The organism is Pseudomonas sp. 65/3-MNA-CIBAN-0223, from assembly GCF_040310425.1.
In the GTDB taxonomy this organism is placed as follows: domain Bacteria; phylum Pseudomonadota; class Gammaproteobacteria; order Pseudomonadales; family Pseudomonadaceae; genus Aquipseudomonas; species Aquipseudomonas gregormendelii.
This window is the reverse complement of record NZ_JBEOPV010000017.1, coordinates 55,613-111,896: the sequence shown is the minus strand read 5'-3', so window position 1 is coordinate 111,896 and position 56,284 is coordinate 55,613. Positions and strand designations below refer to the sequence as shown.

Annotated in this window: 52 protein-coding genes and 2 pseudogenes (2 of these 54 cut by a window edge); 16 read left to right on the top strand and 38 right to left on the bottom strand. The window is 61.4% G+C overall.

The window, feature by feature from the left end; all coding sequences use genetic code 11:
- Positions 1-1,199 carry the 3' portion of an AsmA family protein gene (locus AAEZ09_RS20480; protein WP_350600577.1) on the top strand. Its footprint begins 871 nt before the window's first position, so only the last 1,199 of its 2,070 coding nucleotides appear in the window; the start codon falls outside the window, past its left edge; it ends in the stop codon at positions 1,197-1,199.
- A 58-nt stretch (positions 1,200-1,257) separates the two neighbouring features.
- On the opposite strand, the gene AAEZ09_RS20475 is transcribed toward AAEZ09_RS20480, so the two are convergent.
- Entirely contained in the window at positions 1,258-1,788 is a 531-nt protein-coding gene (locus tag AAEZ09_RS20475) for a ferritin-like domain-containing protein (protein ID WP_045058952.1), read from the bottom strand.
- A 310-nt stretch (positions 1,789-2,098) separates the two neighbouring features.
- Here AAEZ09_RS20475 and AAEZ09_RS20470 point away from each other — a divergent pair, with 310 nt between their 5' ends.
- A complete protein-coding gene (locus tag AAEZ09_RS20470) occupies positions 2,099-2,989 on the top strand; it encodes a lipase family alpha/beta hydrolase (RefSeq protein WP_350600575.1) in 891 nt (296 codons plus the stop codon).
- 43 nt (positions 2,990-3,032) lie between these two features.
- On the opposite strand, the gene AAEZ09_RS20465 is transcribed toward AAEZ09_RS20470, so the two are convergent.
- Entirely contained in the window at positions 3,033-3,920 is an 888-nt protein-coding gene (locus AAEZ09_RS20465) for a DMT family transporter (protein WP_350600574.1), read from the bottom strand.
- Between the two features lie 180 nt (positions 3,921-4,100).
- On the opposite strand from AAEZ09_RS20465, the gene AAEZ09_RS20460 reads away from it, so the two are divergent.
- Positions 4,101-4,409: a PsiF family protein gene (locus tag AAEZ09_RS20460; RefSeq protein ID WP_045060367.1), complete on the top strand. Its 309-nt coding sequence runs from the start codon at positions 4,101-4,103 to the stop codon at positions 4,407-4,409.
- 241 nt (positions 4,410-4,650) lie between these two features.
- The gene (locus tag AAEZ09_RS20455; RefSeq protein WP_045060366.1) at positions 4,651-5,664 is read left to right on the top strand and encodes an AI-2E family transporter; all 1,014 of its coding nucleotides are present in this window, start codon (positions 4,651-4,653) and stop codon (positions 5,662-5,664) included.
- Positions 5,665-5,788: 124 nt separating this feature from the next.
- On the opposite strand, the gene AAEZ09_RS20450 is transcribed toward AAEZ09_RS20455, so the two are convergent.
- Entirely contained in the window at positions 5,789-7,063 is a 1,275-nt protein-coding gene (locus AAEZ09_RS20450; RefSeq protein WP_045060365.1) for an Hsp70 family protein, read from the bottom strand.
- Positions 7,064-7,257: 194 nt separating this feature from the next.
- On the opposite strand from AAEZ09_RS20450, the gene AAEZ09_RS20445 reads away from it, so the two are divergent.
- Both AAEZ09_RS20445 and AAEZ09_RS20440 read left to right on the top strand, forming a co-directional pair.
- A complete protein-coding gene (locus tag AAEZ09_RS20445; RefSeq protein ID WP_350600572.1) occupies positions 7,258-8,205 on the top strand; it encodes a DnaJ C-terminal domain-containing protein in 948 nt (315 codons plus the stop codon).
- A gap of 23 nt (positions 8,206-8,228) precedes the next feature.
- Complete coding sequence (locus tag AAEZ09_RS20440) at positions 8,229-8,534, top strand: chaperone modulator CbpM (protein ID WP_350600571.1); 306 nt, start codon at positions 8,229-8,231, stop codon at positions 8,532-8,534.
- A gap of 63 nt (positions 8,535-8,597) precedes the next feature.
- Here AAEZ09_RS20440 and AAEZ09_RS20435 read toward each other — a convergent pair whose 3' ends face one another.
- The 21 genes from AAEZ09_RS20435 to cbiE form a co-directional block, all read right to left on the bottom strand.
- Positions 8,598-9,725 (bottom strand): sensor histidine kinase, encoded by a 1,128-nt coding sequence (locus AAEZ09_RS20435; RefSeq protein WP_205891991.1) that lies wholly within the window; start codon positions 9,723-9,725, stop codon positions 8,598-8,600.
- A gap of 210 nt (positions 9,726-9,935) precedes the next feature.
- Positions 9,936-11,636, bottom strand: a complete 1,701-nt coding sequence (gene ureC, locus AAEZ09_RS20430) for an urease subunit alpha (RefSeq protein ID WP_045060368.1) — start codon at positions 11,634-11,636, stop codon at positions 9,936-9,938.
- A gap of 88 nt (positions 11,637-11,724) precedes the next feature.
- Complete coding sequence (locus AAEZ09_RS20425; RefSeq protein WP_045060361.1) at positions 11,725-12,030, bottom strand: urease subunit beta; 306 nt, start codon at positions 12,028-12,030, stop codon at positions 11,725-11,727.
- Positions 12,030-12,563, bottom strand: coding sequence for a GNAT family N-acetyltransferase (locus AAEZ09_RS20420; RefSeq protein ID WP_045060360.1), 534 nt, complete (start codon positions 12,561-12,563; stop codon positions 12,030-12,032). Before AAEZ09_RS20420 ends, AAEZ09_RS20425 begins: the two co-directional genes overlap by 1 nt.
- 7 nt (positions 12,564-12,570) lie before the next feature.
- A complete protein-coding gene (locus AAEZ09_RS20415) occupies positions 12,571-13,104 on the bottom strand; it encodes a GNAT family N-acetyltransferase (protein ID WP_350600569.1) in 534 nt (177 codons plus the stop codon).
- Between the two features lie 9 nt (positions 13,105-13,113).
- On the bottom strand, positions 13,114-13,416 hold the full coding sequence (locus tag AAEZ09_RS20410) for an urease subunit gamma (protein ID WP_045060358.1): 303 nt from the start codon (positions 13,414-13,416) through the stop codon (positions 13,114-13,116).
- Between the two features lie 153 nt (positions 13,417-13,569).
- Complete coding sequence (locus AAEZ09_RS20405) at positions 13,570-14,409, bottom strand: urease accessory protein UreD (protein ID WP_045060357.1); 840 nt, start codon at positions 14,407-14,409, stop codon at positions 13,570-13,572.
- 30 nt (positions 14,410-14,439) lie between these two features.
- Positions 14,440-15,138, bottom strand: a complete 699-nt coding sequence (gene urtE / locus AAEZ09_RS20400) for an urea ABC transporter ATP-binding subunit UrtE (RefSeq protein ID WP_045060356.1) — start codon at positions 15,136-15,138, stop codon at positions 14,440-14,442.
- A gap of 129 nt (positions 15,139-15,267) precedes the next feature.
- A complete protein-coding gene (gene urtD, locus AAEZ09_RS20395; RefSeq protein WP_045060355.1) occupies positions 15,268-16,137 on the bottom strand; it encodes an urea ABC transporter ATP-binding protein UrtD in 870 nt (289 codons plus the stop codon).
- The gene (urtC, locus tag AAEZ09_RS20390; RefSeq protein ID WP_045060354.1) at positions 16,134-17,213 is read right to left on the bottom strand and encodes an urea ABC transporter permease subunit UrtC; all 1,080 of its coding nucleotides are present in this window, start codon (positions 17,211-17,213) and stop codon (positions 16,134-16,136) included. The genes urtD and urtC overlap by 4 nt, the downstream gene beginning before the upstream one ends.
- Positions 17,213-18,712, bottom strand: a complete 1,500-nt coding sequence (gene urtB / locus AAEZ09_RS20385) for an urea ABC transporter permease subunit UrtB (protein ID WP_045060353.1) — start codon at positions 18,710-18,712, stop codon at positions 17,213-17,215. Before urtB ends, urtC begins: the two co-directional genes overlap by 1 nt.
- A gap of 127 nt (positions 18,713-18,839) precedes the next feature.
- Positions 18,840-20,105, bottom strand: a complete 1,266-nt coding sequence (gene urtA, locus AAEZ09_RS20380; protein ID WP_045060352.1) for an urea ABC transporter substrate-binding protein — start codon at positions 20,103-20,105, stop codon at positions 18,840-18,842.
- Positions 20,106-20,428: 323 nt separating this feature from the next.
- The gene (locus tag AAEZ09_RS20375) at positions 20,429-21,805 is read right to left on the bottom strand and encodes a PepSY-associated TM helix domain-containing protein (protein WP_350600567.1); all 1,377 of its coding nucleotides are present in this window, start codon (positions 21,803-21,805) and stop codon (positions 20,429-20,431) included.
- Positions 21,806-21,943: 138 nt separating this feature from the next.
- Positions 21,944-24,061 (bottom strand): TonB-dependent copper receptor, encoded by a 2,118-nt coding sequence (locus AAEZ09_RS20370; protein ID WP_350600565.1) that lies wholly within the window; start codon positions 24,059-24,061, stop codon positions 21,944-21,946.
- A 190-nt stretch (positions 24,062-24,251) separates the two neighbouring features.
- Positions 24,252-24,692 (bottom strand): DUF2946 domain-containing protein, encoded by a 441-nt coding sequence (locus tag AAEZ09_RS20365; RefSeq protein ID WP_350600564.1) that lies wholly within the window; start codon positions 24,690-24,692, stop codon positions 24,252-24,254.
- A 20-nt stretch (positions 24,693-24,712) separates the two neighbouring features.
- Positions 24,713-25,192: a copper chaperone PCu(A)C gene (locus tag AAEZ09_RS20360; protein ID WP_350600562.1), complete on the bottom strand. Its 480-nt coding sequence runs from the start codon at positions 25,190-25,192 to the stop codon at positions 24,713-24,715.
- A gap of 48 nt (positions 25,193-25,240) precedes the next feature.
- Positions 25,241-25,639, bottom strand: coding sequence for a DUF2946 domain-containing protein (locus AAEZ09_RS20355; protein ID WP_350600561.1), 399 nt, complete (start codon positions 25,637-25,639; stop codon positions 25,241-25,243).
- A 94-nt stretch (positions 25,640-25,733) separates the two neighbouring features.
- Positions 25,734-25,886, bottom strand: a complete 153-nt coding sequence (locus AAEZ09_RS20350) for a helix-turn-helix domain-containing protein (RefSeq protein WP_414704638.1) — start codon at positions 25,884-25,886, stop codon at positions 25,734-25,736.
- 32 nt (positions 25,887-25,918) lie between these two features.
- Positions 25,919-26,635 carry a cobalt-precorrin-6A reductase gene (locus tag AAEZ09_RS20345; RefSeq protein WP_205891983.1) on the bottom strand — a complete coding sequence of 239 codons (717 nt, stop codon included), beginning with the start codon at positions 26,633-26,635 and terminating at the stop codon, positions 25,919-25,921.
- Positions 26,632-27,729 (bottom strand): cobalt-precorrin-5B (C(1))-methyltransferase, encoded by a 1,098-nt coding sequence (locus tag AAEZ09_RS20340; RefSeq protein ID WP_350600560.1) that lies wholly within the window; start codon positions 27,727-27,729, stop codon positions 26,632-26,634. The genes AAEZ09_RS20345 and AAEZ09_RS20340 overlap by 4 nt, the downstream gene beginning before the upstream one ends.
- The gene (gene cbiE, locus AAEZ09_RS20335) at positions 27,722-28,933 is read right to left on the bottom strand and encodes a precorrin-6y C5,15-methyltransferase (decarboxylating) subunit CbiE (RefSeq protein ID WP_350600558.1); all 1,212 of its coding nucleotides are present in this window, start codon (positions 28,931-28,933) and stop codon (positions 27,722-27,724) included. Before cbiE ends, AAEZ09_RS20340 begins: the two co-directional genes overlap by 8 nt.
- Positions 28,934-29,191: 258 nt before the next feature.
- On the opposite strand from cbiE, the gene cobG reads away from it, so the two are divergent.
- From cobG to cobJ, 4 genes are read left to right on the top strand one after another with little or no spacing between them, the layout of a single operon-like run.
- Positions 29,192-30,511: a precorrin-3B synthase gene (cobG, locus tag AAEZ09_RS20330; protein WP_350600557.1), complete on the top strand. Its 1,320-nt coding sequence runs from the start codon at positions 29,192-29,194 to the stop codon at positions 30,509-30,511.
- On the top strand, positions 30,504-31,130 hold the full coding sequence (locus tag AAEZ09_RS20325; protein WP_205891979.1) for a precorrin-8X methylmutase: 627 nt from the start codon (positions 30,504-30,506) through the stop codon (positions 31,128-31,130). The genes cobG and AAEZ09_RS20325 overlap by 8 nt, the downstream gene beginning before the upstream one ends.
- A complete protein-coding gene (locus AAEZ09_RS20320) occupies positions 31,130-31,861 on the top strand; it encodes a precorrin-2 C(20)-methyltransferase (RefSeq protein ID WP_350600588.1) in 732 nt (243 codons plus the stop codon). Before AAEZ09_RS20325 ends, AAEZ09_RS20320 begins: the two co-directional genes overlap by 1 nt.
- Positions 31,861-33,567 carry a precorrin-3B C(17)-methyltransferase gene (gene cobJ / locus AAEZ09_RS20315; protein ID WP_350600556.1) on the top strand — a complete coding sequence of 569 codons (1,707 nt, stop codon included), beginning with the start codon at positions 31,861-31,863 and terminating at the stop codon, positions 33,565-33,567. The genes AAEZ09_RS20320 and cobJ overlap by 1 nt, the downstream gene beginning before the upstream one ends.
- A gap of 26 nt (positions 33,568-33,593) precedes the next feature.
- On the opposite strand, the gene tspR is transcribed toward cobJ, so the two are convergent.
- From tspR to AAEZ09_RS20250, 13 genes and pseudogenes are all read right to left on the bottom strand, one after another.
- Complete coding sequence (gene tspR, locus AAEZ09_RS20310; RefSeq protein WP_045060339.1) at positions 33,594-34,190, bottom strand: type III secretion system genes modulator TspR; 597 nt, start codon at positions 34,188-34,190, stop codon at positions 33,594-33,596.
- A 65-nt stretch (positions 34,191-34,255) separates the two neighbouring features.
- Positions 34,256-37,033: a hybrid sensor histidine kinase/response regulator gene (locus AAEZ09_RS20305; RefSeq protein ID WP_350600554.1), complete on the bottom strand. Its 2,778-nt coding sequence runs from the start codon at positions 37,031-37,033 to the stop codon at positions 34,256-34,258.
- 99 nt (positions 37,034-37,132) lie between these two features.
- Positions 37,133-38,428 (bottom strand): phosphoribosylamine--glycine ligase, encoded by a 1,296-nt coding sequence (gene purD, locus AAEZ09_RS20300; protein WP_045060337.1) that lies wholly within the window; start codon positions 38,426-38,428, stop codon positions 37,133-37,135.
- A 189-nt stretch (positions 38,429-38,617) separates the two neighbouring features.
- Positions 38,618-40,225 carry a bifunctional phosphoribosylaminoimidazolecarboxamide formyltransferase/IMP cyclohydrolase gene (purH, locus tag AAEZ09_RS20295; RefSeq protein WP_045060336.1) on the bottom strand — a complete coding sequence of 536 codons (1,608 nt, stop codon included), beginning with the start codon at positions 40,223-40,225 and terminating at the stop codon, positions 38,618-38,620.
- An 81-nt stretch (positions 40,226-40,306) separates the two neighbouring features.
- Positions 40,307-40,627, bottom strand: a complete 321-nt coding sequence (gene fis / locus AAEZ09_RS20290) for a DNA-binding transcriptional regulator Fis (protein WP_007907419.1) — start codon at positions 40,625-40,627, stop codon at positions 40,307-40,309.
- Positions 40,624-41,634, bottom strand: a complete 1,011-nt coding sequence (dusB, locus tag AAEZ09_RS20285) for a tRNA dihydrouridine synthase DusB (RefSeq protein WP_045060335.1) — start codon at positions 41,632-41,634, stop codon at positions 40,624-40,626. The genes fis and dusB overlap by 4 nt, the downstream gene beginning before the upstream one ends.
- Before the next feature lie 185 nt (positions 41,635-41,819).
- A complete protein-coding gene (locus AAEZ09_RS20280; RefSeq protein ID WP_205891976.1) occupies positions 41,820-43,043 on the bottom strand; it encodes a DUF3426 domain-containing protein in 1,224 nt (407 codons plus the stop codon).
- 30 nt (positions 43,044-43,073) lie between these two features.
- Complete coding sequence (gene prmA / locus AAEZ09_RS20275) at positions 43,074-43,952, bottom strand: 50S ribosomal protein L11 methyltransferase (protein WP_122841618.1); 879 nt, start codon at positions 43,950-43,952, stop codon at positions 43,074-43,076.
- A gap of 244 nt (positions 43,953-44,196) precedes the next feature.
- Positions 44,197-45,555 carry an acetyl-CoA carboxylase biotin carboxylase subunit gene (gene accC, locus AAEZ09_RS20270; RefSeq protein WP_045060332.1) on the bottom strand — a complete coding sequence of 453 codons (1,359 nt, stop codon included), beginning with the start codon at positions 45,553-45,555 and terminating at the stop codon, positions 44,197-44,199.
- A gap of 17 nt (positions 45,556-45,572) precedes the next feature.
- The gene (gene accB, locus AAEZ09_RS20265) at positions 45,573-46,031 is read right to left on the bottom strand and encodes an acetyl-CoA carboxylase biotin carboxyl carrier protein (protein WP_045060331.1); all 459 of its coding nucleotides are present in this window, start codon (positions 46,029-46,031) and stop codon (positions 45,573-45,575) included.
- A gap of 48 nt (positions 46,032-46,079) precedes the next feature.
- Positions 46,080-46,532: a type II 3-dehydroquinate dehydratase gene (gene aroQ / locus AAEZ09_RS20260; protein ID WP_045060330.1), complete on the bottom strand. Its 453-nt coding sequence runs from the start codon at positions 46,530-46,532 to the stop codon at positions 46,080-46,082.
- A gap of 269 nt (positions 46,533-46,801) precedes the next feature.
- A pseudogene (locus AAEZ09_RS29540) lies at positions 46,802-47,308 on the bottom strand (methyl-accepting chemotaxis protein); the annotation flags it as partial.
- Positions 47,309-48,800: 1,492 nt separating this feature from the next.
- On the bottom strand, positions 48,801-50,471 hold the full coding sequence (locus AAEZ09_RS20250) for a response regulator (RefSeq protein WP_045060328.1): 1,671 nt from the start codon (positions 50,469-50,471) through the stop codon (positions 48,801-48,803).
- 314 nt (positions 50,472-50,785) lie between these two features.
- On the opposite strand from AAEZ09_RS20250, the gene AAEZ09_RS20245 reads away from it, so the two are divergent.
- The 6 genes and pseudogenes from AAEZ09_RS20245 to AAEZ09_RS20225 all read left to right on the top strand — a co-directional run bounded on the left by AAEZ09_RS20245 (position 50,786) and on the right by AAEZ09_RS20225 (position 56,277).
- Complete coding sequence (locus AAEZ09_RS20245) at positions 50,786-51,853, top strand: DUF2333 family protein (RefSeq protein WP_045060327.1); 1,068 nt, start codon at positions 50,786-50,788, stop codon at positions 51,851-51,853.
- A 3-nt stretch (positions 51,854-51,856) separates the two neighbouring features.
- The gene (locus AAEZ09_RS20240; protein ID WP_350600551.1) at positions 51,857-52,414 is read left to right on the top strand and encodes an NUDIX hydrolase; all 558 of its coding nucleotides are present in this window, start codon (positions 51,857-51,859) and stop codon (positions 52,412-52,414) included.
- Between the two features lie 274 nt (positions 52,415-52,688).
- Positions 52,689-53,060, top strand: a complete 372-nt coding sequence (locus tag AAEZ09_RS20235) for a translation initiation factor Sui1 (RefSeq protein WP_045060325.1) — start codon at positions 52,689-52,691, stop codon at positions 53,058-53,060.
- Positions 53,061-53,274: 214 nt separating this feature from the next.
- A complete protein-coding gene (gene speA, locus AAEZ09_RS20230) occupies positions 53,275-55,188 on the top strand; it encodes an arginine decarboxylase (protein ID WP_045060324.1) in 1,914 nt (637 codons plus the stop codon).
- A gap of 54 nt (positions 55,189-55,242) precedes the next feature.
- Positions 55,243-55,389: pseudogene (locus AAEZ09_RS29535) on the top strand (DUF4123 domain-containing protein); the annotation flags it as partial.
- Between the two features lie 12 nt (positions 55,390-55,401).
- On the top strand, positions 55,402-56,277 hold the full coding sequence (locus AAEZ09_RS20225) for an alpha/beta hydrolase (protein WP_350600548.1): 876 nt from the start codon (positions 55,402-55,404) through the stop codon (positions 56,275-56,277).
- On the opposite strand, the gene AAEZ09_RS20220 is transcribed toward AAEZ09_RS20225, so the two are convergent.
- Positions 56,271-56,284: the 3' end of an MATE family efflux transporter gene (locus AAEZ09_RS20220; RefSeq protein ID WP_350600547.1), read on the bottom strand. 1,336 nt of this gene lie beyond the right edge of the window; only the last 14 of its 1,350 coding nucleotides appear in the window; the start codon falls outside the window, past its right edge; its stop codon occupies positions 56,271-56,273. The genes AAEZ09_RS20225 and AAEZ09_RS20220 overlap by 7 nt on opposite strands.

The window sequence follows — 56,284 nt, the reverse complement described above, 5'->3', positions numbered from 1 at the left end:
ACCTGTATCCACTGACGGGCGTCACACTTCCGGACACCCCGCCTTATGCTACGGACGGCCATTTGATCGCCAAGCTGCATGAGCCTGGCGGTGCGCTGTTCCGCTATGAAGAATTCAACGGCAAGATTGGCGAAAGCGATATTCACGGCAGCCTGGCCTACCTGGCCGGTAAGCCACGACCCAAACTCAGCGGCGCACTGGTTTCCAACCAATTGCTGTTTGCCGACCTCGCGCCGCTGATTGGTGCGGATTCCAACGCCAAACAGAAAGCACGTGGTGGCGAAAGCAAGCAGCCGACCGACAAGGTGCTGCCAGTCGAGGAGTTCAAGACTGAACGCTGGCGCGACATGGACGCGGATGTCGAATTCACCGGCAAGCGCATCGTCCACAGCGAAAAACTGCCCTTTAACGACCTGTACACCCACCTGGTGCTTACCGACGGAGTGCTCAGCCTGGAACCCCTGCGTTTCGGCGTGGCGGGCGGCAAGCTGGATGCGCAGATTCGCCTGAACGGCCGTACCGAGCCCCTGGAGGGCCAGGCAAAGCTGACCGCGCGGGGCTTCAAGCTCAAGGAGCTGTTCCCGACCTTCGAACCGATGAAAACCAGTTTCGGCGAGCTTAATGGCGATGCCGACATCACCGGGCGGGGCAATTCGGTCGCCAAACTCCTCGCGACCTCCAACGGCAATCTGAAGATGCTGATCAACGATGGTGCGATCAGTCGTGAGCTGATGGAACTGGCCGGATTGAATGTGGGTAACTATATAGTCGGCAAGATCTTTGGTGACAAAGAGGTGAAGATCAACTGCGCGGCGGCCGACTTCGATATCAAGACGGGCCTGGCGACGACGCGCCTGTTTGTATTTGATACCGAGAACGCGATCATCTATATCGATGGCACGGCAAACATGGCGACCGAGCAACTGGACCTGGCGATTACCCCGGAATCCAAGGGCTGGCGCTTGATCTCCCTGCGATCTCCCCTGTACGTGCGGGGCAAGTTCATCAAGCCGGATGCGGGTGTGAAGGCGGTACCACTGTTATTGCGTGGTGCCGGCATGGTGGCCCTGGGTGTGATAGCCGCCCCGGCCGCCGGCTTGCTGGCACTGATTGCACCTAGCGGGGGTGAGCCGAATCAGTGCGCGCCACTGCTTGAGCAGATGAAGGCGGGCAAGGCGCCGAAAACTGTAAAGAACTAGGCTGGTGTTGAGGAAGGGCGAGCCTTATCGTCGCTTGGGGGCGATAAGGCTCGTGGGGTTAGAGGTCCTTCAAAATATCGGCCATGTCATCCGCGTGCTCTTCTTCCTGAGCCAGGATGTCTTCGAAAATACGCCGGGTAGTCGGGTCTTTCTCTCCGATGTATTGAATGATTTCCCTGTAGCTATCTATGGCAATTCGCTCGGCCACCAGGTCTTCATAGACCATCTCTTTCAGTGAGTTGCCAGCGACGTATTGCGCATGAGAATTGCGGGACAGCGTGTCAGGGTTGAATTCCGGTTCGCCACCCAGTTGCACAATGCGCTCGGCAAGCCTGTCGGCGTGCTGGCCTTCCTGTTTGGCGTGTTCGAGAAACTCCTCGGCCGCAACGTGGGCTTTCAAGCCGTTGGCCATGAAGTAGTGGCGCTTGTAACGCAACACGCACACCAGTTCAGTGGCCAGCGACTCATTGAGCAGGCGCAGCACTTCGTCGAGGTTGGCGCTGTAGCTTTCGGTCACCGCACCGTTTTCGACGTTCTGCCGGGCGCGGGCGCGGAGGGTGGTTACATCAGACAAATGCATGTCGCTCATCTCGTTCTCCTGGAGGCTAATCCGGTTGGCGTCACGGCTCTGGGGGACGTGATCGCTACTTAAAGTGTGAGTAATGAGTGCGGTGAAAAGTTTTACGGGATTGTCGGCTGTCCGTCCGATGCGCTCTGACGTGGCATCAGGCCCGACAGTCGCACTTCGTCCTGTCGCCACGAAAAGGGCGGTGTGCACCGATGGATGCCGCTTGCTTACTGCCAGGTCTCGGTCGTCGAGTTGTCATCTGTTGCAGTGATGCTTGGCTGAGGTCTTGCATCGCGCTTGCCCTACCTGTCCCTCACAAGGAAGTCCGCCCATGTCGCAAGATTCAGCCCCGCGCTATCCATTGGTGCTGGTCCCGGGAATGCTCGGGTTTGTGCGGTTGCTGCTTTATCCCTACTGGTACGGGATCATCTCGGCGTTGCGCCGCGGTGGTGCAACCGTGTTCGCGGTGCAGGTCTCTCCCCTCAATTCCAGCGAAGTTCGTGGTGAACAGTTGCTGGCGCGGATCGACGAGATTCTGCGGGAAACAGGGGCAGAGAAGGTCAACCTGATCGGCCACAGCCAGGGCTCGCTGACCGCGCGCTATGCCGCTGCCATGCGTCCCGACCGGGTGGCGTCCGTGACATCGGTGGCGGGACCCAATCATGGCTCTGAACTGGCGGACTACCTGGAAAAGCACTATCCGGCGCAGGGCGCCAAGGGGCGAGTGCTCAGCGTGTTGCTGCGGTTGATCGGTGCCTTGATGAGCCTGCTTGAAACGGGCTATCGCGGGCCGAAGTTGCCAGTCGATATCCCGGCTTCCCACCAGTCGCTGACCACGGAGGGGGTGGCGCTGTTCAATCAACGGTATCCCCAGGGCTTGCCGCTGACTTGGGGTGGCCAGGGCCCGGAACTGGTGAATGGGGTGCGGTACTACTCGTGGTCGGGCACTCTGCAACCGGGCAAGACCGATCGTGGGCGCAATCTGATTGACGGGACGAACCGCAGCTGCCGGTTATTCGCCAGGACCTTCGTCCGTGAAGCCGGGCATTGCGACGGCATGGTCGGACGCTACAGCTCGCACCTGGGCACGGTGATTGGCGACAACTATCCGCTGGATCACTTTGACATCGTCAATCAGTCGCTGGGACTGGTGGGCAAGGGCGCCGAACCGATCCGCCTGTTCGTCGAACATGCGGCGCGGCTGAAAGCGGCGGGCTTGTAAGACCAAGATCAAAAGATCGTCCGAAGGCTGCGATCTTTTTCCATCAGGCAACGCTGATTTTTCGCCCCAAAACAGTCGTCCAGCGCTCCGAGAGAATCACCCCACCCAACGTTAAAACCCCACCCACCAAGTGATACAGCGCCAACTGCTCATGCAGCACCACGGCGGCAATCAGCGCGGTAATCAACGGCAGCAAATTGAAAAACAAGGTGGTCCGGCTCGGCCCCAGGCGTACTACGGCCTGCATCCAGGCCAAAGGGGCCAGCATCGAAGCCAGCAGGCAGGCGTACAGCACCAGCGGGATATTCTGCAGCGTCGGGCCGATTTTCGGCGAGGCAATAAACAGCGGCAACAACACGACTATCGCCACCAGCACCTGCAAATACAGCAGCACCAGCGGCGGCAAGCGCAGTTGCCACTTCTTCAGCAGCGTGCTGTAGATCGCGTAAGCCAGGGTGGCCACCAGCATCATTGCATCACCCAGGTTCACTCCGTGCTCCAGCAATACCCCGAGACTGCCGGAGGACACCACGACCAGCACGCCGGCAAACGACAGCACGGCACCGGCCAGCGCCCCCGCAGTCAGGCGCTGGCCCAGGCTGGCGATCGCCATGGCCAGCGACATCAACGGCATCAGCGACAGGATGATCCCCATGTTGGTAGCCGACGTCAGCGTGGCGGCGAAGTACGCCAGGCTCTGATAAACAGCCATGCCCAGCACCCCGAGCACGAAAATTCGCCCCAGGTTCGGACGGATCAGCGGCCAGTGGGCGATGACCGGTTTAAGCATGAATGGAGTGAACAGGACACCGGCCAGCAGCCAGCGGTAGAAACCGATCTCGGCCGGAAATATCGCCCCTACGGCGAGTTTGTTGATGACGGTGTTGCCCGCCCAGATAAAGATCGCGAGCAGGGGGTAAGCGTATTGCATCAGGAACAACCAGAACATTAATGAGGGGGGATTATCCCCGCCTGCGCAGCGCATATCCATGCCGTCGGGCCTGGGGCGCAAAATGTCCGCCACAACGTGAAAGCAGGAAGGTGTAACAGGTGTTGTCTACACTCCAGCACAAGGCCGCGTTCCTCCCTGCGGCGACCAGGAGAAAACTCCATGAAGATGTTGCGTGCCCCCGTATTGATGATCGGCTTGCTGCTCTGCTCTCAGGGTTTCGCGGCCACGGCCCAACAGAACAAAATGACCACTTGCAACGCCGACGCTACGGCCAAGAGCTTGAAGGGGGATGAGCGCAAGGCCTTCATGAGCACCTGCCTGAAGGCGGCGCCGGCGGCCAACGATGACGGCAAGGCGCTGACCCCGCAGCAGGAAAAGATGAAAACCTGCAACGCCACGGCGGCCACCCAGGCGCTCAAAGGCGATGCGCGCAAGGCATTCATGAGCGAGTGCCTGAAGAAAAAATAATGCGCTGTGGGTGATGGCCTCGTCGCGGGCAGGTCTTGTTCCCGCAGGAGCGCTGCGTGTTCGCCGGATTTGCAGACACTGGAGATCGTAGTCGGAGCCGGCGGTGCGACGTTCGACTTGCCCGCGCCGAGGCCCGCAGGCCCCACACAGCCCGACAAAAGTCTCCCCCACATTTCCTAGTGCTGGGTTCGGAACGCTGGCAGACTGCCAATCCTTTTTACGCCGTTCGTTTTGAGGCTGTATGCCAACGTTTTCTCAACGCCAAGTCTTGCTGGTCATCAGTTGGGTCATCATCTTTGGTGGCTTGCTGTTGGTGATTCCCCTGCGCCTGCTGCCAAGCCTGCTGGCCGGGTTACTGGTGTTTGAACTGGTCAACATGCTGACCCCGCAGCTGCAGCGGCTGATCGAAGGTCGACGCGCCCGCTGGTTGGCGGTGGCGTTGCTGGGCACGCTGGTGGTCAGTGTGCTGGCATTGATTTTTGCCGGTGCGATCAGCTTCCTGTTGCACGAGGCGGAGAACCCCGGTGCCTCTCTCGACAAGTTCATGGGCGTGGTCGATCGCGCCCGCGGGCAGTTGCCGCCGTTCATCGATGTCTATTTGCCGGCCAGTGCTGCCGAATTCCGCGTGGCAATCGGCGAGTGGATGAGCAAACACCTGAGCGATTTGCAGCTGGTTGGCAAGGATGCGGCGCACATGTTCGTGACGCTGCTGATCGGTATGGTGCTGGGCGCGATCATCGCCCTGCAGCGGATTCCGGACCTGACCAAACGCAAGCCGCTGGCCGCCGCGCTGTTTGATCGCCTGCACCTGCTGGTGCAGGCATTCCGCAATATCGTCTTCGCGCAGATCAAGATTTCCCTGCTCAACACCTTCTTCACCGGAATCTTCCTGGCGGTGGTGCTGCCGATGTTCGGCATCCAGCTGCCATTGACCAAAACCCTGATCGTCCTGACCTTCCTGCTGGGCTTGTTGCCGGTGATTGGCAACCTGATGTCCAACACCCTGATCACCATCGTCGGCTTGTCACTGTCGATCTGGGTGGCATTGGCGGCGCTGGGTTACCTGATCGTTATCCACAAGCTCGAATACTTCCTCAACGCCCGCATCGTCGGTGGGCAGATCAGCGCCAAGTCGTGGGAGTTGCTCTTGGCGATGCTGGTGTTCGAGGCCGCATTCGGCCTGCCGGGGGTGGTGGCGGGGCCGATTTACTACGCGTATCTGAAGAGTGAGTTGAAGCAGGTGGGGATGGTTTGACCAGGTAGGGATGTGTTGCCTGATCTGACGCCATCGCGCACAAGTCGGCTCCCACAGGTTTCAGGTAAGGCACAAAACCTGTGGGAGGGTGGCTTGCCCGCGATGCAGGCGACTCGTTTTTTGATCAGTCCATGCTGCCGTAACGCTTGCTGGCCTCAATCGCCAACCCGCTACCAATGCTGCCAAAGATATTCCCTTCGACGTGCCGGGCATTGGGCAGCATGTCCGAGACGCTGGTGCGCAACGCCGGGATCCCGCTAGAACCCCCGGTAAAGAACACCGTATCCACTTGATCAACCCGCACGTTGGCGTCGTTGAGCATCTGGGTCACGCTGTTGCGCACGCGCTCCAGCAGCGCTTCGATGGCTGATTCGAACAGCGCCCGGGTCAATTCCACGCTCAAACCCGGCTCAATGCGGTCCAGCGGAACATGACGGTGCTCGGCATGGGTCAGCTGGATCTTGGTTTCTTCCACTTCCATGGCCAGCCAGTGCCCGGCGCGCTGGTCGATCAACTTGAACAGGCGGTCAATGCCGCCGGTGTCCTCGATGTCATAGCGCATGCTGCCCAGGGCCAGGGTGGACTTCTGCGAGTACACCGAGTTGATGGTGTGCCAGGTCGCCAGGTTCATGTGGTGGCTGGTGGGCATGTACGCGCCGCTCTTCATCCGGCTGCCGTAGCCGAACAGCGGCATCAGGCCTTGCAGGCTGAGCTGCTTGTCGAAATCGGTACCGCCGATGTGCACGCCGCCGGTGGCGAGAATGTCATCGTGGCGGTTGTCGTTGTGGCGACGGTCGGGCGACAGGCGCACCAGCGAGAAGTCCGAGGTACCACCGCCGATGTCGACGATCAGCACCAGCTCTTCTTTCTCGATGGTCGACTCATAGTCGAACGCGGCGGCAATCGGCTCGTACTGGAACGACACATCCTTGAAGCCAATGGCCCGGGCCACGTCGACCAGGGTGTTTTCAGCTTCCTGGTCGGCCATTTCATCGTCATCGACGAAGAACACCGGACGGCCCAGCACCACTTCCTCGAACTCCCGGCCTGCGGCGGTTTCGGCACGCTTTTTCAACTGGCCGATAAACAGCCCGAGCAGGTCCTTGAACGGCATCGCGGTGCCGAGGACGCTGGTGTCGTGCTTGATCAGTTTGGAGCCCAGCAGGCTCTTGAGCGAGCGCATCAGCCGGCCTTCGTAGCCTTCCAGGTACTCGTGCAGGGCCAGGCGGCCGTACACCGGGCGGCGTTCTTCCATATTGAAGAAGACCACCGATGGCAGGGTGATCTTGTCGTCCTCCAGCGCGATCAGCGTTTCCATGCCGGGCCGAATCCAGCCGACGGTGGAGTTGGACGTGCCAAAGTCGATACCACAGGCACGAGCTGGAGATGCGTTTTTCATGTCTTTCGAGTTCCGGTTAAAAAACGGCCGCGCAGTGTATGTCACTGCGGCACAGATTCGAAGGCCGACTATCCGCTAAATCGAAGCGAATAGCGTCTTGAAAGACTATCCTTTGCCCCAAACTTGTCTGCATCGAGCCTGCGGCGCATGCTGCGGGTGGCAGAACGAATTTGATAACGGATGGTGATCCTTAGATGGACTTCAAAGACTATTACAAGATTCTCGGTGTGGAGCCGACAGCTGACGATAAGGCCATCAAGGCGGCCTATCGCAAGCTGGCGCGCAAATATCACCCCGATGTCAGTAAGGAAAAGGACGCCGAGGCCAAATTCAAAGACGCCTCGGAGGCCTATGAAGCGCTGAAAAGCGCCGACAAACGCGCCGAATATGATGACTTGCGCAAGTACGGCCAGCATGGCCAGCCATTCCAGGGCCCGCCAGGTTGGCAGGGGCGTGGGGACGGCGGCTTTGGAGGGGGTCAGGACACGGGCGATTTTTCGGACTTCTTCAGTTCGATCTTCGGCAACCGTGGTCCCGGTTTTGGTGGTGCACAGCCGGGCCGCAGTGCCGGGCGTCGAGGGCAAGACGTGGAAATGGAATTACCGGTTTTTCTGGAAGAGACCCTCTCGAACGAATCGAAGAAGGTCAGTTTCCAGGTGCCGCAGTACAACGCTGCCGGCCAGCACGTCAGTAACACCAGCAAGAGCCTGAACGTGAAGATTCCGGCCGGCGTGACCGACGGCGAGCGCATCCGGCTCAAGGGCCAGGGCGCACCGGGTGTGGGTGGCGGCGCCAATGGCGACCTGTACCTGATCATCCGTTTCGCCCCGCACCCCAAGTACGATGTCGAGGGCGAAAACCTGATCATCACGTTGCCCCTGGCCCCGTGGGAGTTGGCGCTGGGCACCGAGGTCGCAGTGCCGACCCTCACCGGCAAGATCAACCTCAAGGTCCCGGCAGGCAGCCAGAACGGCCAGCGCATGCGCGCCAAGGGCCACGGCCTGCTGAACAAGGCCGGCGAACGCGGCTACCTGTTTATCCAGCTCAAGGCCGTGATGCCCAAAGCCGCCAGCGACGAGGTCAAGGCGCTGTGGCAGGAACTGGCAGAGAAAGCTGCGTTCAACCCAAGAGAGAACTTCTGAGTCAACAGACGGAGTAGCCCATCATGAGCAACCCCCTGATCGTTCATCTGGACCTGGCCGAATTCTGCGAAGCGACCGACTTATCGGACGTCTACGTGATCGAAATCGTCGAGCACGGCATCCTCGAACCTCAGGGCTCGGTGCCCAAGGATTGGCGATTCAACGACTACGAACTGGCCCTGGCGAAACGCGCCGCAAAGCTGCGGCGCGATCTGGAGCTGGGATGGGAAGGGGTTGCCCTGGCGCTGGAGTTGCTGGAGGAGGTGCAGCAGCTTCGGGCGGAAAACCGGATGTTGAAGCAGCGGTTGGGGCGGTTGCTGGTTGAGTAGGTAGCCGGCTTGGGCACAGGGACGCTTGAGGGCATCCCGTTCTGGCGTAACGCTGGCAACCCCTCAAATGTTGCGGGGCAACACTACCGTGAACAGCGTGCCGTCAGTTTCGTTGGAACTCACCTCGATCGTACCGGAATGGGCTTGCACCACTTCATTGACGATAAAAAGCCCCAAACCAAGGCTGGTGGACGGCTGGCCCAGTTCTTCGTCGGCGCTGCGTACCAGTGGGTCGAAGATGGTGCCGATGGCCTCTTCAGAAATCGGTTTGCCGAAGTTATGCACCGTCAGGCACACCGCCTCGGGTTCGCCGGCCAGGGTGATGGTGACATCCCGTTTGTTCAGGCCGTGTTGCAGGGCGTTGCCGATCAGGTTCTGCAACAGTTGATCAAGCCGTCCGCGATCCCAGTTGCCCTGGGTGTTGCCCGAGATGACCAGTTTCGGGTCGCACTCAGGGTTGCCGGCGCACGCCTCGCCAATGGCCGCGTGGGCGGCATCGGCCAGGTCCATCGGCGCGGGTTCGATCGGCAGGCTCTTGCCCAGGCGGCTGCGTACCAGTTCGAGCAGATCGCTGACCATCACGGCCATGTGCCGGGCGCCACGCTTGATGTTGTGGGCGCAGGCCAGGGCATCGCCCTCAAGCTTGACCTTGCGCAGTAACAATTCCGTGGACATGCTCACCGCCTGCAAGGGTGCGCGCAGGTCATGGCCAAGTATCGCCAGGAAGATGTCCCTGGAGCGGTCGACCTGTTCGGCATAGGCGGCCGTGGACTCCGCCAGGGCTTCGTCAATGGCTTCGTTGAAACGGATCATGTCCTGGAAGTAGGCGAGGTCCGGTGAGTCCAGGCTCCCGACCCACAGCCGGATCACGCAGGCGCGCAGGTGACGGAATTCGCTGGTCATCTGCACCAGGTCAAAACCCACCGTGTGCCGCAGCTCACCGTGGCTGGCTCCGGCCTCATCCAGGCTTGGGGTTTTCTCGGGTCCCTCGCCTTTGGCCTTGGCCATTTGCTCGCTGGCACTTTGTGCGGTGGTCATATCCCGCGCTGCGGCCAGCAGGATGACCCGGGCATGGTCGCGCAAAGCGACGCTGTCCATGTGCTCGGCAGCGGGGGTGATGGTGCTGGCGAACTGCTCCCATTCATCGACGATACGGTCTACGTGTTGCCTGATGAATTCGGGTAGGCGCATGGCCAGATTCCTGAGGGAGAAGTCTGGCGCATCTTAGCCCCTTTGGCGGGCACTAAAAACTACCATTACGCGGCGAGAGCCTCGATCAGGAAATGTTCTGCGGTCACTGCAGCGGTTGGAGATCCTTTTCACCTTTAAAACGGCCACCTGATCGGCCGTTGCTGCAGGCAGGAACCTGGCATGCCGGATTCCTGCCTGCTCAACGTGGGGTCAGAACAGGAAATAGCGCTGCGCCATCGGCAGCACATCCGCTGGTTCACACCACAGCAACACACCGTCGGCCTTGACTTGATAGGTCTGCGGATCGACGTCGATGGTCGGCAGATAATCATTGTGGATCAGGTCGGTTTTCTGCACCTCACGGCAGCCTTTGACCACGGCGATTTTCTTCTTCAAGCCAAGCGCCTCGGGTAGGCCGGCGTCGTGCGCTGCCTGGCTGATAAAAGTCAGGCTGGTGGCGTGCAGCGAGCCGCCATAGCTGGCGAACATCGGGCGGTAGTGCACCGGTTGCGGTGTGGGTATCGACGCATTGGCGTCGCCCATCAGGCTGGCCGCGATCGCACCGCCTTTGAGGATCAGCGTCGGCTTGACCCCGAAAAAAGCTGGCCGCCAGAGCACCAGGTCGGCCCATTTACCCACTTCGATCGAGCCCACTTCATGGCTGACGCCGTGAGTGATCGCCGGGTTGATGGTGTACTTGGCGATGTAGCGCTTGGCGCGGAAGTTATCGTTGCCGGGACCATCCCCGGGCAGCGCGCCGCGTTGCTTTTTCATCTTGTCGGCGGTCTGCCAGGTTCGGGTGATCACTTCACCGACTCGCCCCATGGCCTGGCTGTCGGAGCTGATCATCGAGAACGCTCCGAGGTCGTGGAGGATGTCTTCGGCGGCAATGGTTTCGCGGCGGATGCGGCTTTCGGCGAAGGCCACGTCTTCGGCGATGCCGGGGTCCAGGTGGTGGCAGACCATCAGCATGTCCAGGTGTTCGTCGATGGTGTTGCGGGTGAACGGCCGGGTCGGGTTGGTCGAGCTAGGCAACACGTTGGCAAAGCCGCAGGCCTTGATGATGTCTGGTGCGTGACCACCACCGGCGCCTTCGGTGTGGTAGGTGTGGATAGTGCGCCCCTTGAACGCGGCAAGTGTGGTTTCGACGAAGCCCGACTCGTTGAGCGTGTCGGTATGGATCGCCACCTGCACGTCGTACTGGTCGGCGACGTTGAGGCAGTTGTCGATGCTCGCCGGCGTGGTGCCCCAGTCTTCATGCAGCTTGAGGCCGATGGCGCCGGCCTTGACCTGTTCGATCAGCGGCTCCGGCAGGCTGGCGTTGCCCTTGCCGGTGAGGCCGATGTTCATCGGGAACGCGTCCGCTGCCTGAAGCATCCGTGCCAGGTGCCACGGCCCGGAGGTGCAGGTGGTGGCGTTGGTGCCGGTGGCCGGGCCAGTGCCACCGCCGATCATGGTGGTAACGCCACTCATCAACGCCTCTTCGATCTGCTGCGGGCAGATGAAGTGGATGTGGGTGTCGATGCCGCCAGCGGTGAGGATCATGCCTTCGCCGGCGATGATTTCGGTGCTGGCGCCGATGGCAATGGTCACGTCGGGTTGCACGTCCGGGTTGCCCGCTTTGCCGATGCCGGCGATGCGTCCATCCTTGAGGCCGACATCGGCTTTGACGATGCCCCAATGGTCGATGATCAGTGCATTGGTAATCACAGTGTCGGCGACCTCAGCGGCCAAGAGCTGGCTCTGGCCCTGCCCGTCGCGGATGACTTTGCCGCCGCCGAACTTTACTTCTTCGCCGTAGGTGGTGAAGTCTTTTTCCACTTCAATCCACAGTTCGGTGTCCGCCAGGCGGACCTTGTCACCAACGGTGGGGCCGAACATGTCGGCGTAGGCTTGTTTGGAAATTTTCATGCGCATGCCTTGGGGTTCAATTGTGTTTTAGGCTCACCTGTGGGAGCAAGGCTTGCCCGCGATGGGGCCATTGCAAGCACCGCATTGCTCAAAGGTCACCCATGATCCGCCCGGCAAACCCGAACACCCGGCGATTTCCCGCCAGGTCGACCAGCTCGACCTCCCGACTCTGCCCCGGTTCGAAACGCACGGCAGTGCCGGCAGGGATGTTCAGGCGCATGCCGCGACTGGCCGCACGGTCGAAGGTGAGCGCGTCGTTGGTTTCAAAAAAATGGTAATGCGAGCCAACCTGAATTGGCCGGTCGCCGCTATTGGCCACTTTCAGGCTGATCGTGCGGCGGCCTGTGTTGAGTTCGATGTCGCCGGGCTGGATCTGGTATTCACCGGGAATCATCAATGGGCTCCTTGCAGAATCTTGTAGTAGAGGGCGGTCGGCTTGTACTGGCCGCTCGGGTCGCAGGCGTAGTCGGGGATCTGGCCGGCACGGGTGTAGCCCAGCGCCTTGTAGAAGTCTTCGGCCGGTGAGCCGGCCTCGGTATCGAGGTACAGCATGCCGCGCTTGTGCTGCAGTGCGGCGGTCTCCAGGGCGGTCATCAACTGTTGCCCCAGGCCACGACGTCGCGCGTGCTCGCGCACCAGCAGTTTTTGCACTTCGGCACGGTTCAGGCCATTGGCTTTCTGGCACAGGGTCAGCTGTACGCTGGCTTGCACCTGTTCGTCCTTGACCACCACCCAGAGCAGTACATTGCCCTTGTTCAGGTTGTCCTGGACTTCGTCGAAATAGGCGCGGGCCTGCACCGCGTCCAGGTTCGCCATGAATCCGACACTGGCGCCATAACCCACTGCATCGAGCAGCAGATCGATCAGTCCCTGGCGATAGTGCGCGAAGCTTTCAACATTGACGCGGCGCAGTTGAGCGGCGTTCATCGGGGCGTTACTCCTTGCTGGCGATCGGCGGTTGCGCGCCAGGATTGAGCGTCAGTTGCATGAAGGTCAGGTCCAGCCAGCGGCCGAACTTGGTGCCGACCTGGGGCATCTGGCCGGTGGTGATAAAACCGGCGCGCTCATGCAGACGAATGGAAGCGGCGTTACCGCTTTCGATGGCGGCCACCATGATGTGCTTGTCACAGCCTTTGGCGCGCTCGATCAGCACGGTCATCAGCTGCGGGCCGAGGCCGTTGCCACGCTGGTCGCTGCGCACATACACCGAGTGTTCCACCGTGTGGCGGAAACCGTCGAACGGTCGCCAGTCACCGAATGAAGCGTAGCCCAGTACAGTGTTGTCGCCGTCGACGATGACCAGAATCGGATAACCCTGTGACTGCCGGGCGCTGAACCAGGCCTGGCGGTTTCCCAGGTCGACCGCCTGCTCGTTCCAGATGGCCGTGGTGTTCAGTACGGCATCGTTGTAGATATCGCGGATCGCAGGCAGGTCGGCGTGGACGGCATCGCGGATGTGGAAAGTCATGACGCGTCCTCAGGCGATGGGTTGGTGAACGGTCACCAGTTTGGTGCCGTCGGGAAACGTTGCCTCCACCTGGATTTCCGGGATCATTTCCGGGATGCCTTCCATCACTTGTTCGCGACTGAGCAGTGTGGTGCCGAAATGCATGAGCTGCGCCACGGTCTGACCGTCGCGCGCGCCTTCGAGCAGCGCGGCGGAGATGTAGGCCATGGCTTCCGGGTAATTGAGTTTCACGCCGCGTGCCAAACGTCGCTCGGCCACCAGGCCGGCGGTGAAGATCAGCAGCTTGTCTTTTTCGCGTGGGGTCAGGTCCATTGTTGGAATCCATCTTGGGCAGTAAAAAATTCGGATCTGTTCACAGGTAACCTTGTGGAAGCTGGCTTGCCAGCGATGGCGTCGGCACATTCACCCCATCAGGCGCCTGACCGGCCGCCATCGCCGGCAAGCCGGCTCCTGCAAATGACGTGTTCAGGTGCTCCATATTCTCGGTGGCAGCGCTTCGCGGCCTAACAACGCCGGCCTGAGCAATCGCCATAAATCAATCATCCAACTGCGGGCCAACAGGGCTTCGCTGGCCAGGCATCGGGCGACCAGAAGTCCCGGTAACTGGGTTAAATCCCCGCGGACGTCGTTGGGTAGAGAGCGGCATTTTTCCAGCAAGTCATTGTCGATCTCACCCGTTACCAGCAGCGTCGCAAACACCGGTCGCCCGTCCAGCCCGATAGGCGAGTCAAGCAAGCCGTCATCCCCGACAATGCGCTGGCGTTCGTGCCAGAGCAACTGGCCGTCGCGACGGATGTCGAGTTGCGCCTGGAAATGCCCCAGGTCAAAGCGCTCGCCACTGGCCGGCCGTCCCAATGCCACGACGTCCCAGTAGAACAGGCGCGCATCGCCTTCCAGGTCGATGGACGTGCTGAGCTCTGCCTGCGCGGCGCTGAAAATGATGGTCTCCTGGGGCAACCACTCCAGTGTCGCGCCTGCGCTGACTTTCAAGTCGAGTTGCTGATAGGCGGGCCCTGCGGCGCGATACCATTTGGCCGCGCCGGGGCTGGTGATTTGCGCCCAGGCATCGCGACCCACGCTGGCGCTGATGTCCAGTCTATCCCCGCCGGCAATACCTCCTGGCGGGTGCACGATGATGTGCTGGCACACTTCGGGGCCTTCGGCATACAGGTGTTTTTGCACCCGCAACGGGCCCATGTGGCGGCGCTGTACCGGGCGCGTGCTGTCGCCAAATCTGGCATAGCCCAGTTCCAGCTCGGCGTGCCAGCTCGGGGTAAACAGGGCAGGGGAAACAGGTAAGTTCATAAGTACCAATGATCGTCTGGACGCTGCAGATTAGATGGTTACCAGGCCGCGCACACCTTCGGCTTCCATGTTTTCGCCGCGCCCCTGCTGCACGATCTCGCCGCGGGACATCACCAGGTACTGATCGGCAAGTTCGGCAGCAAAATCGTAGAACTGCTCGACCAGCAAAATAGCCATGTCCCCGCGGGCGGCAAGCTTCTTGATGACCGCGCCGATTTCCTTGATCACCGAAGGTTGGATACCTTCGGTGGGCTCATCGAGGATCAGCAAGCGTGGGCGACTGGCCAATGCGCGACCGATGGCCAGCTGTTGCTGCTGGCCGCCGGACAAATCGCCACCGCGCCGCTGCTTCATTTGCAGCAACACCGGGAACAGCTCGTAAATGAACGCCGGGACTTCCTTCGCTTCGCTGCCGGGAAAGCGTGACAGACCCATCAGCAGGTTTTCTTCGACGGTCAGTCGGCCGAAAATTTCCCGACCCTGGGGAACGTAGGCGATTCCGGCGTGTACCCGCTGGTGGGGTTTGAACGTGGTGATCGGTTTACCTTCCCAGTTGACCGCGCCGTCCTTGGCCGGCAGCAGGCCCATCAGGCATTTGAGCAAGGTGGTCTTGCCCACGCCGTTGCGCCCGAGCAGGCAGGTGACTTCGCCGATTTTCACGTCAAACGTCAGGCCGCGCAGGATGTGGCTACCACCGTAGTACTGGTGCAGCTTGTCGACTTGCAGCATTCCAAATTCTCCTCAAAACCCTTGTAGGAGCGAGCTTGCTCGCGATGATCCCGAGATCGAAGCGTTCATTCAGGCAGCCCGCGTAATCGTTGATCTCCATCGCGAGCAAGCTCGCTCCTACGAAGTGCATCAGCGTCCGAGATAAACCTCGATCACCCGCTCATTTTCCTGCACCTGCGCAAGCGACCCTTCGGCCAGCACGCTACCCTGGTGCAGCACCGTTACGTGGTCGGCAATCGAGCCGACAAAACCCATGTCGTGCTCAACCACCATCAGCGAATGCTTACCGGCCAGACGCTTGAACAGCTCAGCGGTGAATTCGGTCTCGGCATCGGTCATGCCCGCCACCGGTTCGTCGAGCAGCAGCAGCTGCGGGTCCTGCATCAGCAACATGCCGATTTCCAGGAACTGCTTCTGACCATGGGACAGCAGGCCCGCCGGACGATTGACCGAACTGGTCAGGCGAATGGTGTCCAGCACCTCGCTGATGCGATCCTTCTGTTCACCGCTGAGGCGAGCCCGCAGGCTGGCCCACACCGACTTGTCGGTTTTCTGCGCCAGTTCAAGGTTTTCAAAGACGCTCAACGCCTCGAACACTGTCGGTTTCTGAAACTTGCGACCGATGCCCGCCTGGGCGATCTGCACTTCGCTCATCTGCGTCAGGTCAAGGGTTTCACCGAACCACGCCTTGCCATGGCTGGGGCGTGTCTTGCCGGTGATCACGTCCATCAAGGTGGTCTTGCCCGCACCGTTGGGTCCGATGATGCAGCGCAACTCGCCGACGCCGATGTACAGGTTCAGGTTGTTCAGCGCCCGGAAGCCATCGAAGCTGACGCTGATGTCTTCCAGGGTCAGGATGGTGCCGTGACGGGTGTTGAGGCCGGGCGTCACGCGCTGGCCGAGGCCGATGGCGTCCCGGCTGCTGCCGGCATCCTTGTTCGGTTCCGGTGGGAAGAAGGCGGGTTCGAGCATGAATTGCGCCGTCGGTGTGATTCTCATTGTTCGCCCCTTTTCTTCAGCAAGCCGATCACACCCTTGGGCAGGTACAGCGTCACGACAATGAACAGTGCGCCGAGGAAAAACAGCCAGTACTCGGGGAAGGCCACGGTGAACCAGCTCTTCATGCCATTCACCACGCCGGCGCCCAGCAGCGGCCCGATCAGCGTGCCGCGCCCACCCAGCGCTACCCAGACAGCGGCTTCGATGGAGTTGGTCGGCGACATTTCACTCGGGTTGATGATGCCGACTTGCGGTACATACAGCGCACCGGCCAGGCCGCACAACACTGCACTCAACACCCACACAAACAGCTTGAAGCCGCGTGGGTCGTAGCCGCAGAACATCAGGCGGTTTTCTGCGTCGCGCAGCGCGGTCAGCACCCGGCCAAATTTGCTTTGCGCCAGGCGCCAGCCGATGTACAGGCTGGCCACCAGTAACAGCACCGTGGCAATAAACAGCACTGCGCGGGTACCGGGTTCGGTGATGCCAAAGCCGAGAATGGTGCGGAAGTTGGTGAAGCCGTTGTTGCCACCGAACCCGGTTTCATTGCGGAAGAACAGCAGCATCCCGGCGAACGTCAGCGCTTGGGTCATGATCGAGAAATACACGCCCTTGATGCGCGAGCGGAAGGCGAAGAAGCCGAACACCAGCGCGAGCAGTCCCGGCGCCAGCACCACCAGGCACATGGCCCAGAGAAAACTGCTGGTGCCGGCCCAGTACCATGGCAATTCGGTCCACGACAGGAACGTCATGAAGGCCGGCAAGCCATCGCCCGAGGCCTGGCGCATCAGGTACATGCCCATCGCATAACCGCCGAGGGCGAAGAACAGGCCGTGGCCCAGGGACAACAGGCCGGCGTAACCCCAGACCAGATCCAGGGCCAGGGCAACGATGGCGTAGCACAGGATCTTGCCCACCAGGGTCAGGGTGTAGGCGGAGACGTGGAACGTACTGTCCGGTGGCAACAGCGAAAGCAACGGCAGTGCCAGCAGCAGCACGAGAATCACCGCACCGACGGCGATCGTGACCTTGGGGCCGGCCTTTTGTGTAGCCGTGAGCATCAGGGGCTGGTTCATCAGTCGATCACCCGTCCTTTCAGTGCAAAGAGGCCTTGCGGACGTTTCTGGATAAACAGAATGATCAGCGCGAGGATCAGGATCTTGCCGAGTACGGCTCCGATTTGTGGTTCGAGAATCTTGTTGGCAATGCCCAGGCCGAATGCGGCAAAGACGCTCCCGGCCAGTTGACCTACGCCGCCGAGCACCACCACCAGGAACGAGTCGATGATGTAGCTCTGGCCAAGGTCAGGGCCTACGTTACCGATCTGGCTCAGGGCCACGCCGCCGAGCCCGGCGATACCGGAGCCGAGCCCGAACGCGAGCATGTCGACGCGACCGGTCGGCACTCCGCAGCAGGCGGCCATGTTGCGATTTTGCGTGACGGCGCGCACGTTCAACCCCAGGCGCGTTTTGTTCAGCAGCAGCCAGGTCAGCACGACCACGAACAGCGCAAACGCGATGATGACGATGCGGTTGTAGGGCAGCACCAGGTTTGGCAGCACCTGAATGCCGCCGGACAACCAGGCCGGGTTGGCCACCTCGACGTTCTGTGCGCCAAACACCAGCCGTACCAACTGGATCAGCATCAGGCTGATGCCCCAGGTGGCGAGCAGGGTTTCCAGTGGGCGCCCATAGAGGTGGCGGATCACTGTGCGCTCCAGTGCCATGCCGATTGCTGCGGTTACAAAAAACGCCACCGGCAGGGCAATCAGCGGGTAGAACTCGATGGCTTGCGGGGCGTAGCGCTGGAACATCAGCTGCACCACATAGGTGGAGTACGCGCCGAGCATCAGCATCTCGCCGTGGGCCATGTTGATCACCCCGAGCAAGCCGAAGGTAATCGCCAGGCCGAGGGCGGCAAGCAGCAGAATCGAGCCCAGGGACATGCCGCTGAACGCCTGGCCGAGGACCTCGCCGATCAGCAGTTTGCGTTTCACTTGGGCCAGGCTGGTTTCGGCGGCGGTACGCACCCCGGCGTCGGCCTCGACGCCCGGTTCCAGCAGGCTTTCAAGGCGGGTGCGGGCCAGCGGGTCGCCGGTTTCCCCAAGCAGGCGCACGGCCGCCAGGCGCACGGCTGGGTCGGTGTCGACCAGCTGCAGGTTGGCCAGGGCCAGGCTCAGGGCCGCGTGGACGTTTTCGTCCGATTCTGCGGCCAGTTGCTGGTCGAGGAATTTCAGTTGCGCCGGTTTGGCGCTTTTCTGCAATTGTTGTGCGGCGGCCAGACGCAGTTTGGCATCGGCGGCGAGCAGTTGGTGGCTGGCCAGTGCGGTGTCGATCAGACCTCGCAGGCGGTTGTTCAGGCGCAGGGTTTTCGGCTGGCCGTCGACGGTCAACTGCCCTTGTTGCAAGGCGTTGATCAGCTCGACACGCGCCGGGTCGGGCTGCGCGGCCCAGGCTTCCAGAAGCTTGGCTTGTTGAACCGGATTGGCGGCGACGAAGTCTTCGACGTCGCCGGCAAAAGTAGCCATCGGCAGCAACAGGAAAGTGATGGCAAGCAGCAAACGATATAGGGACATAGCTACGTCCTGAGAGGCGACGATGGGCCCTGTGGGCGCAAAGCTTGCTCGCGATAGCGCTGTACCAGATGTACCGCCATCGCGAGCAAGCTTTGCTCCCACAGGGTTAGGGGCTTGTTCCTGCTATCTAGTTGCTCTTCACCGCATAATCCGGCTTCTTGTCGTTACCCGAAATGAACGGGCTCCAAGGCTGGGCACGGATCGGGCCTTCGGTCTGCCAGACCACGTTGAACTGACCGTCCGCCTGAATCTCGCCGATCATCACCGGCTTGTGCAGGTGGTGGTTGGTCTTGTCCATGGTCAGCGTGTAGCCGGACGGCGCGGCAAAGGTCTGGCCGGCCAGGGCTTCGCGGACTTTGTCGACGTCGGTGGACTTGGCTTTTTCAGCTGCCTGGGCCCACATGTGAATGCCCACGTAGGTGGCTTCCATTGGGTCGTTGGTGACCGCTTTGTCGGCGCCCGGCAGGTTGTGTTTCTTCGCATAGGCTTTCCAGTCGGCAACGAATTTCTTGTTCGCCGGGTTTTCCACCGACTCGAAGTAGTTCCAGGCCGCGAGGTTACCCACCAGCGGTTTGGTGTCGATGCCGCGCAGTTCCTCTTCACCGACCGAGAACGCTACGACCGGAACGTCGGTAGCCTTCAGGCCCTGGTTGGCCAGCTCTTTGTAGAACGGCACGTTGGAGTCGCCGTTGACGGTAGAGATCACCGCCGTCTTGCCGCCTGCCGAGAATTTCTTGATGTTGGCAACGATGGTTTGGTAGTCGCTGTGGCCGAACGGGGTGTAGACCTCTTCGATGTCCTTGTCCGCCACGCCTTTGGAGTGCAGGAAAGAACGCAGGATCTTGTTGGTGGTGCGCGGGTAGACGTAGTCGGTGCCCAGCAGGAAGTAGCGCTTGGCACTGCCGCCTTCCTCGCTCATCAGGTATTCCACCGCAGGGATCGCCTGCTGGTTCGGCGCTGCGCCGGTGTAGAACACGTTCGGCGACATTTCTTCGCCTTCGTATTGCACCGGGTAGAACAGCAGGCCATTGAGCTCCTCGAATACCGGCAACACTGATTTGCGCGACACCGAAGTCCAGCAACCGAAGACCACGGCGACCTTGTCCTGTGTCAGCAACTGGCGGCCCTTCTCGGCGAACAGCGGCCAGTTCGACGCAGGGTCGACCACTACCGGTTCGAGCATCTTGCCGTTCACGCCGCCCTTGGCGTTGATCTCGTCGATGGTCATCAACGCCATGTCTTTGAGCGAAGTTTCGGAGATTGCCATGGTGCCGGACAATGAGTGCAGAATCCCGACCTTGATGGTCTCGGCGGCCTGGATAGTCCAGGTCATGCCCATTGCGGCGATGCTTGCCGTGAGTGTGAAAGCCTTGATCAAGCTACGACGCTTCATTGTGCAATCTCCATGAACATTAGATATTTTTCTTGGTTGGCAGATGCGGGCTACTGAAGAGTCTTTAGCAAGGGCTGTGCCTGGTCGGCATAAGGCAGGAAAGTGTCGGTTTAGACAGGGTGCGCGGCTTGGCGGCGCACCAGGAAGGGTCGAGGTCGGGGCGTTGGTGCGCCGGGGTGCGCCACAACAGGGCAGGAGCGCCGCCCCTACCTGTCGGAGCAAGCTCGCTCGCGATAGACGTCAACGATAACGCTGGTTTCTGTCTGACCGCAGCGTCACGACGTTGATCGCAAGCGAGCCCGCTCCTGCAGAGGAAGCCGGATTCAGGAAGTAGAAGCCGATTCAGGCTGCCGGTTGAATCGCGAAAACAGCACACGGTCCAAAACCCAGACAACGACCAACGAGGCCCCCACCAACGGAAATGCCACCGCCAGTGCGAACATGATGACCATCGCGGTTTTCCATTTCGGCAGGTCGTGGCGCAGCGGTGGCACGCCGAGCTTGCCTTGCGGGCGACGTTTCCACCAAATCACCACGCCACTGACCGCGCTCAGCAGAATCATCAGGCAGATCAGCAGCACGATAATCTGATTGATGACCCCGAACATCTTGCCTTCATGCAACATCACGCCGACTTCCGTGGCGCGGGCGACATTGCCGTAGTCTTCCCAGCGCACATCGGCGAGCACCTTGCCGGTGTATTGATCGACATGCAGGGTGGCATCGTTGCGCGGGTCGTCGGCGAACACGGCGATCGTGAACACGCCGGTGTCGGTGGTGGGCAGGGTGATGCTGTAGCCGGGCTCGACCTTGCGTTGTTCGGCGACGTTTTGCACGTCTTGCAGGCTGATGATCGGTGCGGCCGGGCCGGCAGATTTATCGCCGTGGTTCATGTGTTCGGCATGATCGCCGGACATCGGCATCGGCGTGTTTTCCATGGCCCATGGGACAGTCTGGCGAGTGGCGGTATTGAGACTGCGCGCTTCGACATCGGACTTGGGCATGGCATTCCACATCGCGTCCGGAAAGACGTTCCAGACCCCCGCGTATTGCTTGCCCCAGAACCCGGTCCAGGTCATGCCGCTGAGCAACATCACCAGCAGAAAGGTCGCGCCCCAGAAACCGGTGACCGCGTGCAGGTCGCGCCACAGCACTCGGCCGCGGCTGCGCAGGCGCGGCCAGAGGATGCCGGCTGCCTGGCCCCGTGGCCACCAGAGGAAGACGCCGGACACCACCAGCACAATGCCCCAACCGGCGGCCAGTTCGACCAGGCGATCACCCACCGTGCCGATCATCAGCTCGCCGTGAATCGCCCGGGCCACGGCTTGCAGGTTCATCTTGGCGTCTTGCTCGCCGAGGATGTCGCCGTGATAAGGATCGATAAAGACGTTCAGTTCCTGGTCGGCCTGGGTCACCACAAACTGGGCACTGCGTTCGGCATTGACCGGTGGCAGGTACTGCGTGACCTGACCTTGTGGATAGGCAATTTTCACCCGTTTGAGCAGCTCGTCGGCCGGCAGGCTGTGATGGCCGGCCGGGACATTCAGCAGGCTGCCGTACATCAACGGATCAAGCTGTGGCTTGAACAGGTAGATGACCCCGGTCAGGGCCAGCATGACCATGAATGGCGCGACGAACAGACCGGCGTAGAAATGCCAGCGCCAGGCCAGGTTGTAGAAATTCACTTTGGGCTGTTGCATGGTGGGTGCTCCGCTTGGCGAATCGATTGTCCCGTAAAAAGATCGCAGCCTCGTTTCACTCGACAGCTCCTACAGCGCTCCTACAGGGTGCATGCGATGTAGGCGCTGGCGTAGCCTGCGATCTTTTGACTTTTCTTGTTAGAAACTCATATCAATCTTGGTCCAGAGCGTTCGCCCCGGTTCCTTGATGGCTTGCGGGTCGTTGGCCGGGTAGCCAAAGCCTGCGTTGCCGGCCAGGTTCAGGTGCTCGGCGTAAGCCTTGCCGAACAGGTTGTCCACGCCGGTGCTGACCTTCCAGTGCTGATTGATCCGGTAGGCGCCATTGAGCGAGAACACCCCGAAACCTGCGGTCTTGTCGAAGTCCTTGCCCACCACGTTGCCCTTGTTGCGGTCGATCCGGTCTTGCGCGGCGACCAGCCTCCACAGTGCCCCGGCGCTCCAGTTGTCTTCGCTATAAGTCAGGCCGAAACGGGCATCGAGCGGCGGCATTTGCGGCAGTGCGTTGCCGTCGCTGCTGTTCTTGCCCCAGGCATAAGCCAGGGTCGCATCAGCCTTCCAGTTGTCGGTCAGCTTGTAGGCTGCACCGAGTTCGCCGCCCATGATGCGTGCGTCGATGTTCTGCGCCTGGGAGGTCATTCCCATCATCCCCGGGGTGTAATCGAACAGGATGTAGTCGCGCACCTGGCCGACGTAACCCGAGGCCCAGGCTTCGAGTTCAGCGCTCTTGTACTGCAGGCCGAAATCGAGCTGGGTGGTTTTTTCCGGCTTGATCGAATCAAAGGCGTTGAGCGACCCGCTCGGGCCTGAGTTGGGCGAAAACAGCTCCCAGTAATCCGGGAAGCGCTGGGTGTGACCCAGGCCTGCATAGAGAGTGGTCGGGCTGTCGGCCAAGTCATGCTCGTAGCGGATGAAGCCGCTGGGCAGGGTGTCGGCGCGGGTGTCGTTGGCGGTCGGGTTAGGCCGGGTCATCATCCCCGAGCCGGTGGTCTGGCGAAAATCCCTGGCCGAGGCGCGATCCAGGCGGGCGCCGCTGATGAGCCGGTCACTGTCCGTGGCGAACCAGGTCAGCTCGCTGAAGACGCCATAGTTATGGAAATCGGCGTCCTTGGTGAACGGCACGTCCTTGTAGGTATCGATGCCCATGCCGCTGCGCTGGCGGTGTTCATTGGTCTGCGCATCGAGGCCGCTGATCAATTGCACGTCGGCCCAGCGCCAGGTGCCTTTGATGCGCGCACCGAGGGTGCGGCGGTCGACGTTCGAGGCCATGGGACCGGCCATCATCCCTGTGCCGGAAGGCGTGCGCAGCGTGTAGTTGTCCATCACATGGTCGGCGTAGTTGTAGTAGATCTGTGCCTCGACCTTGTCCAGCACCTCGCCGATGTTCGATTTTTCGAAGCGCAGGCCCAGGCTCTCGCGCTTGAACTGGGAACCGTCCATGCCGCGTCCGGCGTACCGCGCTTCACCGTCACCCTTGCCAGCGGTCAGCTCCAGCAAGGTGTCGGCATCCGGCGTCCAGCCCACGGCGACGTCGCCGTTCCACTTGTCGTAGCGCGAGGGCACGGTGTCATTGTTGCCGTCACGGTAGTCGTCGGAGTGGGCCGTGTTGCCGATCACTCGCACATAGCCCAACGGTCCTCCGGCAGCAGCGTCCACCACTTTGTCGAAACGACCGTTGGAACCGGCCAGCAGGCTGGCATTTACCCGCGAACCAAGCTCGCCGAAGTTTTCCGGTTCTCGGTCAAAGAGGACGGTCCCGGCTGATGCGCCGGGGCCCCAGAGCACGGTTTGCGGGCCCTTGATGACTGTGAGCTTGTCGTAGGTTTCCGGCGAAATGTAGGAGGTGGGTGCGTCCATTCGGCCGGGGCAGGCGCCGAGCATCATGCCGCCATTGGTGAGGATATTCAGGCGTGAACCGAACATGCCGCGCAGCACCGGGTCGCCGTTGGTGCCACCATTGCGCACCAGGGCGAAGCCGGGGATGGTCTTGAGGTAGTCACCGCCATCACTGGCCGGCACGGGTTGGCGCGGGTCCTTGGGGTTGGTGACGATGGTCAGCGGTGAACTCTGGGCAATGGCGGTGATGACCGTGGGGCTCAATTCTTCATTGTGGCCGGCGTGTTCATCGGCTTGCGCCAGGGGCATGAGCAAAGCGCCGCAAAGGATCGCGGTGGCGTGACTGACCCGGACGCTGGTCGGGTTCAGGGCGAAAGAAACCTGGGCGGCGCCCAGGCGTGTGTCTGCAGAAAACATGGACATGAAAATTTCCGTCGAACAGTCGTAAACGTCACGGCTGGCAGCCAAAGCATCGAATCAACTGTGGAAGCAGGCGTGCTCGCGAAGAGGAATGTCAGCCACATGGATGTCATCTGGCACAACGCTTTCGCGAGCAGGCCCGCTCCCACAGGAAGCTTTGCTGTCCTATAGCCGTGTGGGTTTGGGCAGATGTTTACGCGGCGGAAGGGGGCGCGCGGGTGCGGGCGCCGGGGAAGAAGGTTGGCCGGGCATGGCCCAGGCGTGTGGCGGGTGTGGTGAAAGTGCTGGTCTTGGGGGTGTCAAAGGCCGCGAAAGAGTGGCCGCCCGTCAGTGCCGGGCAATTGAACAACAGGCTGCAGTAGCCGCATCGTTCCCACAGCGCGTGATGATCGGTTTTCGGCGGGCAATGCTCATCGTCGACCTGCGCGCCATGTTCGGCGTGCTCCATCGTCGACATGTCCATGCTCATGGACATGTCCATGGACAGCGGCGCGCGCTGATCCATCGGCATCGACTGGGAAATCAGCGGGCCGATAAAGATCATCAACATGGCGAACAGGCTGACCCAGCTGCCGCGAGTCAGGCGCAATGGCTGACGGCGGGTAGCTGGGAACCTGGCGCTAAGCGGGCGCATGGGCGTGCGGGCTCGGTCGGTTATTGGGCGTGGGCGTGCATTGGCGCGCCATCCGGCGCCTGCTTCTGCACCGTGACGTCGACCGTCACTTCACCGGACTTTTCAAAGTGCATCGTCAGCGGGAACTTCTGGCCGTCTCTCAACAGATCGCGGTCTTTGAGGTCCAGCAGCATGACGTGATAGGCCATGGGGGCGAAGGTGACGACTCCACCGGCCGGGATTGCCACGCTGGGTACCTGCTGCATCTTCATCACGTCGCCTTGCTGCACGTGTTCATGCAATTGGGCGCTGCCGGCGATCGTCGAGTCGACGCTGACCAACCTGTCTGCGGTGTCGCCTTTGTTGGTGATCACGAAATACGCGGCCACGGTCGGTGCATTGGGTGGCAGCTCCATGGACCAGGGGTGGGCAACTTCAAGTTGCCCGGCCTTGTAATCGTGGGCATTGGCAAAGCAGGCAGGCAACACCAAGGCGGCCAGGACGATGAGTTTGTTCAACATGGCGGTTCTCCAGAACGATTCAAAACGCAGGTCAATTGCGAGAAGGAATCACACCAGAGGGGACGCGCGGGGGTTCAAGGCAGGCCATTGCTGGCGAGGTGTGGGTGTATCCAGGATGCCGACTGCCAGGCTGCGATTGGGCTGGTACTGTGCGAAATACAGCTGCGGCTCATGCCCGGGCAATGCCACCAAGGGCGCAGACCCGGAGCAGCACCAGCAATGCTGCATGTTGGAATGATCGTCCCCTGAGGGGGCTTTCTGGTCGACGTCACCCAGTGAAATCGCCACCATCTTCGTGCCGCTGGAAGAGCAGAAACTGCCCCACAACAACTGATCGGCCGGCGATTTAGCCGACTGCGCCAGCGCCCCTCTCATCGGCATGGCGAGCATGTTGAACAGCACTGCAAAGCAGGCGATCCAGGCAATTGCGAGCCGTTGTCGGGACATGGGGAAATCCGGTGGATGGGCGATCAGGCGCGGCTATTTAGCCTGATCAGTGCCGATAAGTAAAAAGTCCGCCTGCGGTGTGGTGTCGCAGCAGTCAGGGCGCATTGGCATGCAAGCGCAGGCCCAAGGCTTTCATAACCTTCATGATAGTCGCGAATTCCAGATTGCCAGCGCTGCTCAATGCCGAACTATAAGATTGACGCGATAGGCTGGATATACGGCTTATTCCGAAAAACCCGGTCGACAAAGCCTCGAGTTTCAAAAGAATGTCGGGGACATCTACGACGACAGGGCCGCCAACACCTGCATCACCGACTCAAATTCCCTGTCCACCACCGGCAACACCGGTCTTTTCAACACCAGCACCGGCACCCCACGCTCCCGCGCCACTTCCAGCTTCGGCTCGGTGGCGGTGCTGCCGCTGTTCTTGCTGATCAGCACGTCGATCTGCCGGCGCTCGAACAGGTGGCGTTCGTCGTCGATCAGGAAGGGCCCGCGGGCGCCGATCACTTCGCAGCGTTCGTTGCCGGGGTAGACGTCCAGTGCACGCAGCGTCCAGAACTGTTCGGGCGGGATTTCGTGCAGGTGTTGCAAAGGCTCGCGGCCGAGGGTGAACAGTGGGCGTCTGAAGGGTTGCAGGGCGCTGATCAGATCTGCCCAGTCCTTCACTTCTCGCCAGTCATCACCGGCCTGGGCCTGCCATGCCGGGCGCCTGAGGGCCCAGCAGGGTATGCCGCTGATGCGCGCAGCAGTGGCGGCGTTCTGGCTGATTTGGGCAGCGTAGGGATGGGTGGCGTCCAGCAGCAGGTCGATGCCTTGATCGCCGATGAACTGCGCCAGGCCATCCGCACCGCCATAGCCACCGACGCGCACCTGGCAGGACAGATCCGTGGGCACGCGGCCTACGCCGGCCAGGCTGTAAATGTGTGGCGGTGCCAGGGTTCGAGCAATGGCCAATGCTTCAGTGACGCCGCCCAGCAACAGGATGCGTTTCATTGGAAGGCTCCCGCGTGGCCGACCACGCCGCCCTGGCGGTCGATGGCGAACACTTCGACCTGCACCTGGGCCGGCACCACGCTGCGAGCAAAATCCAGTGCGTGCTGGCACACAAGATCACCGAGGGCGATCCCGGCTGCGCTGGCCATGGCCAGGGCTTGCTGGCTGGTATTGGCCTCGCGGATCGCCTGTTGCAACGCCTCGTCGGCGCCGATGGCGGCGGCCCAGTCAGCCAATTGCGCCAGGTCGATGCTTGAGTGCCGGCTGTGCAGGTCCATGTGCCCGGCGGCCAGCTTGCTGATTTTGCCAAACCCACCGCACAGGCTCAGTTTATCCACAGGCACCCGGCGCAGGTGCTTGAGCACAGCACCGACGAAGTCGCCCATTTCGATCAGGGCGATTTCCGGCAAGTCGTAGACCCGGCGCATGGTGTCTTCGCTGGCGTTGCCGGTGCACGCGGCAATGTGCAGGTAGCCGTTGGTCTTGGCGACGTCGATGCCCTGATGAATAGAGGCAATGTACGCGGCGCAGGAGAACGGCCGGACGATACCGCTGGTGCCGAGAATCGACAGCCCGCCGAGAATCCCCAGCCGCGGATTCATGGTCTTTAATGCCAGCGCCTCGCCGCCTTCGACATTGACCGTGACCTCGAACCCACCGCCGTAACCCAATTCGGCGGCCAGTTGGGTCAGGTGATCGCTGATCATCTTGCGCGGCACCGGGTTGATTGCCGGCTCGCCCACACCCAGGACCAGCCCCGGGCGTGTGACGGTGCCAACGCCACGGCCAGCCCTGAAACGTACGCCTGGGTCGGCGTCCAGGCGCACCCCTGAATAGAGCAGGGCGCCGTGGGTGACGTCCGGATCGTCACCGGCATCCTTGATAGTGCCGGCCTCCGCGCCGTCTTCGGTCAAACGGCAGAACTCCAGGCGCATCTGCACCTGCTTGCCCTTGGGCAACACAATATCCACAGCGTCCGCACCCAGGCCGCCGAGTAGCAACCGGGCGGCCGCGAGGCTGGTAGCGGTGGCGCAGCTGCCGGTGGTCAGGCCGCTGCGCAGGGGGGCGGGTTGTTCCGCGGTTTCATCACGCATCGAAGGGCTTGACCACGTCCAGCAGGGTAATCGGCAGCGCCTGGCGCCAGGTGTCGAAGTCACCCAGGGGTTGCGCCTGGGCGATGTGAATTCGCGTGAGCTCGCCGCCGTGCTGCTCGCGCCACGCCATCAGGGTCGTTTCGCTCTGCAGCGTAACTGCGTTGGCCACCAGGCGGCCGCCGGGCTTGAGCGCTGCCCAGCAGGTGTCCAGCACGCCTTCGCGGGTGACGCCGCCGCCGATGAAAATGGCGTCGGGGCGCTCAAGCCCATCCAGCGCCTGCGGCGCGCTGCCGCGAATCAGCTGCAAGCCGGGCACGCCGAGGGCATCGCGATTATGTTCAATCAACAGTTGGCGCCCTGCGTCAGCCTCGACCGCCAGTGCGCGGCAACTCGGGTGCGCACGCATCCACTCGATCCCGATCGAACCACTGCCAGCGCCGACGTCCCACAGCAGTTCGCCCGGCACCGGCGCGAGGCGAGCGAGGGTGATCGCCCGCACGTCACGCTTGGTCAGCTGACCATCATGCTTGAAGGCGCTGTCCGGCAAACCGGCCAACCGCGACAGGCGCGGTGCGTCGGCTTCTGCGAAGCATTCAATGGCAACCAGGTTGAGATCGGCGATGACCGGATTGCTCCAGTCATTGGCCACTGCGTTGATGCGGCGTTCGGCGTCACCGCCCAGGTGCTCAAGCACGCTCAGGCGACTCGGGCCGAACCCGCGCTCGCGCAACAACGCGGCAATGGCACCAGGGCTCTGGCCGTCATTGCTGAATACCAGCAGGCGCGTGCCGTTGAACAGATGTGCGTTGAGCGCAGCGACCGGCCGGGCGACGACGGACAGGGTGACGACGTCCTGCAGCGCCCAGCCCATTCGCGCAGCGGCCAGGGAGCAAGAGGACGGCGCCGGCAGGATCAGCATTTCGTCAGTGGACAGTTGCCGGGTGAGGCTGGCCCCGACGCCGAAGAACATCGGGTCGCCGCTGGCCAGTACGCAAACCGGTTCGCCGCGCAGGGCCAGCAGTGAATCCAGCGAGAACGGGCTCGGCCATTGACGACGTTCGCCGACGATACACAGGGGCAACAGTTCGAGCTGGCGCGGGCTGCCGAAGATCCGCGATGCAGACAGCAGGGCGCGTCGGGCATTCTTGCCAAGGCCCTTGAAGCCGTCTTCACCGATACCTACCACCGTCAGCCAAGGGGTCATGCCGTTCCTCTTTTATCAAGCCAAGCACATCATCACCGCAACCCGGGCCTGAGTTGCCCGTGCGGCCGTCCATTATAGCCCGGCGTAGCCTGTGACCGGTTGTCCTTATCAGTCGCCGGGATGAGGGCCTGGCTCTTCACTGTCGGTGTTTTTGCAACTCGAAAGCTCCACGCGTTTCGTCGTCAAAACGTACGGGCTTTTCATCCTGCGGGGCAAAGCAGGCATAATGCCGAGCTTAATTCCCTTGCCGGCTAACCCGTGAAATCACGACCGACCTCCAGTCCCTTGCGTCCTTCGGCTTGCCCGGGATTGCTGCGTGTCGTTCAGGCGCTGGACGGGGGGATTTGCCGGATCAAACTCGATGGCGGTTCCATCCGCAGCGCTCAGGCCAAGGCTGTTGCCCAGGCCGCGCAGCGGTATGCCGATGGGGTCATGGAAGCGACCAACAGGGCCAATCTGCAGATTCGCGGTATTGGCGGGCAGGAAACCGCACTCATCGACAGCTTGCTGGCTGCCGGGTTGGGGCCTGCCACCGCCGCTGGCGACGACGTGCGCAATGTGATGCTTAGCCCTGGCGCCGGTATCGATCGAAAAATGCTGCTCGACACCCGTCCACTGGCCCGGCAAATACTCGACAGCCTGCAAACCCATGAACGCTTCCATGCCCTGTCGGCCAAGTTCGCCCTGCAACTGGACGGCGGTGAGGCGCTGGCCATGCTCGAGCATCCTCACGACCTGTGGCTGAGCGCGGCTGAACGGGCGGGAGAAGTGGTGCTGGCGTTCGGTTTTGCCGGCTGCCCCACAGACTTGCCGGCGGCCGCGGTACAGCTGCAGAACGCCCATGCGCTGGTGATCGCCGTCCTGGATCTGTTCCTTGAGCTTGCTCGGCCGGACCAGACCCGTATGCGCCATGTGCTGGCCGAACGGTCACCAGAGCTGTTGCTGCAGATGCTGGCCACTCGGGTGTCGCTACTGGGCGTGACTGAGTGGCAGCGCCCGGCGGCGGGCGCGAAATTGCACCTGGGCACTGTTGCCCAGCGCCATGAAGGCCTTGTGTATGTTGGCGTCGCACCGCCGCTCGGGCGGCTGGATCCGTCGATGCTCAAGGGCGCCGCGGACCTGGCTGAGCAGTTCGGCGACGCCAGCCTGCGCCTGACGCCCTGGCAAAGCCTGCTGCTGCCCAACATCCGCCAGGAGGATGCGCCCTGGGTCACCCGGCAATTGCAGGCCCTGGGTTTCCTGGTCGACGCCAATGAGCCGTTGACCGATCTGGTGGCCTGCACCGGTTCTTGCGGCTGCGCCAAAGGGTTGTCGGATACCAAGGGCGATGCCCGGCTGTTGGGGGCGCTGCAGCCAGGCCCGCGCGGGCAACAGGTTCACCTGACAGGTTGCCCACGCTCCTGCGCCTGCGCGCACCCTGCCCCCGTGACGCTGCTGGCGACCAGTGCGGGTCACTACGATGTTTATTTTCGCGATGCAGCACTGCCGGGTTTCGGCGCGCTGCAAGCACGCAATCTCACTATTGAAGCGGCGCGTGCATTGCTTGATGCCCGCCCACGGAGCCCCCTTGATGCTTGATTACATCCGCGACGGTCAGGAGATCTATCGCAACTCCTTCGCGATCATTCGCGCCGAGGCCAACCTCGACCGGATCCCGGCTGACCTGGAAAAACTCGCGGTTCGGGTAATCCACGCCTGCGGCATGGTCGGGGCCATTGACGGCCTGCAGTATTCCGAAGGTGCGGGCAAGGCGGGGCGTGAGGCTCTGATGGCCGGAGCGCCGATTCTATGTGATGCGCGGATGGTGTCCGAAGGCGTGACCCGCGCGCGCTTGCCGGCCAACAATCAGGTGATCTGTACGTTGCGCGACGACAGCGTGCCAGAGCTGGCGCGTGAGTTGGGCAACACCCGTTCCGCTGCTGCGCTCGAGTTGTGGCGCCCGCATCTGGAAGGCAGCGTGGTCGTCATCGGTAACGCGCCGACGGCCTTGTTCTACTTGCTGGAAATGCTCGATGCCGGCGCGCCGAAACCGGCGCTGATTCTGGGCTTTCCGGTAGGTTTCGTGGGCGCAGCCGAATCCAAGGCAGCGCTTGCCGCCGACAGCCGAGGCGTACCGTTCGTGATCATGCAAGGGCGGCTGGGAGGCAGCGCCATGGCTGCCGCCGCCGTCAATGCCCTGGCTACGGAGATCGAATGATGCAGCCATCTGGACGTTTGATTGGCCTGGGCGTCGGCCCGGGTGATCCGGAACTGATCACGGTCAAAGCCCTGCGCCTGTTACGCGAATCGCCAGTGGTCGCGTACTTCGTCGCCAAGGGCAAGAAGGGCAATGCGTTCGGTATCATTGAAGCACACCTGCAGAACGCACAAACACTGCTGCCGCTGGTGTACCCGGTGACCACCGAAGCATTGCCGGCACCGTTGTCCTATGAGCAAGTGATCAGCGACTTCTACGACACCGCCGCGCAAGAGTTGGCCGCGCATCTGGATGCCGGGCGAGATGTGGCGGTGATCTGTGAAGGCGACCCGTTCTTCTACGGTTCGTACATGTACCTGCACGACCGCCTGGCCGAGCGCTACGAAGCCGAAGTGGTGCCGGGTGTCTGCTCGATGCTGGGAGGCGCGTCGGTACTTGGTGCCCCTCTGGTCTATCGAAATCAGAGCCTGTCGGTGTTGTCCGGCGTGTTGCCCCGTGAAGATCTCAAGCGCCGCCTGGCCGACGCTGACGCGGCAGTGATCATGAAACTGGGGCGCAACTTTCCCAAGGTTCGAGAAGTACTGGGCGAGCTGGGCCTCGCAGAGCGGGCGCTGTACGTTGAGCGCGCCACCATGGCTAACCAGAAGATAGTACCGCTGGATCAGGTCGAGCCGATGTCTTCGCCGTACTTCTCATTGATCATCGTTCCGGGTGAAAGGTGGCAGGGCTGATGAGTCGATCCGTTCCTGCAATCGTCATTCTAGGTAATGGCAGCCTCGCGACTGCACGCCTGATTCAGCGATCCCTGCCCGGCGCCCTGATCTACGGACTGTCCACAAGGGTCGAGGGCGCAGACGTCGTATATCAGGAGTTCGGCGCTACCCTGCGCGAACTCTATACGACGAACACACCGATCATTGCGCTGTGCGCCGCCGGTATCGTGATCCGTACGCTGGCGCCGCTGCTCCTGGAAAAAGGCGTGGAACCGCCGGTGCTGGTCGTGGCTGAAGACGCCAGCGCTGTGGTGCCGCTGTTGGGTGGCCTGGGCGGTGTCAACGTATTGGCCCGCGAAATTGCTGAAAGCCTGGGGATCGCGCCGGCTATCACTACCAGCGGCGAACTGCGCTTTGGCACCTGTTTGCTGAACCCGCCCAGCGGCTACGCCTTGGGCGATCTGGAGCTTGGTAAACGCTTTGTTTCCGATTTGCTCGGCGGTGAGCCGGTTCGAATTGAAGGCGATGCGCCGTGGCTGGCGCAAGCGCAGTTGGCCCAGGATCAGCAGGCGCGTCTGGCCATTCATGTCGGGACTACCGAGCGCGAGCCATCCGCCAATGAGCTGCTGATTTATCCCAAGAGCGTGCTGGTGCTGGTGAACGAAGAGGTCGCAGACCTGGCCGATGCCATTCGCAAGCGCCTGCACAACGCGAACATTGCCGTGCACTCGCTGGCCTGTTTGTTGGCCAGTGAACAGCAGATGGCCAGCCAGGCGCTTCGTGACGCCGCCGTCGAACTCAATGTGCCACTGCGGTTTTCCAGGGCGGACACTGTTTGCGAGCAGTTGGCCGAGCTGACGTCGCCACCGCTGACCGTCCATGGCGATAACGGGATCACGGTTGCCGTCGCCGAACACCCGTTGGACCCCTCGCGCATTGGTCGTGCACGGGGGCGCCTGGCCGTCATCGGGCTTGGCCCGGGCGCTGCGGATTTGATGGTGCCTGCAGTGAAGCTGGAATTGACCCGCGCCAATGATGTTCTAGGTTATGAAACCTATGTGCGCATGGCGGGGCCGTTCCGCGCCGATCAAGTGCTGCACTGCACCGACAACCGTGAGGAAATGCAGCGAGCGCGACATGCCTTTGAGTTGGCGGCGCAAGGTCGCAGCGTGGTCGTGGTGTCTTCTGGTGACCCAGGGGTATTTGCGATGGCCGCGGCGGTGCTTGAAGCGCTGCATGAATCCCGTGACCCCGCATGGCACAGCGTTGACCTGGAAATTCTTCCCGGCGTTTCAGCGTCACTGGCTACCGCTGCCCAGGCAGGTGCTCCGCTGGGGCATGACTTCTGTGTACTGTCGCTGTCGGACAATCTCAAACCATGGGAAATCATCGAGAAGCGCCTGGCGCTGACCGCTCAAGCCGACCTGGCCATGGCATTTTACAACCCGATTTCACGATCACGCCCCTGGCAGCTGGGGCGCGCCCTTGAGATCGTGGCGCAGTACCGCATTGCCGAGACGCCGGTCGTGCTGGGGCGAGATATCGGGCGGCCCGGTCAAACGTTGCGGGTGACTACCCTGGGGCAGTTGACTGCGGATCAGGTTGATATGCGAACAATGGTATTGATTGGTTCTTCGACGACTCGCGTGTTCCCTCGAGCCCAGGGTTTGTCATGGGTGTATACGCCGCGCAGTTACGGAGACAAGCTGGTCGAAATCAAGTAATCGCCAGGTTTTGAGGGGGCCTGTGTTCAGGGCACCAGGTACCCTCGGATCCCGGTAAAGATGATTTGCGCCGCCAGCGCACACACGAACAACCCCATCAAGCGGCTGACAATCTGCAGCCCCTGGTCGCCCAGGATTCTCTCGATGCGGTTCGACAGGAACAGCACCACGCCCACAGTGAAACTGGCCAGGGCGATACTGACGATTGCCGTCAGCTTGTCGTCCCAATGCGGCTGGCTCACGCCCATGACCAGCAGCGCGCCGATAGTCCCGGGGCCGACCGTCAGGGGAATGGTGAGCGGGACGATGGTCACGTCCTGTTGCACGTTGTCAGTCTGCACCACCGATTTGCCCTGCGCCATGCCCAATGCCGAGATGAACAGCACGCTGCCGGCGCCGATGCGAAAGGCATCCACCGTGATGCCGAACACATCGAAAATCACCCGGCCGAACAAGTACAGCAGCACACTCGAAACCAGCGTGGCGGTCGCCACTTTCCAGGCCAGGCGGCGTTGTTCTTTTCGCGAGTAGCCGCGCGTCAGGCTGATGAAGCAGGACAGTACGAAGAACGGGCTGTAGAGCACCAGCATCTTCAGGTACACACTGAACAACACATGGAGCATGGTGCGAGCTCACTGCAGGGAAAAGTCGAAGGGAAGTCTAACAGGCCGTTGCAGTGTCTGTCGGCTCAGCTGGTTTGCGTCGCCGCGCGGTTCTGTTCATCTCGCTGGGCGACCCAGTGCTCGATCAGTTCGCGCAATTGGGAGAGCTCCACCGGCTTGGCCATGTGTCCATCCATGCCGGCCTGGCGCGCCCGCTCCTTGTGTTCGGCCAGTATGTGCGCCGTCAGGGCGACCACAGGGGTGCGCACGCGCTGGTTGCCGACTTCCCAGGCGCGTAGTTGCTGGGTGGCGGAGAAACCGTCGAGAATCGGCATTTCGCAGTCCATCAGCACCAGGTCATACCGCTGGGCCTTCATGGCCTGAAGCGCTTCTTCGCCATTGCTGGCGGTGTCGGGCTGCAGATTGAGTTTGCCCAGCATTCCGCGAATCACCTTGGTGGAAATGCTGTTGTCCTCGGCCACCAGGATACGGAAATCCCCCGGCACCTTGACCGGCAGGGTCGGCCCCGTTGGTAACGGGTAGGGGGTCGCCAGGCCTTTGTTACGCTGGTTAAGTTCGTCGGCCAGGGTGGTCTTGAGCGTATAGCCGGCTACCGGCTTGGCGAGGATGCGCTTGATCCCGGAATTGCGCGCGATTATCTTGCTGGGCGCGTTGCTGATGCCGGTCAGCATGATCAGCAGGATGTCGTGGTTGAGGCTCGGGTCTTCCTTGATCTTTGCCGCCAGTTGCATGCCGGTCATGCCAGGCATGTTCTGGTCCAGCAGCACTACATCGAAATAATCCCGCAGGTGCGCCTTGGTGCGCAACAGTGCCAGCGCTTCCTTGCCGGACGGCACCGCACTGACGTTCAGGCCCCAGGCGGTGCATTGTTGCACCAGTACCTTGCGGCACGTGTCGTTGTCGTCGACGACCAGCACCCGCGCACCCTGAAGAGGGCCATCGAGATCGGAGGTGGGGTGTTCCAGGCGATCTGGATCCAGCGGCAAGGTCAGCCACAAGGTGCTGCCCTGGCTGTTGCCGCTCTTGATGCCGAACTCGCCATGCATCAGCCGGATCAGTTGACGGGCGATCACCAGACCCAGGTTGCCCCCCACACGGTTGGCCGACAGGAAATGCTTGCTGTGGAGTTCGGCGTGCATCAGCGCGTCGCGCTCCTCGGCGTCCATCGGCTCGCCACTGTCCTGCACGGCAATGCGCAACCGCGGTTTGGCGCTGCGTTCATCCAATGCCACAACGATCAGGATTTCGCCTTCGTCGGTTTTTTTCAGGGCGTTTTCCAGCAAGCTCAGCAGGGTCTGGCGCAGGCGCGTCGGGTCACCGCTGATGACCCGCGGGACCTGCGGCTGGATAAAGCTGATCATCTCGACATTCTGTTGCTCGGCCTTGGCGCGGAAGATGCTCAGGCAGTCCTCGATCAGCGCGTTGAGGTCGAACTGCACATCGTCCAGTTCAATCTGCCCGGATTCGAGTTTGGAGATGTCGAGAATCTCGTTGATCAGTGTGAGCAGTTCGTTGCCGGCGCTGTGGATTGTTTGGACGTAGTCGCGTTGTTTGACTGAAAGCGGGGTGCCCAGCAGCAGTTCGGTCATGCCCAGTACACCATTCATGGGCGTACGGATTTCGTGACTGATCTTGGCGAGGAACTCGGCCTTGGCATTGATCTCGGCATTGCTGGCAGCCAGGTCGCGGCTGATGCTGAAACGGCTTTCGGTGATGCTGCGCTGGCGCTCGCTCAGGGCGATGCTCATCAACAGGCCACTGAGGCAGATGAACGCCAGCAGCGTGGTGATAAGGCCCTGGGGTTCCACCAGTGTCAGCCCCAGCAGTGCCGGGAGGATGATCAAGGTGCCGAGGTTGAACGCCACCATGGCCACCACGAAAAAGCGCGCCGGGCGATAGCCTTTTTGCAGGTGCCAGGCCCCGGCGAACAACATGCTCAGGCCGGCGAGGGCGACCAGCCCATAGGTAATGATGTTCAGCGGCAGCGTGTTGACGAACAACAGCAACAGGCCGCAGGCGATGATGAACAGCATTTCCCCCTGTAGCAGTTTATTGAGCGGGTGCGAGCCCAGGGGGGCAAAAAAGCGATAGGCAAACATCAGTCCGCAGGGCGCGGTCAGCAGCAGGGCCAGATACGCTCCGGGCGTCTGGATGGCGTGCCAGGCTGGCAACCAGGGGCCGGCAAGATTCAGCAACAGGGCCAGGCTGAGCATCAACAAGGCCTCGCACCCGGCCAGCCAAAGACTGCTGCGTGATCGCGTGTAGGCGTAACGGATGAGGTTGTGCAGGATCAGCATGGCGATGCAACCGAACAGCAGGCCGTAGATCAGTGTCTGGGTCTGGTTGGCGGCGGTGCTGATAGCCGATTGCAGGGTGATGTAGGGGCGCATCTGGTGATCGGAAACCAGGCGCAGGTAGACATCCAGGGTGTTATTGCTTTGTGGCAGCGGCAACAGGACATCACTGCCAGCCATTCGCCGCTCAGCTTGCGGCTGATCGGCGCCGGCCTGGGTCTGGTCGATGAGCTTGTCGCCGTCCAGCACGTAGAGTTTGAGGTTTTCGAGGTCCGGAGCGAATATCTTCAGCACCTGCTCGTGTTTGCCGGGGGCCAGCCTGAAGCGTAGCCAGAGCGCGCCACCGGGCTCGGCCGCCGTCAGGCGTTCAAGTTCGATAGGGCTGAATTGATTGGTATAACGGGCGGAACGGATGTCGCTCAACTGCAGGTTGCCCTGCTCGTCGAGCAATACGGCCCAGCCACTGCCTTGCGCGGCCTGGGCCGGGAGCATGCAGAGCAAGGTCAGCAGAGTGACGGTGAGACTTACGGCAATCCTGAGCCAGCGCACGGCGAAATCCCTTCGTAGGTTGATGCCAGAATATAACTATGCGCGGCGCCGGAATAGTCCGGCAAGGGCTTGAGGCCCTTGCCCGACCGAATGGATCGACTATTCCTGATTTTCGCCACGCTCACGGGCAATGGCGCGGTAGCCGATGTCCTTGCGATAGAAGCAGCCTTCCCAATCGATTTTGGCTGCCAGCTGGTAAGCCTGCTGTTGAGCCGCATCGACACTGGCGCCCATGGCGGTCGCACAGAGCACTCGACCACCGGCGGTGACCACTTGTCCATCCTTGAGCGCTGTACCGGCGTGGAAGACCTTGCCTTCCAGTGCCGCGGCAGCGTCCAGGCCATTGATGGCCACGCCTTTGGCGTAATCACCAGGATAGCCGCCCGCTGCCAGCACGATGCCGACGCTCGGACGTGGATCCCACTGTGCTTCTACCTTGTCCAGCGCTTGCGCCAGGGCGGCTTCGACCAGCAACACCAGGCTCGACTGCAGGCGCAGCATGACCGGCTGGGTCTCAGGGTCGCCGAAACGGCAGTTGAATTCGATGACTTTAGGGTTGCCGGCTTTGTCTATCATCAGGCCGGCGTACAGGAAGCCCGTGTAAACATTGCCTTCATCGGCCATGCCGCGAACGGTCGGCCAGATCACCAGATCCATTACGCGTTGGTGCACTTCGCTGGTGACCACCGGGGCAGGGGAGTAGGCACCCATGCCGCCTGTGTTCGGGCCGGTATCGCCATCGCCGACGCGTTTGTGATCCTGGCTGGTGGCCATTGGCAGTACGTTCTTGCCGTCAACCATGACGATGAAGCTGGCTTCTTCACCGTCCAGGAACTCTTCGATGACTACGCGGGAGCCAGCGTCGCCGAAGGCATTGCCAGCGAGCATGTCGCGTACGGCGTCCTCGGCTTCGGCCAGGGTCATGGCGACGATCACGCCTTTACCGGCCGCCAGGCCGTCGGCCTTGATGACGATCGGCGCACCTTTTTCACGCAGGTAAGCCAGGGCAGGCTCGATCTCGGTGAAGTTCTGATAGTCGGCTGTCGGGATCTTGTGGCGAGCCAGGAAGTCCTTGGTGAACGCCTTGGAGCCTTCCAGCTGGGCTGCGCCAGCGGTCGGGCCGAAGCAGTCGAGGCCGCGTGTGCGGAACAGATCGACCACACCGGCCACCAGTGGCACTTCCGGGCCTACGATAGTCAGTGAGACATTTTTCTCGGCGAAGTCGGCAAGCTGTTCAAGGGCCAGCACATCGATCGCAACGTTTTCGCACTTGGCTTCAATCGCGGTGCCGGCGTTGCCAGGCGCAACAAAAACCTTCTGCACGCGCGGATCCTGAGCCACTTTCCAGGCCAGGGCGTGTTCACGGCCACCGCTGCCAATGATCAAAACATTCATTTCAAAAACCTCGGATGAAGCTAATTCTGTTTTAGAACCTGAAGCGCTTCGCGCTGCAGGAGGTCGCAATGAAGCCGGTAGATGCAAGGCGGAGGCTACCTTGATGAGCGGAGTTGCCTTTTGGCAATGAGCATCATCAAGGTAGCCTCCAACGCAGCAGATGCCGGTTTCAGTGCGGCCGTTGTCTGGTTAGTGACGGAAGTGGCGCATGCCGGTGAACACCATGGCGATGCCGGCTTCATCAGCGGCGGCAATCACTTCTGCGTCGCGCATCGAGCCGCCTGGCTGGATCACCGCAGTGACACCGGCCTTTGCCGCATTGTCCAGGCCATCGCGGAACGGGAAGAACGCGTCCGATGCCATCACCGAACCCTGCACTTGCAAACCCGCGTGTTCAGCCTTGATCGCGGCGATTCGCGCGGAGTTCACGCGGCTCATCTGGCCAGCGCCGACGCCGATGGTCTGGCGGTTCTTGGCGTACACAATGGCGTTGGATTTGACGTACTTGGCGACTTTCCAGGCGAAGATCAGGTCGTTGATTTCCTGTTCGGTCGGTGCGCGCTTGGTCACCACTTTCAGGTCTTCGCTGCCGATCATGCCGATGTCACGGCTCTGCACCAGCAGGCCGCCATTGACGCGCTTGTAATCCCACGCAGCAGCGCGATCGGCCGACCACTCGCCACAGGCCAGCAGGCGCACGTTGGCTTTGGCGGCGACGATGGCGCGAGCTTCTTCGCTGACGGACGGGGCAATGATCACTTCGACGAACTGACGCTCGACGATGGCCTTGGCCGTTTCAGCATCCAGTTCGCGGTTGAAGGCAATGATGCCGCCGAACGCAGACTCGGTATCAGTGGCATAGGCCAGCTCGTAGGCCTGGCGGATACCGCCTTCGGCGTCGGGGCTTACGGCCACGCCGCACGGGTTGGCGTGCTTGACGATCACACAGGCTGGTTTGACGAAACTCTTCACGCATTCCAGCGCGGCGTCGGTGTCCGCCACGTTGTTGTACGACAGCTCTTTACCTTGCAGTTGGGTCGCGGTGGCGATGCCGACTTCGGCAGGCTTGGCTTCCACGTAGAACGCCGCGCTCTGGTGTGGGTTCTCGCCGTAGCGCATTTCCTGGGCCTTGACGAACTGGCTGTTGAAAGTGCGCGGGAATTCGCTGCGACCTTCAGTGCTCAGCGTATCGGCAGCCTGGTTTACGGTGCCCATGTAGTTGGCGATCATGCCGTCATAGGCGGCCGTGTGTTCGAAGGCCTTGAGCATCAGGTCGAAACGCTGGGCGTAGGTCAGGCCGCCGGCCTTGAGACCTTCGAGCACGCTGGCGTAGTCGCTGGCATTCACCACGATCGCTACATCTTTGTGGTTTTTTGCCGCGGAACGGACCATGGTCGGGCCGCCGATGTCGATGTTTTCGATGGCGGTCGGCAGGTCGCAGCCTGGCTTGTTGATGGTGGCTTCGAACGGGTACAGGTTGACGGCTACCAGATCGATCGGCTTGATGCCGTGCTCGTTCATGATGGCGTCATCGATGCCGCGACGACCGAGGATCCCGCCGTGGATTTTCGGGTGCAGGGTTTTCACCCGACCGTCCATCATTTCTGCGAAACCGGTGTAATCCGCGACTTCCACTGCGGCAACACCGTTGTCGCGCAGCAGCTTGAACGTTCCGCCGGTGGAGAGGATCTCGACGCCCAGGGCTTCAAGCTCCTTGGCGAATTCGAGGATCCCGGTCTTGTCGGAAACGCTGATCAAGGCGCGGCGGATCGGCAGGCGGGTAGTCTGGTCGGTCATCTCAATTTCCATCAAAAGCAAAGGAGTCAGCAAAAAAGGCGACCGTTTTTACGCGGGCGCCTTTCTGGTTTGATTGAATGCTTACAGCAAATCGTACTGCTTGAGTTTCTTGCGCAGCGTGCCCCGGTTCAGTCCGAGCAGTTCGCTGGCCTTGGTCTGGTTGCCCTTGACGTAGTTCATTACGCACTCGAGCAGGGGAGCCTCGACTTCGGAGAGCACCAGGTTGTACACATCCGTGACGGCAGCGCCCTCAAGGTGGGCGAAATAATTGTGCAGCGCCTTCTCGACACTCCCGCGAAGGGTCTGGCCTTCTTCGCTAGGCGTATTGAGGTGCTGTTTCAAATTCACGTTGTCGCTCACGGGTGTTGTTCCACTCACTAAAGTCTCGGTCATCATCGTCATGCGGCCACCCCTTCTCCGTCCCCTGTCAGGCTCTTGTAACGTTCGGCGAAGAAGCCCTGAACGTTGGCGCATTGTGCTTCCGTATCTTCCAAACGATTGAAGTGGGCGCGAAACTCCCTGGCGCCCGGCAAGGTTGCGAGATACCAGCCCACATGCTTGCGAGCAATGCGCACACCCATGACGTCTCCATAGAAAACGTGCAGCGCGGCCAAATGCTCTAGCAGTATGCGTTCCACCTCGATCAGTTCCAGCGCCGGAAGTTTTTCACCGGTGCGCAGGTAATGATCGATCTCGCGAAAAATCCATGGCCGCCCCTGGGCAGCCCGCCCTACCAGCAGGCCATCGGCACCGGTGGCGTCGAGCACATACCGGGCCTTTTCCGGCGAATCGATATCGCCGTTGGCGAACACCGGGATCGACACCGCCTGCTTGATCGCGGCAATGGTGTCGTACTCGGCTTCACCGGTGTACAGGTCGGCACGGGTGCGGCCATGCACCGCCAGCGCCGTGATTCCTGCCTGCTCGGCGATCTTCGCCACCGTCAGGCCGTTCTTGTTGTCCCGGTCCCAGCCGGTCCGGATCTTCAGGGTGACCGGCACATCGACTGCGGCCACGACGGCCCGCAGGATCTCGGTTACCAATGCTTCATCCTTCAACAGTGCGGAGCCGGCGGCCTTGTTGCAGACCTTCTTGGCCGGGCAGCCCATGTTGATGTCAATAATCTGTGCGCCCAGTTCGACGTTGGCCCGTGCCGCATCTGCCAGCATCTGCGCATCGCCACCGGCGATCTGTACCGAGCGGGGCTCGGGATCACCTTCGTGGATCATGCGCATGCGGGACTTGCGGGTGTTCCACAAGCTCATGTCGCTGGTGACCATTTCTGAAACTACCAGCCCGGCGCCCAGTCGCTTGCACAGCTGACGAAAGGGTTGGTCTGTGACGCCCGCCATGGGGGCGAGAATCAAGCCGTTGTGCAATGTATATGGACCGATGCGTACCGCCGACATAGGACTTCCCTGTTGTGGGGCCGGATCATGAGAGTTCGAAAAAGGGTTGGCATGATACCCGCTCTCGATGACTGGATAAAGGCTGAATTGAACAAAATCTGAACAGTTATTCTGTTATCGCCAGCGGTTTGGTCCAGGCACGCTCAGTCAGAAATCCGTCGTCAATCGCGGATCAGTGAAGCGTTTCACTCGGGCGAATGAAAACTCAGGCTGTAGTTCACCGCTTTGGAGCCTGGATCGAGAATATCCAGCGCGATGTGGATGGGCGTCTGCGGCGGCATTTCCGCCATGCCTTCGAGATCGCCATTGAGGTATTCGCCGGGTTTGAACTGACGCCTGGCGATCAGGTGACCGTTGAGGTCGGCAAAACGCAGCTCCAGCAGGGGGAATGGCTGGGAGAACGGCGCGCGATTGTAGATGATCGCATCGACCACCAGGGCACCGCTGAATTCCGGGTGGCTGCGCACGACCAGGTTGCTGCTCTTGATTTTCGCGATGTCGACCTTGGACGGCACGGTGCAACCGATTTGTGGGCACAGCTGCTGGAACCAGGGACGGTACTGGTCCTGACGCGCGAGTTCTTCGAAATGATACGCAACGTACTGGCCGCCCAGCGCAAGCGCGGCGAGCGCCACCAATAGCATCCAGATGAAACGGCGGCCCCAGGGCGAACGACGTTTTTGCCAGTCCAGTTGCAGCGGGTCGTCGGTCAGGTCCTGCAGCACCTCGGCGCGCACTGCCGGTTCGCTGCGCTTTTTACGCAACGGCTCGATCGAAGGCAGGTCGTCATCCAGGTCATCCACCGCGGACAGGGACAGGCGTTCCGGCGCGGGTGGCGGCTCCAGCACCAGTTCCTGGCGCACCAGGGGAGGGCGCGGCTCATCGTCGAGCTCGACCAGCTCCAGGGTCAGCGAGGGTTCGGTACGGGCTGGCTTGAGTGGAGTAAACGGCACCACCGCGGCCGCTTCCTCGACCTGGCTGGCCTGTGCCCGCTCGGCCGCCGATTCGCTGTACAGGCTATCGGCCCAGGGGGCTTGCTCATGATCGGCGCTGTCGCGTCGCGCACTCAGTGAATCTTCGCGGTGCCGGCCGAATTCGGTGGTCGGCTGGATCTCCCGCTGCTCCAGGCGCGCGAGTTCTTCGTCGAGGTCCATGCTGTCCAGGTCCAGCTCGGCGGCCGTCCACTGCTTCAGGCTGATGGCCCGTTGCTCTGGCGGCTCGACGATGACTGGGGATGTGGAGGCAACAGGCTCCTTGCCGGCGTGTTGCTCCAGCAGCTGCTTGGCGGCATTAAAAACCTGCAGGCATGACCCGCAACGAACCACTCCGCGGGCCACGCTCAACTGGGCATGGCTGACGCGGAAGCTCTTTTGGCAATGCGGACACTGGGTGACGAAGCTGTCGGTCATGCGGCGATCCGATGAATGCAGGCGCCCATTCTAGCGCCGACGGCCAGTGATGCGCACCCAGCCATCGCGATTGGCGATCGGGTCCAGGTCGAAGTCCTGGGCGTAGGCCCTGGCGACGTCTTCGCCCTGCTCGGCGAGGATGCCCGACAGCGCCAGGCGGCCACCCGGCTTGACCAGGCTGGACAGTTGCGGCGCCAGGGAAACCAGCGGCCCGGCGAGGATATTGGCGACCAATACGTCGGCCTTCACCTGCGGCAGATCTTCTGGCAAATACAACGGGAACAACGCTTCGGCAATGTTGTTGCGCCCCGCATTGTCCCGGGAAGCTTCCAGCGCCTGCACGTCGATGTCAGTGCCTACGGCTTCCCTGGCGCCCAGCAACAGGGCGGCGATCGCCAGGATGCCCGAGCCGCAACCGAAGTCGAGCACGTTGCAATCCTTCAGGTCCTGACCATCGAGCCACTCCAGGCACAGTGCGGTGGTCGGGTGTGTGCCGGTGCCAAACGCCAGGCCCGGATCCAGCAACAGGTTCACCGCGTCAGGCTCGGGTGCGGCGTGCCAGCTCGGGACAATCCACAGGCGCTGGCCAAAACGCATCGGCTGGAAACCGTCCATCCAGCTGCGCTCCCAGTCCTGGTCTTCGATGACTTCGCTGTGATGCTCGGGCAATGGGCTGCCGGTCAGCAATTCAAGATGCGCCAGCACGCTGGCCGCTTCAGTGCCGCCTTCGAACAGGGCCAGCAGGTGCGTGTGCGACCACAGTGGCGTGGTGTTGAGTTCCGGTTCGAAAATCGGCTGATCTTCAGCGTCCATGAAGGTCACCGACACGGCGCCCACTTCAAGGAAAGCGTCTTCGTAGGTTTCGGCTTGTTCTGGGCTGATGGCGAGACGGACTTGCAGCCAAGGCATGGCGGGCACCTTTGAAAAATATTGATTGCAGCCTAGCGGGCTGCGAGAAGCGCGCAAGTTTACGCGAGCGCGGGGCCGATGACGACCATCTGAAAAAATCAAAAGATCGTCCTAACGCGGCCCGAGCCTTCGGCAGCTCTTACAGAGGAATGTGAACTCCCGTAGGAGCTGCCGAAGGCTGCGATCTTTTGATCAAAAACAACAAAGCCGCCCGAAGGCGGCTTGGTTGATTACCAGCTAAAGCTTAGTGCTTATCGCCAGCCAGCTTGTGTTCCAGGTAGTGGATGTTGATTCCACCTTTGCAGAAGCCTTCGTCGCGGACCAGGTCGCGGTGCAGCGGGATGTTGGTCTTGATCCCGTCGACCACGATTTCGTCCAGCGCATTGCGCATGCGCGCCAGGGCTTCGTCACGGGTTGCGCCGTAGGTGATCAGCTTGCCGATCAACGAATCGTAGTTCGGCGGAACGGCATAACCACTGTACAGGTGCGAATCGACGCGAACGCCGTTGCCGCCTGGAGCGTGGAAGTGCTTGACCGTGCCTGGGCTTGGCATGAAGGTTTTCGGGTCTTCGGCGTTGATCCGGCATTCAAGTGCGTGACCGCGGATGACGACGTCTTCCTGGGTGTACGACAGCTTGTTGCCAGCGGCGATGCTGAGCATCTCCTTGACGATGTCGATGCCAGTGACCATTTCGGTAACCGGGTGCTCGACCTGAACGCGGGTGTTCATTTCGATGAAATAGAACGCGCCGTTCTCGTACAGGAACTCGAAGGTGCCCGCGCCACGGTAGTTGATGTCGATGCAGGCTTTAACGCAGCGTGCGAGGACTTCCTGGCGAGCTTTCTCGTCGATGCCCGGTGCCGGTGCTTCTTCGAGAACCTTCTGGTGACGACGTTGCAACGAGCAGTCGCGGTCGCCCAGATGGATGGCGTGGCCCTGGCCATCGGAAAGCACCTGAACTTCCACGTGACGTGGGTTGGTCAGGAATTTTTCCAGATAGACCATCGGGTTGCCGAACGCCGCGCCAGCTTCGGAACGGGTCAGTTTCGCCGAGGAGATCAGGTCTTCCTCTTTATGCACAACGCGCATGCCGCGACCACCACCGCCGCCAGCGGCCTTGATGATCACCGGGTAACCGACTTCGCGACCGATGCGCAGGGCGGTTTCTTCGTCTTCCGGCAGCGGGCCGTCAGAACCCGGAACTGTTGGAACGCCAGCAGCGATCATCGCGTGCTTGGCCGATACCTTGTCGCCCATCAGGCGAATGGTGTCGGCTTTCGGACCGATGAAGGCGAAGCCGGAGTTCTCGACCTGTTCAGCAAAATCAGCGTTTTCCGCGAGGAAACCGTAGCCTGGGTGAATGGCGGTAGCGCCGGTCACTTCAGCTGCGGCGATGATTGCCGGAATGTGCAGGTAAGAATGGGCGGCCGACGCCGGACCGATGCAGACGGATTCGTCTGCCAGGCCCAGGTGCATCAGCTCCTTGTCGGCCTTGGAGTAAACGGCGACAGTCTTGATGCCCATTTCCTTACAGGCACGCAGGATCCGCAGGGCAATCTCACCGCGGTTGGCGATCAGAACTTTTTCCAACTTCGCAGTCATCAAAGTTTCTCCGCGGTTCAAACGATGGTGAACAGCGGTTGGTCGTACTCAACCGGCTGGCCGTCTTCGACGAGGATGGATTCGATCACACCGCTGGTTTCAGCTTCGATGTGGTTCATCATCTTCATCGCTTCAACGATGCACAGGGTGTCGCCTTTCTTCACGGTCTGGCCGACTTCAACGAAGGACGGCGAGCTTGGCGAAGATTTGCGATAGAAAGTACCCACCATCGGCGAGCGGGCAACGGTGCCGTTCAGCACAGGCGCGGCTGCAGCGGCAGGAGCGGCGGCAACCGGGGCGGCAGCGGCAGGCGCTGGAGCCGGAGCGTGCATTGGAGCCGGTGCGTAGTACTGTTGAGCTGGAGTCTTGCTGTGGCGGCTGATACGTACGGACTCTTCGCCTTCCTTGATCTCGAGCTCGTCGATGCCGGACTCTTCCAGCAATTCGATCAGTTTCTTAACTTTACGGATATCCATGAATCATCAACTCCCAAGGGTCGGTCAGGGGCGCTTAACGCTTGTAGTTCAAGTCGTTGCCTGTGTTTCAAGCTGCTCTAGTGCGGCCTCCAGGGCCAGTCGATAACCGCTGGCGCCAAGGCCGCAGATCACTCCCACCGCTACGTCGGAGAAGTAAGAGTGATGGCGGAATGGTTCGCGTTTGTGCACGTTAGACAAATGCACTTCGATGAATGGGATGCTCACCGCCAGCAGCGCGTCACGTAAAGCGACACTTGTGTGCGTAAAAGCTGCTGGATTGATCAGGATGAAATCCACACCTTCGCTGCGGGCAGCGTGGATGCGGTCGATCAATTCATACTCGGCATTGCTCTGCAGGTGCAGCAAATGGTGGCCGGCTTCACGGGCACGGCGTTCCAGGTCCTGGTTGATCTGGGCCAGCGTCGTGGCGCCATAGGTGCCCGGTTCGCGGGTGCCGAGCAAGTTCAGGTTGGGTCCGTGCAGAACCAGAAAGGTTGCCATCTGCTGTTCCTTGTTATCCGAGTGCATTTGTCAGAACCCGGCGACTATGCCGCAAAGACTTTGTGACTGTCCAGTTCTATGCAATAGCCAGCACGATGGCCGATGTTTGCGCGAAATATATGACCGCCCGATTGAATCCGGTCATTTGGGCCCGGCCGGCATGATGGGGTTGGCAGGTGTGTCGCCGTCGCGAGCAAGCCCGCTCCCACTGGGGCCTGTGCCGCGCATGTATCCAGTGTGGGAGCGGGCTTGCTCGCGAAGGCGCTCGATCAGACGCGAAACGCCTGTACCGCCGTGTGCAACCGTCCGCCCAGCACCAGCAAGTGTTCCCCTTGCTCACGGCCTTCACCAATTCGCAGCAAGTTATCCCCACCCAGCTGGTGAATCCGCTCGCTGTGATCGCGAATCTCACTGACCGCACCACTTTGCTGCGCAGTCGCATCGGCAATGCGCACTGCAGTGTCGGAAATGGTCTGGATCGCATCGACGATTTTATCCAGTGCGCCGTCCGCCGCCTGGGCCTGGTTGGCGGTGGACTGCGCGTGACCGACCTGGGCGCGCATGCCTTCGACCGATTGGCGTGCCGCCGTTTGCAGCCCGGCAATCAAGGTCTGGATCTGCGCCGTGGCACCGGCAGTGCGTTGTGCCAGCGAGCGAACTTCCTCTGCAACCACGGCAAACCCGCGACCCATTTCCCCGGCACGAGCCGCCTCGATGGCGGCGTTCAGGGCCAGCAGGTTGGTCTGGTCGGCGATCGAGCGGATGACCGTCAGTACCCCGCCGATCGTGGCCGACTCTTCGGCCAGATGTTCAATCATCTGCGCATTGCCTTGCACTTCGCCGACCAGGGCATGCAGGCCGGCAAGGCTCAGGCCGATGACTTTCTGCCCTTGCTCTACCGCCAGCCCCGCATGGCGACTGGCGTCGGCGGCTTGGCTGGCATCGCCGGCCACTTGCTGGATCGTAGCTTCCAGCTCTGCGAGAGAATCGCGGATCATCGCGGTGTCGCCAGCCTGATCCTCAGCGCCGCCGTGCAGGTCGTTGCTCAACTCGGCCAGGGTGCGACTGCTGCCGGCCACTTGCTCGGCGTTCAGGCGAATGGTTCCCACCAGGTCGACCAGGTAGGCTCGCAGGCGGTTGAGCGAAGCCTGAATGTCGTGCAATTCGCGGTTGGTCCTGCCCAGTTCGATGTCCCGGCTGAAATCGCCCTCGGCCCAGGTCGACAGGGCGGGTGCGAGGTTGGTCAGGGTGCGAGCCAGTCGCCGTTGCAGAGTGTCGATCAGCAGTGCGATCAGCAGTATCAGGCCGATCATCAACCCCTGCAGCAGTCGCACCTCACTCTGGATTTGCCCGTGTTGCGCGCGCACTGCGGGCTCCAGATCTGCGATGGACTGCTGCACGGCGGTCATTTTCTGATGAGTCGCAGCGCTGAGCTCGCTGCGTTTTTCGATCTGTTCGCGGGTGCGGGCAAGTTCTGCGGGGTAGCGGGCCAACAGGCTGTTGAGTTCCCGTTTGAGGGCAATGCCGGCGTCTTCGGCGACGGTCTTCTCAGTGCTTTCCAGACCCATCATGGCGGCAAAATCATCGGTATTGGACTCGCTGCTGCTCGTCACGCCCAGCAAGGGCAGGGCCTCCAGAATACTGGCCTGGGTGCGGATATTGCTGACTTCGCGCTCCACCTCCGCCGCCAGTTCGCTGCGACCGCTGCTGACCAGTTTGTCCCGGGCCAGCGACAGCTTGCCCACGTGCTGCGAGGCGTTGAGCAAGGGCTTGAGGTAGTCCGCGTTGGCACTGGCATATTGGCTGAGCTGGTCAAGGTTTGCGCCCAGCTCCCGTTCTGCCTGCAGCAGCAACGCCTGGGGGTCGCCTGCAAGCTTGCCGGCGGCGAGCAGTTCGGTTTTGCTGAACCCTTCAAGCTCCGCAAGGCTGGGGCGCACGGCGTCGGCCAGGGAGGGCGGCAGTTCATCGAGCTCGTGTTTAAGCTCATCGATCGCCTGGCCCGCACTGCTCAGGCGCAGGGCATCACCGCTGACGAGGTAATCCTGCACGTTGCCCACCACCTGCCGTTGAAACTGCTGGGACAGGCTCAGGTAACGCTCCATCAGCAGATAGGGTCGTTCAAGGGCTTTTTGCGACCACCATAGGGTCGCGCCAAGCGCAGCGCACACGGCAATTAAAAGGACGGTGTTGAGATTGGTCAGCAGCTTGAGGCGCATCGCGGGACTACCAACGGCAGAATGGTAAGCGCCCGAAGTTATTGCGTTTCTATTACAGGGTTATGACTGGTTCGGTGGATTCAGATGAAATAGTGGCCTTTTGCTTTGATTCCCGCGAGGACTGCACGCGGTTGCGCCCGGCATGCTTGGCGCGGTACAGCGCCTCGTCAGCCTGGCTCGCCATCATCAAGCTGTCGGAGTTTTCACCGAGGTCCACCACCCCGGCGCTGAACGTGCACCAAAGGTCCTGGGGCTGCGCCGGATAGTGAATTTCGGCGAAGCGCTGGCGGATTTCATCGAGCACTTTGTGGGCCGACTCCAGATCGGTATCGGGCATCACAATGGCGAACTCTTCGCCACCGTAGCGGCCGATGAAGTCAGTCTTGCGCAGGCGCTGCTTGAGGAACAGCGCCAGGCTCTTGATCACCCGGTCGCCCATCGGATGGCCATGACTGTCATTGACCCGCTTGAAGTGGTCGATATCGAGCATGGCAAAGCTCAGTGGCTTGTTCTCGCGGCGCGCGCGAAAGCTGCAGTCTTCCAGCAACTGCAGGATATGGGTGTGGTTGTACAGGCCGGTGAGGCTGTCGCGCACCATCCGCGCCTTCAGGTTGCGCGCCCGTGCCGCGCGGTTGCGCACGGTGGTGATCAGGTGCCGCGGTTTGATCGGTTTGGTCAGGAAATCGTCGCCCCCTTCACTCATGGCGTCGAGTTGCTTGTCCAGGTCATCCTCGGCCGAAAGGTAGATGATCGGCACGCTGACGTATCGGTCGTTGTGGCGGATGACCTTGGCCAGCTCGGTGCCGGTGCAGGCCGGCATGTACATGTCGAGGATGATCAGGTCGGGCTGGAAGTCCGCGAGTTCGGCCATGGCCTGTATAGGCTCGATCAAGGTGCGGGTGACAATGCCGGCGCTATTGAGCAGGCGCTCGGTGTGCATGGCCTGGGCCCGGGAATCGTCAATGATCAGCACTTTGAACGGTTCGTACTGTGCGACGCAGGTCAGCACTTCGATCTTTTCCAGCAGGCTTGACGCTTCGAGGGTACCGGTGAGGAACTCCTGGCCGCCGGCACGCACGGCGGCGAGGCGGGTCGGGGTGTCGGTTTCATTAAGACTGAAGAACAGCAGCGGCAGTTGTTGTTCCAGGCCTTCCTGGGCTTCGGCGGCGAGTTTGAGGCCGATGCCGGGCCCGCTGAAATCCACATCCATGACAATCGCCGCCGGCAGGCGCTCGACCATCGAGGAGCGAAACGCCGCCACGCTGTCCAGGGACTGGGCGCTAAGACCGAAAAATTCCAGCTGTTTGGCCAGGCGCTCCGCGCGGTCGTGATCCTGCAGCATCACGTAGATCGGTTTGCGCAAGGGCGGCAGGAACGTCTGATCGAGCTGATCGCCCTGGCGCAGGCCGGTGCGCGACAGCCGCTGCATCAGGCGGTTGAGGTCAGTGATCAGGCCGCTGCTGAGGCGACCGCGATTGGTCTCGACTGCGTCAAGTGCCTGGCCGATGTGGCGGGCCAGTTGCATGTGTTCCGGCTGCTCGAAGCGCTCGGCGAACCGCAACAGGCGCAGGTTGGCTTCGCTCAGTTCCGCCAGGTCGGTGGCAGACCACTCGCTGCGCTGCAGGCGCTGCCATGTCTCAAGAATCTGACGTGCCTGATGAATTACCCGCTGGGCAAAGTGGTGCTTGAGGCGCTCACGGCTGGGGTCTTCTGGCTCGGTCATATCCTGACTACTAGTTAGGGTGCATGCTGAGATCGACTGGTGGCTCTATGCTAGCATCTCTTCCGAGGGTGGATCAGTGTCGCATGTCAATAATCTGCATAGCGAGCTCATTCAGTTTATGACTGGCGAGTCGCGGTGCTGCGTGCGGGATGCGTACGCCGCACCAACACAAGGCGTGGTGTTCATTTATAGTGGCGGTATCGACCGTGCGATTGATGCTTGCGGCATGCGCGTATTAATGCGCGGCAAACGAGGCACGATGGCGTAGGGTTGTGGTCGAACCGATGAACTCAAGTGATTGAAAGGATATCGCCATGCTGGACTGGAAGAACCGCGCGGGCAGCGCGCCTGAACGTGCCGCTGAACCAAAATCAGCCACCCGCAGCTATATAGGTGGACTGTTGTTCAGCCGGGCGCTGGTCACCTTGATCGGCCTGTACCTGTTGGTGGCTATCGCCCTGGGCTGGTATTGGAGCCAGGAGCCGGCACTGTTCCCGGTTCAGCAGAATGCCCAGGTCGCTGCCGAGAAAGAAGGCAAGCAGATGGTCATCGGCTACACCACGGTTGAAACCCTCAAGACCGTGGCCGATACCTTGCTGAGCAAGCCGGGCGGCTATATTTCCAATGACCGTTTCCCGCCAGGCCTGTGGATGGACAACACGCCAAGCTGGGAATACGGGGTGCTGGTGCAGGTGCGCGACCTGACGCGAGCACTGCGTAAAGATTTTGCCCGCTCGCAATCGCAATCGGCGGAAGACTCGGACCTGGCCAAGGCCGAACCGCGCTTCAACTTCGACAACAAGAGCTGGGTGCTGCCGTCCAGTGAGTCCGAGTATCAGGAAGGCATCAATTCCCTGAGCCGCTACCAGGCTCGCCTGTCCGATCCTTCGCAGAAAAATGCGCTGTTCTACGCCCGTGCCGACAACCTCAACAACTGGTTGGGCGATGTGGGCACACGCCTGGGTTCGTTGTCGCAGCGACTGTCGGCCAGCGTTGGCCGGGTCAAGCTCAACACCGCCTTGAAAACCGAGGTCGTGGCCCCGGGCCAGGTACCACAGGTTGACGAGGAAATCGTCGAAACCCCGTGGATGCAGATCGACAACGTATTCTATGAAGCCCGGGGCCAGGCATGGGCCTTGTCCCACCTGCTGCGCGCCATTGAAGTCGACTTCGCTGACGTGCTGGCGAAGAAAAACGCCACCGTCAGCGTGCGCCAGATCATTCGTGAGCTGGAAGCTTCGCAGGAGCCGGTGTGGAGTCCGATGATCCTTAACGGCAGCGGCTTTGGCGTTCTGGCCAACCACTCGCTGGTCATGGCCAACTACATTTCCCGGGCGAACGCCGCAGTGATCGACTTGCGTCAATTGCTGAATCAGGGCTGAGTCATGGTCGACAGCGACAAAGAGGCCGCCCACCGCGCGGCCTCGGACGCCGAGCAGATTGCCTGGGTCGATGAGCAGGACAACCTGCTCGGCGCGCTGGTCCGTTCCGACCTGCGCGAGCGGGGCCTGATCGGGCGTGGCACCTACATCATGCTGTTCAATTCGGCGGGTGAGCTGTGCGTGCACCGCCGCACCCTGAGCAAGGCGATCTACCCCGGCTACTGGGACGTCGCCGCTGGCGGCATGGTGCTTGCCACCGAAACCTACGCCGAGTCGGCCGCACGGGAACTGGAAGAAGAGCTGGGCGTTGGCGGGGTGGAGTTGACCGCCCACGACCATTTCTACTTCGAGGACACCGGCAATCGCCTGTGGTGTTCGGCGTTCTCGGCAGTGTGGGACGGGCCGTTGATCCTGCAGCCGGAAGAGGTGGTTGAAGCGCGCTTTCTACCCATCGACCAGGTAATGCTGGAAATCCGGCAGAAGCCTTACTGCCCGGACTCGCTAGCGGCTTTGAAGCGCTATCTTCGCGCCTGCGGGAAAGACGTCGCAAAAGAGCTATAAATTGGCGCCGATTGGCTCTTAGCAATCGGCGTTTTTGCCGTTACACTGCGCGACCTTTTCAAACTGAACCGACATCAGTACGGCGTAGGAGCTGCCGCAGGCTGCGATCTTTTGATTTGCCATTGAATCAAGATCAAAAGATCGCAGCCTCGTTGCACTCGTCAGCTCCTACACCGGCTTTTCCGTTTCAGTAGCGCTGCCCCTGCCTGAGTGGGGCTTCGCGGTCGATAGCCATGCGCTGCGGCCAGTCTTTGTCCTCCCAAGAGGATTGCCGGTGGCCAAAAAAGCCGCATCCTTCGCCGCCCTAGGTGGCCTGGTATTTTCCACCGACGCAGGTCGTCATTGCCCCGAGTGCAGTAAACCGGTGGACGCCTGCATCTGCAAACAGACCGTGATCCCGGCCGGTGACGGCATTGCTCGCGTACGTCGCGAAAGCAAGGGACGTGGCGGCAAGACGGTGACCACCATCACCGGTGTGCCCCTGGCTGAAGATGCGCTCAAGGACCTGGCGACCACGTTGAAAAAACGTTGCGGGACCGGGGGTGCGTTGAAAGACGGCATCATTGAAATCCAGGGCGATCATGTCGAACTACTCTTGGCGGAATTGATCAAGCTCGGTTTCAAGGCAAAGAAGTCCGGCGGCTAGCAGCCTCTGTGAAAACCACCCTCGACTTGATCCAGTCCTCACAGCAGGTCTGGCGTCGTCCACATGGTTTTCACAGAGCCTGTTCTGACCGGTTTCTAAACTCACTGCGGTCGGCGAGGTCTACCCCCTCGTTGACGAACCGTCATTTTCATTCTTTAGACTGCGCCGGCCTGAACCCAGGCGACGCTCTATGACTTCTTTATAGGGGACTTCAATGTCCGTACGACGCACACGCAAAGACGATGGCAGCCAATGGACAGTTGCGGACAGCCGCAGTGTTTACGGGATCCGCCATTGGGGGGCCGGGTATTTCGCCATCAATGACGCCGGTCGCGTCGAGGTTCGTCCGAACGGCCCCGCCAGTTCGCCTATCGACCTGTTCGAGCAAGTGGACCAGCTGCGCAAGAGCGGCTTGTCCCTGCCATTGCTGGTTCGTTTTCCCGACATCCTGCAAGACCGCGTGCGTCAGCTGACCGGTGCATTCGATTCGAACATCGAACGCCTGGAATACCAGAGCAAGTACACCGCGCTTTACCCGATCAAGGTCAACCAGCAGGAAGCGGTGATCGAAAACATCATCGCCACCCAGGATGTTTCCATTGGCCTTGAAGCCGGTTCCAAACCCGAGCTGCTGGCCGTGCTGGCCCTGGCGCCCAAAGGCGGCACCATCGTCTGTAATGGCTACAAGGACCGCGAGTTCATCCGCCTGGCCTTGATGGGGCAGAAACTCGGGCACAACGTGTTCATCGTGATCGAGAAAGAATCCGAAGTTGAGCTGGTGATCGAAGAAGCCGCCTCGCTGAAGGTCAAGCCTCAGGTCGGCCTGCGCGTGCGCCTGTCGTCCCTGGCGTCGTCCAAGTGGGCGGATACCGGCGGCGAGAAATCCAAATTCGGCCTGTCGGCGGCGCAGCTGCTGTCGGTGGTCGAGCGTTTCCGCGCGGCGGGCCTGGATCAGGGCATTCGCCTGTTGCACTTCCACATGGGTTCGCAGATCGCCAACCTGGCGGACTACCAGCACGGCTTCAAGGAAGCGATCCGCTACTACGGCGAACTGCGCAACCTCGGCCTGCCGGTGGATCATATCGACGTCGGTGGCGGCCTGGGCGTCGACTACGACGGTACCCACTCGCGTAACGCCAGTTCGATCAACTACGACATGGATGACTACGCCGGCGTCGTGGTCGGGATGCTCAAGGAATTCTGCGACGCGCAGAGCCTGCCGCACCCGAACATCTTCTCCGAAAGCGGTCGCTCGCTGACGGCGCACCACGCCATGCTGGTGGTGCAGGTCACCGACGTCGAGAAACACAACGACGACGTGCCGCAGATCGAGAACAAGGAGGCCCTGCCGGAAACCGTGCAGTGGCTGGTAGACCTGCTGGGCCCGACCGACATCGAGATGGTCACCGAAACCTACTGGCGCGCCACTCACTACATGAGCGACGTGGCTACCCAGTACGCCGATGGCAAGCTGACCCTGGCGGAAAAAGCCCTGGCCGAGCAATGCTACTTCGCGGTGTGCCGTCGCCTGCACAACTCGTTGAAGGCGCGTCAGCGTTCGCACCGCCAGGTGCTCGACGAACTCAACGACAAACTGGCCGACAAGTACATCTGCAACTTCTCGGTATTCCAGAGCCTGCCGGACACCTGGGCCATCGGCCAGGTCCTGCCGATCCTGCCGCTGCACCGTCTCGACGAGGAGCCGCTGCGCCGTGCCGTGCTGCAAGACCTGACCTGCGACTCCGACGGCAAGATCAAGCAGTACGTCGACGAGCAGAGCATCGAGACCAGCCTGCCGGTACACGGTCTGAACGAAGGTGAAGACTACCTGCTGGGTATCTTCCTGGTGGGCGCCTACCAGGAAATTCTCGGCGACATGCACAACCTGTTCGGTGACACCGACTCGGTGAACATCTACCAGAACGCGGATGGCAGTGTGTATCACGCCGGTATCGAAACCCACGACACCATCGAAGACATGCTGCGCTACGTGCACTTGTCGCCGGAAGAGCTGATGACCCACTACCGCGACAAATGCGCCAGCGCGCGCATCACTGCCGCCGAACGCACCCAGTTCCTCGACGCCTTGCGTCTGGGCCTGACCCGTTCGTCTTACCTGTCGTCCTGACGGGTTGGCGCCAAGGCTTGATTCGCGTGGGGCCGGTTGGCCTGGCGCGGGCGAGCCTGGCAGTGGAGTGAAACCACGGGGACCGATTACGAGCGCCCGTGGTCCCATCTTCAGGAAGGCCTGGCGCTAGGTTTCAGCGAGCGACAGGTGCTCGATGAGTGGTTGTGGCTGCGCTATCTGTGGCAGAACAACAAACCCTGAGGTGTGGCGTCGATGGCGATCAGGATTCGGCTATTTTGCAAACGGGCCATTGGCGCGCTGGTGCTGGCTGCGATCGCGGCCTGTTCACCGCTCAAGGCGCTTAATGCACTGACCCCTGAAGACAGCTTCGACAAGACCGAGGGCATTGCCTATGGCAGCGACCCGCGGCAAAAACTCGATGTGTACGTCCCGCGCCACCCCATGGAAAACGCCCCGGTGGTGGTGTTTTTCTACGGCGGCAGCTGGAACAGCGGATCGCGCAGCGATTACAGTTTTGTCGGTGAGGCCCTGGCATCCCGGGGAATCGTGGCGGTGCTGGCGGACTATCGCCTGTATCCGCAGGTGCGCTACCCGGCGTTTCTCGAGGATGGCGCCAAGGCCGTAGCCTGGACCCGCTCGCACATCCAGCAGTTTTCCGGCAATCCGCAGCGGCTGTACCTGATGGGGCATAGCTCCGGCGCGTACAACGTCGCGATGCTGGCACTGGACCCGCAATTACTGGGAGCTGCTGGCATGTCGCCCCATGACATCAGCGGCTGGATCGGCCTGGCCGGTCCCTATGACTTTCTGCCCATCGTTAACCCTGACGTGCGCCCGGTGTTCTTCTGGCCGAATTCGCCGGCCCTGTCACAACCGATCAACCATGTCAGTCGAGGCGCGCCACCGGCGTTGCTGATGGCGTCCAGCGATGATGAGCTGGTCGACCCTGGCCGCAACACCGGTGGCCTGGCGCGCAAGTTGCGCGAAGCCGGGGTGCCGGTGCGCGACCTGTATTTCTCCCGCACCGGTCATGCCACCCTGGTGGCAGCGTTGTCCCGGCCAATGCGCGGCCTGGCACCGGTGCTGGATGAGGTCGAAGGCTTCATCAAGGCCACGCCGGCTCAGTGAGCTTTGC

What these genes read in the sequence shown, in the direction of transcription:
- AAEZ09_RS20365 (WP_350600564.1), bottom strand. Translation starts at nt 24,692, where the DNA reads ATGCGCCCGCTTAGCGCCAGGTTCCCAGCTACCCGCCGTCAGCCATTG.
- purD (WP_045060337.1), bottom strand. Translation starts at nt 38,428, where the DNA reads ATGAATGTTTTGATCATTGGCAGCGGTGGCCGTGAACACGCCCTGGCC.
- AAEZ09_RS20360 (WP_350600562.1), bottom strand. Translation starts at nt 25,192, where the DNA reads ATGTTGAACAAACTCATCGTCCTGGCCGCCTTGGTGTTGCCTGCCTGC.
- AAEZ09_RS20240 (WP_350600551.1), top strand. Translation starts at nt 51,857, where the DNA reads ATGGTCGACAGCGACAAAGAGGCCGCCCACCGCGCGGCCTCGGACGCC.
- accC (WP_045060332.1), bottom strand. Translation starts at nt 45,555, where the DNA reads ATGACTGCGAAGTTGGAAAAAGTTCTGATCGCCAACCGCGGTGAGATT.
- urtE (WP_045060356.1), bottom strand. Translation starts at nt 15,138, where the DNA reads ATGCTGCAAGTCGACAAGCTGCACCAGTACTACGGTGGTAGCCACATC.
- AAEZ09_RS20320 (WP_350600588.1), top strand. Translation starts at nt 31,130, where the DNA reads ATGCAGCCATCTGGACGTTTGATTGGCCTGGGCGTCGGCCCGGGTGAT.
- AAEZ09_RS20225 (WP_350600548.1), top strand. Translation starts at nt 55,402, where the DNA reads ATGGCGATCAGGATTCGGCTATTTTGCAAACGGGCCATTGGCGCGCTG.
- AAEZ09_RS20405 (WP_045060357.1), bottom strand. Translation starts at nt 14,409, where the DNA reads ATGAACTTACCTGTTTCCCCTGCCCTGTTTACCCCGAGCTGGCACGCC.
- AAEZ09_RS20325 (WP_205891979.1), top strand. Translation starts at nt 30,504, where the DNA reads ATGCTTGATTACATCCGCGACGGTCAGGAGATCTATCGCAACTCCTTC.
- dusB (WP_045060335.1), bottom strand. Translation starts at nt 41,634, where the DNA reads ATGTCGGCGGTACGCATCGGTCCATATACATTGCACAACGGCTTGATT.
- cbiE (WP_350600558.1), bottom strand. Translation starts at nt 28,933, where the DNA reads ATGACCCCTTGGCTGACGGTGGTAGGTATCGGTGAAGACGGCTTCAAG.
- urtC (WP_045060354.1), bottom strand. Translation starts at nt 17,213, where the DNA reads ATGAACCAGCCCCTGATGCTCACGGCTACACAAAAGGCCGGCCCCAAG.
- AAEZ09_RS20355 (WP_350600561.1), bottom strand. Translation starts at nt 25,639, where the DNA reads ATGTCCCGACAACGGCTCGCAATTGCCTGGATCGCCTGCTTTGCAGTG.
- aroQ (WP_045060330.1), bottom strand. Translation starts at nt 46,532, where the DNA reads ATGGCAACCTTTCTGGTTCTGCACGGACCCAACCTGAACTTGCTCGGC.
- AAEZ09_RS20445 (WP_350600572.1), top strand. Translation starts at nt 7,258, where the DNA reads ATGGACTTCAAAGACTATTACAAGATTCTCGGTGTGGAGCCGACAGCT.
- urtD (WP_045060355.1), bottom strand. Translation starts at nt 16,137, where the DNA reads ATGAGAATCACACCGACGGCGCAATTCATGCTCGAACCCGCCTTCTTC.
- AAEZ09_RS20410 (WP_045060358.1), bottom strand. Translation starts at nt 13,416, where the DNA reads ATGGACCTGACCCCACGCGAAAAAGACAAGCTGCTGATCTTCACCGCC.
- accB (WP_045060331.1), bottom strand. Translation starts at nt 46,031, where the DNA reads ATGGATATCCGTAAAGTTAAGAAACTGATCGAATTGCTGGAAGAGTCC.
- AAEZ09_RS20420 (WP_045060360.1), bottom strand. Translation starts at nt 12,563, where the DNA reads ATGAACGCCGCTCAACTGCGCCGCGTCAATGTTGAAAGCTTCGCGCAC.
- urtB (WP_045060353.1), bottom strand. Translation starts at nt 18,712, where the DNA reads ATGTCCCTATATCGTTTGCTGCTTGCCATCACTTTCCTGTTGCTGCCG.
- AAEZ09_RS20415 (WP_350600569.1), bottom strand. Translation starts at nt 13,104, where the DNA reads ATGACTTTCCACATCCGCGATGCCGTCCACGCCGACCTGCCTGCGATC.
- AAEZ09_RS20440 (WP_350600571.1), top strand. Translation starts at nt 8,229, where the DNA reads ATGAGCAACCCCCTGATCGTTCATCTGGACCTGGCCGAATTCTGCGAA.
- AAEZ09_RS20465 (WP_350600574.1), bottom strand. Translation starts at nt 3,920, where the DNA reads ATGCAATACGCTTACCCCCTGCTCGCGATCTTTATCTGGGCGGGCAAC.
- AAEZ09_RS20345 (WP_205891983.1), bottom strand. Translation starts at nt 26,635, where the DNA reads ATGAAACGCATCCTGTTGCTGGGCGGCGTCACTGAAGCATTGGCCATT.
- AAEZ09_RS20370 (WP_350600565.1), bottom strand. Translation starts at nt 24,061, where the DNA reads ATGTCCATGTTTTCTGCAGACACACGCCTGGGCGCCGCCCAGGTTTCT.
- prmA (WP_122841618.1), bottom strand. Translation starts at nt 43,952, where the DNA reads ATGCCTTGGCTGCAAGTCCGTCTCGCCATCAGCCCAGAACAAGCCGAA.
- AAEZ09_RS20450 (WP_045060365.1), bottom strand. Translation starts at nt 7,063, where the DNA reads ATGAAAAACGCATCTCCAGCTCGTGCCTGTGGTATCGACTTTGGCACG.
- AAEZ09_RS20460 (WP_045060367.1), top strand. Translation starts at nt 4,101, where the DNA reads ATGAAGATGTTGCGTGCCCCCGTATTGATGATCGGCTTGCTGCTCTGC.
- urtA (WP_045060352.1), bottom strand. Translation starts at nt 20,105, where the DNA reads ATGAAGCGTCGTAGCTTGATCAAGGCTTTCACACTCACGGCAAGCATC.
- AAEZ09_RS20435 (WP_205891991.1), bottom strand. Translation starts at nt 9,725, where the DNA reads ATGCGCCTACCCGAATTCATCAGGCAACACGTAGACCGTATCGTCGAT.
- AAEZ09_RS20250 (WP_045060328.1), bottom strand. Translation starts at nt 50,471, where the DNA reads ATGACCGAGCCAGAAGACCCCAGCCGTGAGCGCCTCAAGCACCACTTT.
- tspR (WP_045060339.1), bottom strand. Translation starts at nt 34,190, where the DNA reads ATGCTCCATGTGTTGTTCAGTGTGTACCTGAAGATGCTGGTGCTCTAC.
- cobJ (WP_350600556.1), top strand. Translation starts at nt 31,861, where the DNA reads ATGAGTCGATCCGTTCCTGCAATCGTCATTCTAGGTAATGGCAGCCTC.
- AAEZ09_RS20340 (WP_350600560.1), bottom strand. Translation starts at nt 27,729, where the DNA reads ATGCGTGATGAAACCGCGGAACAACCCGCCCCCCTGCGCAGCGGCCTG.
- AAEZ09_RS20475 (WP_045058952.1), bottom strand. Translation starts at nt 1,788, where the DNA reads ATGAGCGACATGCATTTGTCTGATGTAACCACCCTCCGCGCCCGCGCC.
- AAEZ09_RS20375 (WP_350600567.1), bottom strand. Translation starts at nt 21,805, where the DNA reads ATGCAACAGCCCAAAGTGAATTTCTACAACCTGGCCTGGCGCTGGCAT.
- speA (WP_045060324.1), top strand. Translation starts at nt 53,275, where the DNA reads ATGTCCGTACGACGCACACGCAAAGACGATGGCAGCCAATGGACAGTT.
- AAEZ09_RS20280 (WP_205891976.1), bottom strand. Translation starts at nt 43,043, where the DNA reads ATGACCGACAGCTTCGTCACCCAGTGTCCGCATTGCCAAAAGAGCTTC.
- purH (WP_045060336.1), bottom strand. Translation starts at nt 40,225, where the DNA reads ATGACCGACCAGACTACCCGCCTGCCGATCCGCCGCGCCTTGATCAGC.
- AAEZ09_RS20455 (WP_045060366.1), top strand. Translation starts at nt 4,651, where the DNA reads ATGCCAACGTTTTCTCAACGCCAAGTCTTGCTGGTCATCAGTTGGGTC.
- ureC (WP_045060368.1), bottom strand. Translation starts at nt 11,636, where the DNA reads ATGAAAATTTCCAAACAAGCCTACGCCGACATGTTCGGCCCCACCGTT.
- AAEZ09_RS20425 (WP_045060361.1), bottom strand. Translation starts at nt 12,030, where the DNA reads ATGATTCCCGGTGAATACCAGATCCAGCCCGGCGACATCGAACTCAAC.
- fis (WP_007907419.1), bottom strand. Translation starts at nt 40,627, where the DNA reads ATGACGATGATGACCGAGACTTTAGTGAGTGGAACAACACCCGTGAGC.
- AAEZ09_RS20470 (WP_350600575.1), top strand. Translation starts at nt 2,099, where the DNA reads ATGTCGCAAGATTCAGCCCCGCGCTATCCATTGGTGCTGGTCCCGGGA.
- AAEZ09_RS20245 (WP_045060327.1), top strand. Translation starts at nt 50,786, where the DNA reads ATGCTGGACTGGAAGAACCGCGCGGGCAGCGCGCCTGAACGTGCCGCT.